The organism is Curtobacterium sp. 1544 (assembly GCF_040544915.1).
Classification (GTDB): domain Bacteria; phylum Actinomycetota; class Actinomycetes; order Actinomycetales; family Microbacteriaceae; genus Curtobacterium; species Curtobacterium pusillum_C.
In genome coordinates, this window is record NZ_JBEPKX010000030.1 from 1 (window position 1) to 52,619 (window position 52,619).

The following is a 52,619-nucleotide window of genomic DNA, read 5'->3' on the forward strand; positions in this document are numbered from 1 at the left end:
GGGGCCGGCGGGGGCCGCCCGGGTCCTGACAAACCCCCACCTCTCGCGGGGGGCGGGGGGGGCGGGTAACCCGCCCCCCCGGGGGGGGGGGCGGGGGGGGGGGGCCCCCCCCCGGCCCCCCAGGCCGGTTCTCCACAGGCTGCGCGCAGGGCGCGTCATGCGGCCCCCGCTCGCCCGTAGGATGGTCCGCATGTCCGACGGGTCCTCGTTCAGCATCACCACGCCGATCTTCTACGTGAACGACGTGCCCCACATCGGGCACGCGTACACCGAGGTCGCCGCGGACGTCCTCGCGCGTTGGCACCGTCAGCGTGGCGACGACACGTGGCTCCTGACCGGCACCGACGAGCACGGCCAGAAGATCCTGCGGACCGCCAGCGCGAACGAGGTCACCCCGAAGGAGTGGGCCGACCGCCTCGTCACCGAAGCGTGGAAGCCGCTCCTCGACACGGTGGACGTGGCGAACGACGACTTCATCCGCACCACCGACGAACGGCACGAGCGGGGCGTCACGGCGTTCCTGCAGAAGCTCTACGACGACGGCTACATCTACGCCGGCGAGTTCGAGGGCTTCTACTGCGTGGGCTGCGAGGAGTACAAGCAGCCGAGCGACCTCGTCCCCGGCACCGGTGCGTACGAGGGGCAGCAGGTCTGCGCGATCCACTCGATCCCGGTCGAGGTGCTGTCCGAGCGCAACTACTTCTTCCGGATGTCGGACTTCGAGCAGCGCCTGCTCGACCTGTACGAGTCGAACCCGCAGTTCATCCAGCCCGAGAGCGTCCGCAACGAGATCATCTCGTTCGTGAAGCAGGGGCTGCGCGACCTGTCGATCTCGCGGTCGAGCTTCGACTGGGGCATCAAGATCCCGTGGGACAGCGACCACGTCCTCTACGTCTGGTTCGACGCCCTGCTCAACTACGTCACGGCGCTCGGCTACGGCAGCGACGACGACGAGGCGTTCCAGCGGCTCTGGCCGAGCGTGCACATCGTCGGCAAGGACATCGCCCGCTTCCACGCGGTGATCTGGCCGGCCATGCTCATGGCTGCGGGCCTGCCGGTCCCGAAGCGCGTGTTCGGGCACGGCTGGCTCCTCGTCGGCGGCGAGAAGATGTCCAAGTCGAAGCTCACCGGCATCGCGCCGTCCGAGATCACCGACACGTTCGGGTCGGACGCGTTCCGGTACTACTTCCTCCGCGCGATCACCTTCGGGCAGGACGGCAACTTCAGCTGGGAGGACATCTCCGCCCGCTACCAGGCCGAACTCGCGAACGGCTTCGGCAACCTGGCGTCCCGGCTCGTCGCGATGCTGCAGAAGTACTTCGACGGCGCGGTTCCGGCGCGCGGGGCACTGACCTCGTCCGACGAAGCCGTGGACGCCCTCGCGATCTCCGTCACCGAGCGTGCCGACGCTGCCATCGCGGCGTTCGCGCCGCACGAGGCGATCGCGACCGTCTGGGAGCTCGTCGACGCCCTGAACGGGTACATCACCGAGCAGCAGCCGTGGGCGCTCGCGAAGGACGACGCCCAGCGTGAGCGGCTCGGCACCGTGCTCGCCACGGCGCTCCGCGGACTCGGCACGGTCGCCGTGCTCGTGTCGCCGGTCATGCCGAAGGCGACCGAGAAGCTCTGGGCCTCGATCGGTGCCGGCGGCTCCATCGCCGAGCAGCGCGTGGACCGTGCCTGGGAGTGGCAGGGCGCGTCGGCCGTCGTCCCGCTCGAGACCGGACTCTTCCCGCGCATCGAACAGACGGAGCAGGGCGCAGCGTGACCGACGCCCACCTCCGCTCCCGTGGCGACGGGGACGGTTCCAAGCGGGACCTGACCTACCCGCCGATGCCCGAGGCACTCGTCGTCCCGGTCTACGACAACCACACCCACATGGAGATCGCCGACGGTGGTGACGGCGCACTCGACTACCGGGAGCACCTCGACCGGGCGTCGAGCGTCGGTGTCCGCGGCGTCGTGCAGGTCGGCACCGACCTGGCGACGTCGGAGTGGTCGGCGGCCATCGCCGCCCGTGAGCCCCGGGTCCTCGCTGCCGTGGCGCTGCACCCGAACGAGGCGCCCTCGCTGCAGGAGCAGGGCCTGCTCGACGAGCACCTCGCCGGGATCGATCGGCTCGCGGCGCTGCCCCGGGTCCGGGCGATCGGCGAGACCGGCCTCGACTTCTTCCGCACGGGTGAGGACGGCCGCGACGCCCAGGTCCGCTCCTTCGAGGAACACATCCGCATCGCGAAGGCGCACGACCTCGCGCTGACGATCCACGACCGCGACGCGCACGACGCCGTGGTCGAGGTCCTCGACCGTGTCGGTGCTCCCGAGAAGACCGTGTTCCACTGCTTCTCCGGCGGTCCGGACCTCGCCCGTCTCTGCGCCGAGCGGGGCTGGTACATGTCCTTCGCCGGCACCGTCACGTTCAAGAACGCGGCACCCCTCCGCCAGGCCCTCGAGGTCGCGCCGCGTCACCTGATCATGGTCGAGACGGACGCGCCGTACCTCACGCCGACGCCGTTCCGCGGGCGGCCGAACGCGCCGTACCTCATCCCGCTCACGCTGCGCTCGATGGCGGAGACCCTCGGCACGGACGCCTCGATGCTCGCGGCGCAGATCGCCTCGAACACCGAGCTCGTCTACGGCGCCTGGGACGCCGAGCCCGTGACGGTGGACGCGTAGTCGTGGCGTCGCTCCTCGGCCCGGCGGAGATCCGGGACCTCGCGGCCAAGCTCGACGTCACCCCGACGAAGAAGCTCGGCCAGAACTTCGTGCACGACGCCAACACCGTGCGACGCATCGTGGCGTCCGGCCGGGTGACCGCCGATTCGAAGGTGCTCGAGATCGGCCCGGGCCTGGGCTCGCTGACCCTCGGGCTGACCGAGACCGGCGCGTCCGTCACCGCGGTGGAGATCGACGGTCGCTTGGCGGCGCAGCTCCCGACGACCGTGTCGACGATGCAGCCCTCGGCCCGGCTCCGCGTCGTGCACCAGGACGCCCTCGCCGTCGCGGCGGACGATCTGCCGGAAGCGCCGACCCACGTCGTCGCGAACCTGCCCTACAACGTCTCCGTGCCGGTCCTGCTGCACCTGCTCGCGACGTTCCCGTCGATCGAGCGGGCCCTCGTGATGGTGCAGGCCGAGGTCGGGTACCGCATCGCCGCGGGGCCCGGCAGCAAGGTCTACGGCGCTCCCAGCGTGAAGGCCGCGTGGTACGGCTCGTGGTCGATCGCCGGGCAGGTCAGCCGGCAGGTGTTCTGGCCGGTGCCGAACGTCGACAGCGTGCTCGTCGGGTTCGACCGGCACGATCAGCCGGGCGACGAAGCGCTCCGTGCGCAGGTGTTCGCGCTCGTCGACGGCGCGTTCCAGCAGCGTCGGAAGATGCTGCGTCAGAGCCTGTCCGGCGTCCTCGGCAGCAGTGCTCGTGCGTCCGAACTCCTCACCGCCGGCGGGATCGACCCGACCGCACGTGGCGAGATGCTCAGCACCGACGACTTCGTACGCCTCGGCCGGACGGTCCTCGCCGCGGCGGACTGAACTCACCAGTGGCCCGGCCGCTGGAACCCTCCTGGCAGGAGCGTGGCCGCGTCGCCCTTCGCCGCGTTGACCTGCATCTGGGTGAGGAACACCGCACCGCGGAGGTCGGTACCCCGCAGATCGGCATCGCGGAGGTCCACGCCGAGCAGGTCGCAGCGCTCCAGCCGAGCGTGCCCGAGGTCCGCCGCGATCGCGAGGGAACCGCGCAGTGTCGTCCCGCGGAGGTCCGCGCCGCGCAGGTCCGCGCCGACGAGGTCCGCCCCCGGACCGACCTTCCGGTGATCGGCGCCGAGCGGGCCCCGCGCGCGGGCGACCGCACTCGCCTCGAGCAGGAGCGGGCGGGCGTGGTCGTACTCCGCGTCGACGTCGAGGGTCGCGAGCTCGCCCGGTGTCCCGTCGCTGAGTGATCGGACGCGCTCGAACGCCGTGACCCACCGAGTCTCGTCGTCCGTCCGACGCACGAGCGTGATCGCCTCGTCGAGGTACCGCAGGAGGTCGTGGAGCCGGCGCACGATCGGGAACGTGGCGAACATCGACCGCTGCGTCTCGGCGTCGTCCCGCCACGACCGGCCCGCGAAGGTGTGCTGGGAGACCTTCTGGCCGGCACCGGAGCAGTCGAACACCGTGCAGCCGGAGAATCCTCGTTCGCGCAGGTGTGGGTGGATGCGGCAGCCGTCTGCCTCGTCGAGGTTCGTGCACGGGTCGCCGGCGTCCTTGTCGAAGGGGAAGTCCGCGGACCTCGCGAACGCCAGCGCGACGCAGCACAGGCCGAAGCAGTTCGCGCAGTCGGCTCCGAGGTCCTCCCGTCGCCCCAGCTCGACCCGCGTCCGCGCCGCCATCAGTGCTCGTTGACCCGGACCACGGTCCCGCTCGTCAGGGTCAGCAGCTGGTCGAAGGTCAGGGGGAGCACGCTGTTCGCGGTCCCTGCCGCCGACCAGACGACGTCGTACTCGCGGAGAGCCTCGTCGACCACGGTCCGGATCGGTGCCGGGTGCCCGACGGGGGAGACGCCGCCGATGGGCTGCCCCGTGACCTCCCGGACCTGCTTCGCGGTGGCCATGGTGAGTTCGGTGACGCCGAGCTGGCCGGCGAGCAGATCCGTGTCGACCCGGTGGCGCCCGGACGTCATCGCGAGCAGGGGTTCGCCGTCGGCCAGGAACAGCAGGCTGCTCGCGATGGCGCCCGGCTCGGTACCGAGCGCGGCGGCGGCCTGCGCGGCGCTGTGCGTCGAGTCGGGCAGTTCGCGGGCGGTGGAGTCGATGCCGGCTTCGGCGACGATGCGCTGGACGGTGGCGAGGCGGTCGTTCATCACGGCTCATCCTCTCCCGATCCGCCGTCCGCGCGCGAGTGTCGTCGGCGAGCTCACACCGTTGCTCGAGGACGTCATGTACTACCGGGAGCGCTTCGGACTGCCCGCGCTCGACTCGGTGCACGCTGCGATGGTGATGGCGTCCGGTGCCGACGGCATCGCGACGGTCGACCAGGTGTTCGGCGCGGTCGATCCGTCGTTGCTGCCGATCTTCACGCCGCAGCAGTTCGTGCTCGGTACCCGCGCACGCCGACGATCGAGCGGCTGGTCCGGATCCTGAAGGGACCACGAGCGCGATGCGATCGCACCGCCCCTACGATGACGGCATGACCGACGGGACGGTGCGATCGCACGCGCAGGGTGTGGCCGCCGACAAGGTCCTGGCCGCCACGGGGAGGACCCCGGAGGACTGGTACGCCCGCATCGACGCGGCCGACGGACGGACGATCGGTCACCCGGCGATCGTGACCTGGCTCGTCGACCAGGGCGTCGACTCGTGGTGGGCGCAGGGCGCCACCATCGGGTACGAGCAGGCTCGGGGGCTGCGGATCCCGGGGCAACGGTCCGACGGCTCCTTCGCGGTGTCGGCGTCCCGGCAGGTGCCCGGCGAGCGTGAGGCAGTCCTCGACGGGATCGTGCCGGTGTTCACGGAGGCGTTCGGTTTCCCTCCGACCTCGGAGAGCCGGGGCGGGAAGCGTCCGTCGGCCCGGTGGACGTTCCCCGACCGCGAGTCAGTGCTCCTCAACACCGAGGACGGTTCCCGCGCGGACACCGTCCGGATCGCGGTGCAGCGCGAACGCCTCACCGGGCCGGAGCGCATGCCGGACGCCAAGGCGGAACTCCAGGGCTTGCTCGCCGGGCTCTGACCGGCGCGTGACCACGCGAACGGGGGCGCGCGCGGACCGGTCTTTCGGCCCTAGGCTCCGACGGGTGTCTGCACCTCGCTCCCGTGCCTCGCTGATCGTCCTGCTGACGGCAGTGGTCGCGGGGTGCGCCATCGTTGTCTTCGCCGTGCGGGCGCTGCTCCACGATCCGTCCGACGACGCCGCGTGGGTGGCTGTCCTGCTGGGTGTCCTGTTCGTCGCGTGGGGGATCGCGTTCGACCGAATCCCCGACGACGACGACCAGCACCACGACGACGACCAGGACGACCACGATCAGGACGTCCACGACCGGCGCCGCGTCACCGGCGTCTTGTCGACTGTCATGGCAGCGACGGGCGCCTACGTGGTGATCCGCGCTATCGGCCGTCCGGTCGACACCGCCCTCGTGGGTGCCCTCACGTGGCCGGCCTGGCGCCTCGTCAACCGGTTCCTCGACGGCGTCATCCGGCGGCGCGAGGCCCGCGGCGAACCGGACGGCGCCGCCGACTGAACCGGACGGCGCCGCCGACTGAGCCGGTCGCGGTCCGTCAGTGCCGACGAGCCGCCAGCATCTCGATGAGCTCCTGCTGCTTCCCGTCCCGTTCGGACCAGCGCAGCGGCAGGACGTTCTGCACGAGGATCTCCGGCGCAGCACCGGCTTGCAGCAGCGAGACCACCTCGGTCAGGAAGTCGTCGAGCGGCATCCCGCCGAAGTCCACGCCCTCGCCCATCAGGTCCGTGGCGACCGCCGGCGGGACGAGCTCGAGCACAGCGACGGACGAGTCGGTCAGCTGCTGCCGGAGGGACTGCGTGTACGAGTGCACGGCCGCCTTCGTGGCGCTGTAGGTCGGGGTCGCGGCGAGCGGCGTGTAGGCGAGCCCGGACGACACGGTGATGATCGTCGACGCGGGACGGCTGAGCAGGTGCGGCAGGAACGCGTCGACGAGGCGGATGGTGCCGAGCAGGTTGGTCTCGACGGTGGCGACCGCGTCGGTGAGGTGCTCCGACGAACGGAGGTCCTCGGCGCGCATGATGCCCGACATCGTGATGACCGCGTCGAGCGTCGGGTGCGTCTCGATGACGGATGCGGCCGCTGCGGTGATCGACGCGGGGTCGGTGACGTCGAGCTCGACGGTGTCGAAGCCGTACTCGTCGTGCAGCGAGTCGAGCAGCGCGCGGCGGCGGCCACCGATGACGACGGTGCTGCCCGCTTCCTGCAGGCGCTGGGCGAGTCCGAGGCCGATGCCCGAGGTCGCACCGGGGATGAAGACGGTGGAGTTCGTGATGTCCATGTCGACCACGATCCGCCCACTCGACCGTCCGAACCAGAGCGTCGTCATCGGGGGACCGCCGATCCCTGGCACTGACGTCGGCGGCGGTGCACGATGAGGGACATGGACCGCCCCGGGCTCGCCGACTTCCTCCGCCGCCGTCGCGAACTGCTGCGCCCCGAGGACGTCGGGCTGGGGTCCGGGCAGCGTCGACGGACGCCGGGGCTGCGGCGCGAGGAAGTCGCGGCCCTCGCGGGCATGTCCGCCGACTACTACACGCGGCTCGAGCAGCAGCGCGGGCCACAGCCCTCCGAGCAGATGGTGGCGGCGATCGCCCGGGCGCTCCGGTTCACGCTCGACGAGCGCGACCACCTGTTCCGCCTCGCGGGGCACAACGCCCCGGCCCGCGTGCACCGCTCGGACCACGTCGACCCGGCGATCCTCCGGGTGCTCGACCGGCTCGAGGACACCCCGGCGATCGTGGTGAACGACCTCGGCGAGACCCTCGTCGAGAACCGGCTCGGTGCGGCTCTGCTCGGCACGACGATCGGTCTGCCGGGCAACGAGCGGTACCAGCCGTGGCGCTGGTTCATGACGGAGTACGAGCGAGCGAAGTACGCCCCTGAGCAGCACGACCGTCTCGCACGGGCACAGCTCGCGTCGCTCCGTGCGGCCATGGGGGCCGCGGGCCCGAACGACTCACGGGCGGTCGAGCTCATCGCCGACCTCGAGGCGAACAGCGAGGAGTTCCGCGCACTCTGGTCCCTGCACGAGGTGGCCAACCGCTGGGAGGACCACAAGACCTTCGTGCACCCGGAGCTCGGCCGCATCACCGTGGACTGCCAGGTGCTCCACACGACGAGCCAGACCCAGGCGCTGCTGCTGTTCACCGCACCGGCGGGCACCGAGGACGCCCAGAAGCTCGAGCTCCTCGGCGTCGTCGGTCAGCAGGCCTTCACACACTGAAACACGAGCGAGCAACAGCGCGTCACACACTTGGCCGCGCGCACCACGACCTGCCTATGGTGGCGAGGTGAGCACTCCGCGCGTGTACGTCATCCACGAGAACCCCGAGTGGTTCCCGCCGCTCGCCGCTGCCTTCGAGGCCGAGGGGGTCCCCGTCGAGGAGATCCTCCTGACCGAGGGCCAGATCGACCTCGCCGCCGATCCCGAACCGGGCGTCTACTGGTCCCGCATGTCGGCCAGTTCGCACACCCGTGGCCACGAGCACTCGAAGGAGTACACCCGCGCGGTCCTCGGCTGGCTCGAGCGAGCGGGTCGCCAGGTCGTCGGCGGTAGCCACGTCCTCGAGCTCGAGGTCTCGAAGGTCGCCCAGCACGGCTTGCTCAAGAACGCCGGGTTCGACGTGCCCCGCACGACCGCCGTGTTCGGCACGACGACGCTCAAGCAGGCCGCGCGCACCTTCACGGACGGCCAGGACGTCCCGTTCATCACGAAGCACAACCAGGGCGGCAAGGGCCTCGGTGTCCGTCGGTTCGACTCGCTCGCCGAGTTCGACGCCTACGTCGACAGCCCGGAGTTCGAGGCGCCGGTCGACGGCATCACCCTGCTGCAGGAGTACCTGACGGCCCGCGAGCCGTTCATCACCCGCGTCGAGTTCGTCGGCGGCGAGTTCGTCTACGCCGTCCGCGTGGACACGAGCGCCGGCAGCTTCGAGCTGTGCCCGGCGGACGCGTGCGAGGTCCCACAGACCATCGCGGGAGCCGTCTGCGACGTACCCGGCGCCGGCCAGCCCAACGCCTTCGAAGTCCGCACCGAGGTCACGGCCGAGCACCCGCTCGTCCAGCAGCTCCGCACCTTCCTGGCCGACCAGCGCATCCAGATCGCGGGCGTCGAGTTCATGGAGACCACGGACGGCCGCACCGTCGTCTACGACATCAACACGAACACGAACTACAACCCCGCCGTCGAGGAGACGGCGCCGGCCTCCGGCCCGCGCTCGATCGCGCGGTACCTCGGTGGCCTGCTGGAGACGCAGTACGCAGCGCAACTCACGGCCTGAGAACGCAAGAACCACCGGACTGGAGGCCCGTGGCGGGCCCGCCCCGCGCCTCCCGTCCGTTCCGCGCCCCTTCCAGGGCACTCCCCACCTCCCCAAGGAACTCACCCCGTGCGATTCGGATACTGGACCCCGCTCTTCGGCGGCTGGCTGCGCAACGTCGAGAACGAGCACATGCCGGTCACCTTCGACTACGTGAAGCGCCTGGCGCAGCGCGCCGAGCGCATCGGCTTCGACCTGACGCTCGTGCCGGAGCTCAACCTCAACGACATCAAGGGCACGGCGGCGCCGTCGCTGGAAGCGTGGTCGCTCGCGGCGGCCATCGCGGCGACGACCGAGCGCCTCGAGATCATGGCGGCGATGCGCCCGGGGTACCACCTGCCGGCCGTGACGGCGAAGCAGGCGGCGACCATCGACGACATCTCGGGTGGCCGGTTCACGTTCAACGTGGTGAGCGCGTGGTGGGCGGAGGAAGCCAAGCAGTACGGCGGGATCTTCTCCGAGCACGACGACCGGTACAAGCGCACCGCTGAGTTCGTCGAGGTCATGAAGGGGATGTGGCGGGAGACCCCGTACTCGTTCTCGGGCGAGTACTACGACATCCAGAACGCCCACCTGGAGCCGAAGCCCCGCGTGACGCCCCGCATCTACGCCGGCGGCGAGAGCGAGGCCGGCAAGGCGGCGATCACGGGGTACGCCGACGCCTACGTCACCCACGGCGGCACGGTCGAGGAGCTCCGGACGAAGATCGCCGAGATGAAGCAGCGCCGTGTCGACGCCGGGCTGCCGCCGTTCGAGGCGTTCGGCATGGCCGCGTACGTCATCGTCCGCGAGACCGAGGACGAGGCGCAGGCCGAGCTCGCGCGCATCACCGACGTGCAGCACGGGCAGGCGTACGAGTCGTACCAGGACTTCATCTCGAAGTCGCAGCTCGAGCACGTGCCCTCGCTGGAGGACTACTCGGTGTCGAACCGAGGCCTCCGCCCCGGGTTCGTCGGGACGCCGGAGCAGGTGGCGGCGCGGATCCGCGAGTTCGAGGACGCCGGGGTGGACACGCTGCTGCTGCAGTTCTCGCCGCAGCTCGAGGAGATGGACCGGTTCGGTGAGCAGGTCATCCCGCTCGTGCGACCGTCGGTGGCCGTGGCGTCCGGGGCGGCCGTCTGATGGGCACGACCGAGGATGAGTGGGCGTTCGAGACCCGGCAGATCCGGGCCGGGTTCGAGTCCGATCCGGGTTGGGGCGCCAACGTCCCGCCGATCGCCCAGAGTGCGGCGTTCGTCTACCCGTCCGGTGAGGACGCGGCCGACCGGTTCATGCTCAACGCGCCGGGGCACACGTACTCGCGCGTGAACAACCCGTCCGCCGCTGCGCTCGAGCGGCGCATCGCCGACCTCGAGGGCGGCGTCGGTGCGCTCGCGCTCGCCTCCGGCCAGGCGGCGACCACGCTGGCCGTGCTCGGCGTCGCGCGCGCCGGCGACCACGTCGTGTCGAGCGCCTCGCTCTACGGCGCGACCTACACGCTGTTCGCGTCGACCCTGCGGGACCTCGGCATCGCGTTCACGTTCGTGCAGGACCCGACGGACCTGGAGGAGTGGGCGGCTGCCGTCCGTCCGGAGACGAAGGCGTTCTTCGGCGAGTCCATCCCGAACCCGCGCGGCGACGTCCTGGACTTCGCGGGGGTGGCCGGGGTCGCCCACGAGGCCGGTGTCCCGCTCATCGTGGACAACACGATCGCGACGCCGTACCTCGTCCGACCGATCGAGCACGGAGCGGACATCGTCGTGCACTCGGCGACGAAGTACCTCGCCGGGCACGGCAGCGCCATCGCGGGGCTCATCGTGGACAGCGGGAACTTCGACTGGGCGGCTTTCCCGGAGCGCTTCCCGCAGTTGGCGTCCACCGAGGAGTCCGGGTTCGCGAACACGAACTTCGCTTCGAAGTTCGGGCGGCGCGCCTTCATCCAACGCACCCGCTCGAAGCTGTCGGCGGACCTCGGTCCGGCGATCGCACCCTTCACCGCGTTCCTGGTGCTCCAGGGCATCCAGACGCTGTCGCTCCGGATGGACCGGCACGTGTCGAACGCGGCGGCGGTGGCCTCGTGGCTCGACGCCCACGACCAGGTGCTCGGCGTGCACTACGCGGGGCTGCCCTCGTCGCCGTGGCACCACCTGCAGCAGCGCTACGTGCCCGCCGGCCCGTCGGCGGTGCTCGCGTTCGACCTCGACGGCGGCGTCGACGCGGGACGTCGGTTCGTCGCGGCGCTCGAGCTGTTCGACCACGTGTCGAACATCGGCGACGTGCGGTCCCTCGTGGTGCACCCGGCGTCGACCACGCACGTGCAGATGACCTCGTCGGAGCGGGCGGCCGCGGGGGTCGGAGACGGCCTGATCCGGCTGTCGATCGGTCTCGAGCACGTCGACGACATCCTCGCCGACCTGGCGCGGGGCTTCGCGGCGGCGACATCGGGGGTCAGCCCTGCCACGTCGGGCGTCAGTCCTGCCACGTCGGGATAGGTTGGGGGCATGACCACGCTGGCCGCTCCGACCCGCGTGCGGACGCGCGCCCCCGGCAAGATCAACGTGTACCTGTCCGTCGGGGCGCTGCAGGACGACGGCTACCACGACGTGGCGACGGCGTACCAGGCGGTCTCACTGTACGAGGACGTCTCGGCCGAGCCGGCGGACGACTTCTCGGTCACCTTCACCGGGCCGATCGACACGAGCGACGTACCGGTGGACGAGTCGAACCTCGCCATCCGGGCCGCTCGGCTCGTGGCGGACGCTGCGGGCTACCGCGGCGGCGTCCGGCTGACCATCGACAAGCAGGTCCCGGTGGCCGGCGGCATGGGCGGGGGATCGGCCGACGCGGCCGCGACGCTGCTCGCCGTCGACACGCTCTGGGGCACGGCGCTCGGGCGCGAAGAGCTCCTGCGGCTCGCCGCGCAGCTCGGCGCCGACGTGCCGTTCGCCTTCGCCGGCGGGACCGCGGTCGGCACGGGCCGGGGCGACGAGCTCAGCCCGGCGCTGGCGAAGGGCGAGTTCCACTGGGTCCTCGCGCTGAGCGACGACGGGCTCTCCACCCCGGCCGTGTACCGGGCGCTCGACGAACACCGCGAGCGCTACCGGGCCGACATCGCACCGGCACCGACGACCCCGGTGGTCGAGGCCAACGTGCTGCAGGCCCTGCGCGCCGGCGACCCGGACCTCCTCGCGGACTGCCTGTACAACGACCTGCAGGCACCGGCCATGCGCCTGCAACCGCGGCTCGCGTCGACGCTCGAGATCGGCGAGAAGGCCGGAGCGCTCGCCGGGCTGGTCTCCGGCAGCGGGCCGACGGTGGCGTTCCTCGTCGCCGACCGCGATGCCGCGCTCGAGGTCCAGGTCGAGCTGAGTGCCGCGGGCATGGTGGCCGTCCGGGCAGCCGGGCCGGTGCACGGCGCCCGCGTGGTGCACTGAGCGTCGCACCGCGCGCTTCGTCAGCGGCGGACGTACTCCGTGATGACCACGGTGCCGGTCTTCCAGTGCTCCTCCACCGTGAACCCGTGTGCGGCGAGGACCGACGCCGTCTCCGGCTCGATGTTGCGCGCCTTCACCGTGCCGCCGACGAACCACACCGTGTCGATGTCGTCGAGGCGGCTCGGGATCGTCGTGGCGAGGTCACCGGTCTGGTTCCAGAGCACCCCGCTCTCGGCACCGTTCTTCCGGACGCCGAGGTCGGTCATGCCGGCGAAGGCATCGGGGTAGGAGACGCGGATGATGTCGGCCGTCGTGCCCGGGTGGCCGTACACGCTGCCGAACACGACGCCCTCGTCGGCGTCGACGCGGTTGCTGCTCCGCTCGGCGGCGATGATCGAGGCAGCGCGCGCCCAGGTCGAGTCCTGCTTCGCGAGCGGCTCCTTCACGGCGACCGCCGTCGGCACCGACAGGACGAGGACGACCCCGACCGCGGCGGCGAGCAGCGCCTTCGGCCGGATCATCGTCAGCGCGAGTGCGATGAGCAGCGCGACGAACGGCAGGCTCAGGGTCGCGTACTTCGGGGAGTAGAGGTGCTTGCCCATCGCGGTGGCGAGGACGAGCGCCGCGGTCGGGATCACCACGAGGGGGAGTGCGACGCGGACGGCCTGCGCACGGAGCAGCGAGCGGACGGTCGCGGAGCGGCGGTGCGCCTCGACCAGGCCGCCGACGACCCCGAGCAGCACGAGGGTCCACGCGACTGCGGCGTACCAGTCGACCCCGCCGAACCACGCGGTCGCGAACACCTGCGCGCCGGTGCGCTGCCCGATGCCGGCGATCCACGCCACCTGCTTGGACTGCGAGGCGATCTCGACCACGACGGGGGACACGACCACGGCGGCGATGCCGGCGGCAACCGCCCACCGCACCAGGGTGGCACCCGTCACGAGCGGCGGACCGGGGATGCGCGCCGACCGGGAGACCGTCGCCCGGCGAAGTGACGTCCGTCGAGCGAGCATCGTCCAGAGCAGCGTGACGGCGTGCGCGACGACGGCGAGCGACAGGTAGACGTTGAAGGTCACGGCGACGAGGGCGAGCGCGCCGTACGCCACCCACCAGTGCAGGCTGCGGCCGGTGCGGGTCCGGCGCACCGCGGTCATCCCGACGAGCGTCAGGCACACCGCGAGCGTCGTGATCGTCGCGTACGGACGCCCCTCGGACCCGGCCCACTGCACCCGGGGGAGCGCGAGGAACACGATGCCGGCGGTGATCCCGAGTCGGCGTCCGCCGAGTCGTCGTCCGAGTGCCACGAGGAGCCCGGCTGCGACGCCCACGGCGAGGGCACTCGGGAACCGCAGCGTGAACGGCGTGTACCCGACGAGCCAGAACCAGACGTGCATCAGGGCGTAGTAGAGCCCGTGCACCGCGTCGACACTGTGGAGTTCGGCCCAGAGCTGGGCCCAGGTCCGCTGCGCACTCGTGACCGTGGCGGCCTCGTCGTACCAGAGCGACGGCACCCAGGCGAAGGCCGCGGCGACGAGCACCCCGAGGGCACCGATCGTGAGCTCGGGCGTGCGGACGACGGCGAGCCCGATGCTCGACACGAGCCGTCGGGAACGAGTGCGGACCGGTGCGAGCCCCGTCGTGCGGGGGACGCTGATGGTGCCGGTCCGGGGAGTGCTCACGGACTGGACGGTAGCCGGGGCGTCTGGACAGGTGCCCGGCAGGAGGCCTGCCGACACTGAGAGTTCCACATACCGGTATGGTGCGAACACCATGACGAAGCTCCGCATCCGCGACGCCGCGCGGTACCTCGGCGTCAGCGACGACACCGTCCGGCGACTGGTCGACGGCGGGACCTTCACCCGGGACGTCGACGCCTCCGGCCGGACGGTGGTGGACGGCGCGGAACTCGCCGCGCACATCCGCGGTCGGGGCGAGCAGCTCGACGACCCGTCCGGCACGCGGAGCTCCGCCCGAAACCGGTTCGTCGGCATCGTCACCGCGCTCACGGTCGACGGCGTGATGGCGCAGGTGGAACTGCAGAGCGGTCCGCACCGGGTCGTCTCGCTGATGAGCGCCGAAGCCGTCCACGACCTGGGGCTCGAGGTCGGCGCCGTCGCGGTGGCCTCGGTGAAGGCGACGATGGTGTCGGTCGAGGTCCCCGCGGAGCCCGCACCGTGACGAGCGACGCACGGCGACGCCTGACCTCCCGGACCGCTGCGCTCGAGGGCGCGGGGGAGCGGGCCGTCCGAGCGCTCGCCGACGCGAGCGTCCTGGTGGTCGGTGCCGGTGGACTCGGCGCCCCGGTGCTCACGTACCTCGCGGGCGCCGGACTGCGTCGGGTCACGATCGTCGACCACGACGTCGTCGACACGTCGAACCTCGCACGGCAGACCCTCTTCGCCGCGGTGGACGTCGGCCTCCCGAAGGCCGAGTGCGCCGCGGAACGGGTGCGTGGCGTCGACCCGGAGCTCGAGGTCGTCGCGCTCGCCGAGCCGTTCCGGCCGGACCACGTCACCGGGCACGACGTCGTGGTCGACGCCGCGGACAGCGTCGAGGTCACACGCGCGATCTCGGACGCGTGCTCCCGCGCCGGCATCCCGTTCGTGTGGGGCACGGTGCTCGGGCTCGACGGGCAGGTCTCGGTCTTCCATGACAGTGGTTCGGAGCCGATCGACTTCCACGACCTGCACCCGGACGCACTGCCCGACGAGGGGTCCTGCGCGCTCGACGGCGTGCTGCCCGCACTGTGCGGGGCGGTCGGCTCGGTGATGGCCGCACAGGTCACCGCCCTCGTCGCGGGGATCGGCGAGCCGTTGCTCGGCCGGGTCCTCACCGTCGACGCCCGGCGGTGGCGCTGGACCGAGAGTCCCCTCCGTCGAGGACCCGCGTCACACCGCCCGGCTCCGCAGATCGACGACGCCCCGCCGCGGATCGCCCCGGCGGCGCTCGCCGAACGCCTGCGCGACGATCGCGGCCGTCCGCTCCTGGTCGACGTCCGGACCCCGGCCGAGCTCGCCACCGGGACCATCCCGGGCAGCCTGCGGCCCGAGGACCTGACGGACCCGAGCGCACCGGTGGTGGTCGTCTGTGCCAGCGGCGTCCGCGCCACCGCCTGGGCCCGAGCTGCTCGTGCGGCGGGTCGGCCGGCGACGGTCCTCGACGGCGGCATCGAGGCCTGGCGGCGCGAAGGCGGCATGATCGCCGCACATGCGGATACAATCGCCGAATGAAGACGCACAAGCGGGATGTCACGCTACTCGTCGCCGCAGCCGCACTCGCAGTGATCGGCCTCGCGGGCTGCTCGATGACCGGATCGGGCGCGACGGCCGAGTCCACCGCGACGACCGGCACCGCCAGCGCCACCACCGGCCCGACGGGGAAGATCACCGTGTTCGCCGCGGCCTCGCTGCAGCAGACGTTCACGACGCTCGGCAAGCAGTACGAGGACGCCCACCCCGGCACCTCGATCACGTTCTCGTTCGCCGGCTCGAGCGACCTCGTCACGCAGATCCGCAACGGCGCCCCGGCGGACGTGTTCGCCTCCGCCGACGAGGCGAACATGGACAAGATCGTGAAGACCGACGTCGCGCCGGGATCCCCGAAGGACTTCGCCACGAACGTCCTCGAGATCGCGGTCGCTCCCGGCAATCCGAAGGGGATCACCGACCTCGACGACCTGACGTCGTCCGACGTGCAGCTCGTGACGTGCGCCGCACCGGTGCCGTGCGGCGCCGCGACCGCCAAGGTGGAGCAGGCCAGCGGCGTGGACCTCAAACCGGTCAGCGAGGAGCAGTCGGTGACCGACGTCCTCGGCAAGGTCGAGTCGGGGCAGGCCGACGCCGGGCTCGTCTACGTCACGGACGTGAAGGGCGCCGACGGCAAGGTCGACGGTGTCCCGTTCGACGCCTCGGAGAAGGCCGTCAACACCTACCCGATCGGCGTGCTGAAGGACGCGGCGAACCCCGAGCTCGCGGCGGCGTTCACGGCCTACGTCCGCTCGGACGCCGGTCGGAAGGTGCTCTCCGACGCGGGCTTCGGGGCGCCGTGACCCGTGGCCGGGCCCCGGTGCCGTGGTGGCTCCCGGTCCCGGCGGTGCTCGGCGGCCTGTTCGTCGTGGTGCCCGTGCTCGCGATGGTCGGCCGCGTCGACTGGGGTTCCTTCGGTGCGCTCGTCACCTCGCCCGCGTCCCTGAGCGCCCTCGGCCTGAGCCTGGGCACCGCGGCGGCCGCGACGGGCATCGCGTTCGTGCTCGGCTACCCGCTCGCCGTCCTCTTCGCGCGCTCGACCTCGCGGTGGGTCGGTGTCGCCCGGGCGCTCGTCCTGCTGCCCCTGGTGCTGCCGCCGGTCGTGGGCGGGCTGGCGCTCCTCGCGGCGTTCGGTCGCCTCGGTGTCGTCGGGGCGTTCCTCGACGACCACGGCCTCCGCATCGCGTTCACCACGACCGCCGTCGTCATCGCGCAGACGTTCGTCGCGATGCCGTTCCTGGTGTCGTCGATCGAGGGTGCGCTCCGCGTCGGCGGTGATCGGTTCGAACGCGTGGCGGCGACGCTCGGTGCCGGTCCGACCCGCGCGTTCCTCACCGTGACGACGCCGCGGGTCCTGCCGGGCATCCTGTCCGGGCTCGTCCTCTGCTTCGCGCGTGCCCTCGGCGAGTTCGGTGCGACCCTGACGTTCGCGGGCAGTCTGCAGGGCGTGACCCGCACCCTGCCCCTCGAGATCTACCTGCAGCGGGAGATCGACCCGGACACGGCCGTCGCGCTCGCCCTCGTGCTCGTGGTGGTCGCGCTCGTCGTGATCGGCGCGTCGGCCCTCCGGACCCGGACGGTCGTCGCGTGACGCGCGGTCTGCGCGCCCACGTCCTGGTGCCGGAGCGCGACGTCGACGTCCGGCTCGAGATCGGCTCAGCGGAGTGCGTCGCGCTCGTCGGGCCGAACGGCGCCGGCAAGTCCACGGTCGTCGAGGCGCTCGCCGGGCTGCTGCGCACCCGGCACGGCGAGGTCCTGCTCGGCGACCGGGACCTCACGCGCGTCCCCCCGCACCGCCGCGGCGTCGGCCTCGTCGCGCAGCGCGCGGACCTGTTCCCGCACCTCTCCGTCGCCCGCAACGTCGCCTACGGACCGCGCGCATCCGGATCAGGCGGCCGGGAGGCACGGCACCGGTCGTCCGCGGCACTCGCGGCCGTCGGGGTGGTCGGCCTGGCAGACCGGGCACCCGGGACGCTCTCGGGCGGGCAGGCCCAGCGCGTCGCGATCGCCCGGGCCGTCGCCACGGATCCGGCGCTCCTGCTCCTCGACGAGCCCACCTCCGCCCTCGACGTCGATGCACGCGCCGAGGTCCGCGCTGCCCTGGGCCCCGCCCGCACGGGTCGTCCGACGCTCCTCGTCACGCACGACCCCCTCGAGGCCGTCGCCCTCGCCGAGCGCATCGTCGTCCTCGAGGCCGGACGCGTCGTCGAGTCCGGGACCACCGCCGACGTCCTCGGTCGCCCGACCAGCGCGTTCGCGGCGTCCTTCTCCGGGCTGACGCTCGTCCGCGGGACCGCCACGCGGGGTGGGATCGCGATCGACGGCGGGGGTGCGCTGGCGTCGAGGACGCACACCGTGCCTCCAGGCCGGCCCGTGCTGGCGGTCTACCACCCGACGGCCGCGCGCCCGACGCGGGACGGCGCCGGGCCCGAGCGTCCGGTCACGGCGCTCGAACCGCGGGACGGGCTGGTCCGCGTGCGCGCGGGGGAGCTCGTCGCCGACGTCACCGTGTCGGTCGCCGCAGCCCTCGCCCTCGTACCCGGCGAGCCCGTCCGGATCGTCGTGCCGGAGGCCGAGGTGACGGTCTACGAGCCAGCCGGTGGGAAGATGTCCCAGTGACGAACTGGATCGCCAAGTCCTGGCCCGTCGGCATCCCCGTGATCGCGGCGATCGTCCTCGCACTGTCGTTCGGCCGGCACGACCTCGGCACGTTCGTCGTGGTGGTCGTGGCCGTCGTCCTGGCCGGCACGGTCCTCGCGGCGGTGCACCACGCCGAGGTCGTCGCGCACCGGGTGGGGGAGCCGTTCGGGTCGCTCGTCCTCGCCGTCGCCGTGACGATCATCGAGGTCGCGCTCATCATCGCGCTCTCCAGCTCGGGCGGGGCGAAGGCCGAGACGCTGGCGCGGGACACCGTCTTCTCCGCGGTGATGATCACGATGAACGGTCTGGTCGGGCTCGCGATCCTGATCGGCACGCTCCGGCACAACACCGTGCGCTTCAACCAGGAGGGTGCGTCCGCGGCGACCATGACCGTGGCGGCGCTGGCGGTCCTCACGCTCGTGCTGCCGACGTTCACCACCGGCACCGACGACTCGTCGTTCACCGGCGCGCAACTCGTCTTCGTCGCCCTGGCATCCCTTGCCCTCTACGCACTGTTCGTCGTCACACAGACCGTCGCGCACCGGGACTTCTTCCTGCCCGTGAACCGCACCGGCGGGGTGCTCGAGGAGTCCGAGGACACGCACGCCGCACGCCCGACGGGCCGTGCCACGCTGACCTCGCTCGGGCTGCTGCTGCTCGCGCTCGTCGCGGTCGTCGGACTGGCGAAGGTGGAGTCGCCGGCGATCGAGGCCGGCGTCGCCGCGGTCGGGTTCCCGCCGTCGTTCGTCGGTGTCGTGATCGCGCTGCTCATCCTGCTGCCCGAGGGCATCGCGGCGTCGAAGGCGGCCGCCCGGAACCGGATCCAGACGAGCCTCAACCTGGCGATGGGCTCGGCGATGGCGTCGATCGGCCTCACGATCCCGTCGATCGCCGTGGCGTCCCTGTTCATGCCCGGCACGCTGCTGCTGGGGCTCGGACCGAGCCAGATCGTGCTGCTCGCGCTGACGATCGTCGCGGCGGTGCTCACGGTGCTGCCCGGACGTGCGACGCGACTGCAGGGCGGGGTGCACCTGGTGATCTTCGCCGCGTTCATCGTCCTGTCGGTCTCCCCGTAGGGCCGGCGGTCTCGGGCGTACCTGGTGAACCCGGGCGTACCTGGTCGGAAGTTCTGACCAGGGACGCCCGGAAACACGTTGCATCGCGGGCGTTGTGGGAAGGAACGGGCGTTCCGCGCCCCGCTCAGCCCCCGGCGAAGGGCGGCATGACGTCGACGACCGCAACGCCCTCGAGCGAGGTCGACCGGTCCCGGGTGGTCACGCCGTCGACCAGGTACGAGCACCGTTCCTGCAGCGCCAGCCACCGTGACGGATCGGTGGCGTCCACACCGCGCAGCGCAGCGTCGAGGTCCGGCGCCGTCACGGCGACCTCGTCCACGCCGACCGCCGCCCGGGCAGCCGCGAAGAACCGGATCGTCGTCACCGTCAGCCGCCGATCGCGCTCATGCCCCGTGTCGGGTGCACGAGGTCGTCGGTGTCGTCGCCGTGGTCGCGCGGCTTCGCCCACATCGCCCGGCGCCAGAGCTCGGCGACCTCGTCGTCGCTCGCGCCGTCGCGCATCGGCCCGAGGACGGAGGTCTCCTCGTCGGAGAACAGGCAGCTCCGGACGTTTCCGTCAGCGGTGAGGCGTGTGCGGGTGCAGTCAGCGCAGAAGGACTCGGTGATGCTCGCGATGATGCCGATCGTGCCGAGGAAGGCGCCGGGGGAAGCGTCGTCGCGGGACAGCACCCGGAACCGCTCGGCGGGTGCCCCGTCGCGCGGAGCGTCGTCCGGCACGAGCTCGAACGACTCCGAGAGCATCGCGCGGGTCTCGGCCGCGGTGACCATCGAGGTGCGGTCCCACGCGTGGTCGGGGTCGAGCGGCATCTGCTCGATGAACCGCAGTTCGTAGCCGCGCTCGAGGCACCAGCGCATGAGGTCCGGCGCCAGGGCGTCGTTGACCCCGCGCAGCAGCACGGCGTTCACCTTGATCGCGAGTCCGGCGTCGTGCGCGGCCGACAGCCCGGCGATGACCTTGTCGAGGAACGGTCGTCGTGTGACCTCGGCGAACACCGAGGGGTCGACGGTGTCGAGCGACACGTTCACCCGCCGGAGTCCGGCGGCGTACAGGGCAGCTGCCCGGTGCGAGAGCCCGATCGCGTTCGTGGTGAGGGACAGCTCGGGGGCGTCCGGCAGTGCGGCGCACCGGGCGATCACGTCGACGAGGTCGTGACGGAGCATCGGCTCCCCGCCCGTGAACCGGACCTTGCGCACGCCGAACCTGGACGTCCCGATCCGGACGAGCCGCTCGATCTCGGCCGCGGTCATCAGCTGGTCGTCGGGCGCGAACGGCAGTCCGGCGGCGGGCATGCAGTACGTGCAGCGGAGGTTGCAGCGCTCGGTCAGCGACACCCGCAGATCGACGGCGCGACGGCCGAACCGGTCGACGAGCCCGGACGGGTCCGACGAGCCGGACGCGCCGGTCGAACCGAGCAGGGTCGCGGGTGCCATGTGCGTCAGCGTACGTGGTCGAGCCGACGGAACGACAACAGCCGTCCCCAGCGCACCCAGTCCGATCGACGCGTGCGCACGAGCGTGACGACGACGATGACGAGCACCGCCGCGGCGAGCCACCACCGGTAGGCGTCCACCGACGGCCACACGCCGCGCAGCGCGATGGCGAGGCCGATCGACAGCCACTCCCACCGGCCGGACAGCACCACGAACGGGATGAGCAGCAGCGCGTACCAGGGGTACCGCGGGCTCACCGCCAGGAAGGTCACCCCGATCATCAGGACCTCGCCGGACCACGGCCGCGACGGGTCGGACAGCCGCCAGGCAACGAACGCCGCCAGGAGCACGAGCAGCCCGACGACGATCGTCGATGCGTCACCCTTGAAGACCAGCGAGACGAGCGCGAACCGGGAGCCGTCCTCGTAGCCTTCCTCGGACAGGTAGCCCGGCAGGTACCCGAGCACGTCGAGGCCGGTGGTGAGCACGTACGGCACGTAGAGCAGCCCGAACACGGCGATCCCGACGGGGATCGCCCACCAGTTCCGCCACCGCCCGAGCAACGGCGGGTAGACGATCGCGGGGATGAGCTTCGTCGCGGTGGCGGCGCCGAGGGCGATCCCGCCCCAGATCGGCCGTCCGAAGGCGACGAGTACAGCGCCGGCCGTGGCGAGTGCGGCGCCGAGCAGGTCGACGTGCGAGTTCGTGACCGCCTCGGAGGCGACGAGCGGCGACCACGCCCAGAGCGCCGCCCACCAGGTCGGGCGACCGAGTCGGCGGAGCACCGCGACCAGCCCGAGCGTGACGCCGAGCGAGACGATGAGGCCCGCGATCTGGAAGGGCATGTACTGCGCCGTGGCCGGGACGAACGCGCGGACGAGGGCGAACCAGAGCTGGGCCATCGGCGGGTAGATCGTCGTCACGTCCGGCCGGTTGATCGCGGTGCAGTGCCCCTGCGCGCCGTCGCCGAGCCCGCGGTACCGGGGCTGCAGCGGGTCGCACGTGCCGTCGATCTTGTCCGGGAACAGCCAATCGGGGCGCAGACCGGACAATGCCGTCGACTGCGGCGTGTGCGCGTACGGGGAGATCCCGGCGTGCTGGACGATGCCGTCCCAGGCATACCGAGCAGAATCGGTACTGGTGTTCGGCGGCCCGGCGATGGCGGCGAGGCCGACCACCAGGCCACCGCCGACCACGAGCCACGTCATCCACTTCGCGGGGACGAACCGCAACGCCAGCACCGCTCCGGCGAACACGGTCCAAGCGATCAGGGTCCACGCAACGAATGGAGCACGATGACCGGATCGGAGGAAGCCCAGATGCGTGACGCCGACGGCGATGACGCCCGCGAGGGCCAGCACCCCGACCACGGCCAGGACGGTCGGCAGGAGTCGGCCGGGGCGCAGTCGTTCGCTCATCGTGTCCTGAGGTTATCCGTGCTGCGGCGGCTGCTGCTGGACGCCCGGGCGACGATGGCGTCCCCCAACCGCAACGCGCGCTCGGCCGTCGTGCTCGGACGACTGCTCGGTGTGGCGTTCCTCGTGTGCTTCGGCACCGGCCTCTTCAGCCACTTCCTGCAGGACCCCCTGCCCGGCATGCGGTTCGCGACGCGGCCGACGCAGCTCTACCAGTTCACGCAGGGGCTCCACATCACGGCGGGGATCGCGATCATCCCGCTGCTCGTCGCGAAGCTCAACGCGGTCATGCCCGCTCTCGCGCAGGTCCCACCCGTGCGAGGCGTGCTGCACCTGCTGGAGCGCGTGTCGATCGCGGTGTTCGTGTCGGCTGCGCTGGTGCAGGTCGCCACCGGTCTGGTCAACACGTACCAGTGGTACCCGTGGCCGTTCCCGTTCCGCCAGGTGCACTACGCACTGTCGTACGTGCTCATCGGGTCCCTCGTGTTGCACATCGGCACGAAGCTGCGGATCATCGCGCGGTACTGGCGGAAGCGCGACGCGTACGACGCCCACGGTCGGTTCGTCGCGGACACGACGGTGGGCAGCGAGCTGCTGCCTCCCGGCCTGGAAGCACGGACCGACTCCGTCCCGCCGGCTGCGGTCGCGCCCGTGGTCGCCTCCTACCCCCGCGGCCTCACCGGCAGGGTCCTGCGCTGGGTCGACGGCGCTCCCGCTCCGACCACGCAGGCCGATGCGCCCGAGGTGAGCCGCGCCTCCAGGCAGTCTCCCGAGGCGACCCAGGGTCGACGTGAGCGCGTCGCCCGACGCGGCTTCTTCGCGGGTGTCGCAGCGGCGACGGTCGGTGTCGTCGCCCTGACGGCCGGGCAGTCCAACAAGCTCGCCGAACCGTTCAACGTCTTCGGGGCGCGTCAGCGGCACCGCGGTCCGAACGACCTGCCGGTGAACCGCACGGCCCGGGCCGCCGGTGTCCTCGCGACCGCGACGGCCGCGGACTGGACCCTCACGGTCGTCGGCCACGACGTCAGCCGGACCTTCGTGCGCGCCGAACTCGTCGCGCTGGGCACCACCCAGGTCGACCTCCCGATCTCGTGCGTGGAGGGCTGGAGTCAGATGGCCTCCTGGAAGGGCGTCCGGATGCGCGACCTGCTCGCAGCGGTCCAGGCCCCGCCGGGGTCGCACGTGCGCGTCACGAGCCTCGAGCGGCACGGCGGCTACCGGATCATGGACATGGGCCCCGAGTACGCCGAGGACCCGACGACCCTCGTCGCGCTCGAACTGAACGGCGAGAAGCTCGACCTGGACCACGGGTTCCCGGCGCGCATCATCGCTCCGGGGCGGCCCGGGGTGCTGCAGACGAAGTGGATCGAGAAGATCGAGGTGATCCGGTGAAGGTCGCACGCATCGTGCTGGTCGTGGTCGGCGTCCTGGTCATCGCGTTCGGGGCGTACGTCATGGTGACGACCGTGCGCCCGAACCGGATCTGGGGCCTCGCGACGTGGCTGCTCGGCGCGGTGATCCTGCACGACGCGATCCTGTCGCCGTTCGTCGTCGCCGTCGGGCTGCTGCTCCGTCGGGCCGGGCGGACGCTCCGGGTCTGGGCGCTCGTCGTGGTGCAGGCGGTGGTGGTGCTCGGCAGTGTCCTCGCGCTGGTCGTCCTGCCGGAGATCGCGGCGAAGGCGCACGGGACGAAGAACGACACGGTGCTGCCGTTCGACTACGGTCTGCGCCTGCTCGTCGTCGAGGGCGTGCTGGTCCTCGTGGTGGCCGCCGTTCTCGTCGTCGCTGCACGCCGCCGGCGGACCGCGCCGTCTACTGGTTGAACCGACAACCATTCGCTAGGATGCCGGTATGACCGACGAGACCCCGTGGCTCACGCGCGACCAGCTCCGCGCGTGGATGAAGCTCGTCGCCGTCATGGAACTCCTGCCGGCGGCGCTCGACCAGCAGCTCCAGCGCGACGCCGACCTGACGCACTTCGACTACATGGTCATCGCGATGCTCTCGGAGACCGAGTCCCGCACCCTCCGGATGTCGGCGCTCGCCTCGGCCACGAACGCGTCCCTGCCGCGGTTGTCCCACGTGGTGTCCCGGCTCGAGAAGCGCGGGCTCGTCTCGCGGTGCCCGTCCACCGACGACCGGCGTGCGACCGACGTCCGGCTCACCGACGCCGGCTACGCCACGATCGTCGACGCGGCCCCCGACCACGTGCGCACCGCCCGTCGCGTGGTCATCGACGCCCTCACCGAGGAGCAGGTCGGCCAGCTCGACGGCATCGCCGCGGCGTTGCTCACCCGGCTTGACCCCGAACGGCGCTTCGCCGCCCTGACCTACCCGCGGGACGACGACGACACCGCGATCTGCGAGGCACGGCTGACCGGCACGGCGACCGACTGACGGTCGCGGCGGTCGTGCGGCCCGTCGTGGCCGCCGTGCGGCGCTGCAATAGGCTCGCCCCATGAGCCAGCCCGCCGCGCCGTCCGACACGTACTCCTACCTCGGACCCGCCGGCACCTTCACCGAGGCGGCGCTCAAGCTCGTCGACGCCGCTGCCGGGAAGCCCTGGCGCAGCGTCAACAACGTGGGTGAAGCCCTGGACGACGTCGTCAGCGGCCGGTCGATCGGCGCCGTGATCGCGATCGAGAACAGCGTCGACGGCGGGGTCAGCGCCACGCAGGACGCCCTCGCCCGGATCCCCGGCGTCCGCATCGTGGGGGAGTACCTCGTCCCCGTCGACTTCGTGCTCGTCGCCCGCCCCGGCACCGCGCTCGCCGACGTCCGCACCGTGAACGCCCACCCCGTGGCCTACGCGCAGACCCACAACTGGCTCGAGGCGAACGTCCGCGGGCACGGGCACATCCCGGCGTCGTCGAACGTCGCGGCGGCCGCTGCCCTGCTCGACGAGCACCCCACCGCCGACGCCGCGGTCGCACCTCCGGGGATCACCGACCACTACGCGCTCGAGGTGCTGGCGTCCTCGATCGGCGACAACGCCTCCGCGGTCACCCGCTTCGTCCTGGTGTCCAAGACGCTGGCGCTCCCCGAACCGACCGGTGCGGACAAGACGAGCGTCATCGTCGAGCTGCCCGCCGACCACCCGGGCGCCCTGGTGGACATGCTCGAGCAGTTCGCGACCCGGGGCATCAACATGGGCCTGCTGTCCTCGCGGCCGATCGGTGACGAGCTCGGCCGCTACCGGTTCGTCATCGACCTCGACGGGCACGTGCGGGACGAACGCGTGGCCGACGCCCTGCTCGGCCTGCGTCGGTTCAGCCCGCGCGTGACGTTCCTCGGGTCGTACCCGCGGGCCGACGGGGTCCGCCCCGAGGTCCCGACGCGCTACTCGGACGCGGCGTTCGTCGAGGCCCGGGACTGGCTCCGCGCGATCGTCTCCGGCGAGCCCGACGCGCACTGACGCGGGCGCTGCGCGCTGCGCGCCGTCCGCAGTGTGCGAGGTTCCGACGACTGTGGGACGACGATCGCGTCCCACACTGCGCGGAACCTCGCACACTGCGAGCCCGACCTCGCACCGTGCCAGGTCGGGCCCCTACTTCTTGCGACCGCGCCCGGTGTGCGGCTCGATCACGGGGACCCGCACGTCCAGCGACCCGGCATCGATCTGCGCGCGGAACGCCACGATCTCGCCCACCGGGTCGCCGTCGATCTCGAACTCGTCCGGCTTCGTCAGCCGCAGCACGAACTCCTCGCCACGCATGTAGCGCAGCGGCCGCTCCTGCTTCGCCGCCGTGGTGATCCGACGCCCGACGACGGTGTTGCCGAGCGAGGACCGGTGGAACCAGCGCAGGATCGCGTTCTCCCAGAACACCCGCGCGCCGATCCGCACCCAGCCGAAGAACCCACGGGGACGCATCACGACGATGTCGAACACCCCGTCGTCGATCTCGGCGTCGGGCAGGAGCATCGCGTTGGCCTGCAGCATGCCGCAGTTGCCGACGATGACGGAGTGTGCGCGCACGGAGCCGTTGCGCGCCGACTCGTCCAGCCGGTACTTGAACTCGAAGCCGTCGGTGTCCCGCACGGAGCGGAACAGCGAGTCGAGGTAGGCCAACCACCCGACGCGCTTCTTCAGCCCGGGCCGGGTGTTCGCGAGCATCCGGGCGTCGAGCCCGAGGCCAGCCATCACCAGGAAGCCGAACTCGTCGCGGGAGCCGTCGGGACGCTCGACGCCGATCTGCCCGAAGTCGATGGAGCGGTCGTTGCCGGAGAAGATCGCCTTCGCCATGCCGCCGAGGTCGTCGAGCGGCAGCTTCATGTTCCGCGCGAGCAGATTGCCCGTGCCGCTCGGGAGCAGCGCGAGCGAGGCGTCGGAGCCGTGCACCACCTCGGCCACGGCGCGGACGGTGCCGTCTCCGCCGGCAGCGGCGACGACGTCGGCTCCGGCCTCGAGCGCGGCGCGGGCCATCCCGCCGCCCGGGTCTTCCTCGGTCGTCTCGAACCACAGGGTCTCGCCCCAGCCGGCCTCCTGCTGGTGCTTCTCGACGGTTTGCTTGAGGGTCGGCAGGTGGACCTTGACGGGGTTGTAGACCACCGCGGCCGTCCGCTGCTCGGTCTGGAGGGCGTCCTGGTCCGCGGGCGCGGTCTCCGAAGGGGTCGACATGCACCAACGGTACCGATCGGATGCTGCGAGCGGACGCCCGACGTGACCCGGTGACGGACTGGAGGGGGGGGGGGGGGGGGGCCCCCCCCCCCCCCCCCGGCCCCGGGGGGGGGGGGGGGGCCGCCCCCCCCCCGCGCCTCCAGTCCGTCCCTTTAGGATGAAGCGGTGATCGATCCCCAGCTGCTGCGCGACAACCCGGACGTCATCAAGGCCTCGCAGGAGGCGCGCCGCGCCTCCGTGGCCGTCGTCGACGAGGCCGTCGCCGCGGACGCGGCACGGCGGAGCGCGATCACCTCGTTCGAGTCCCTCCGCGCCGAGCAGAACGCCTTCGGCAAGACCGTCGCGAAGGCCCCGAAGGACGAGAAGGCCGCGCTCGTGCAGCAGGCCCAGGCGCTCGCCGCGAAGGTGAAGGAGGCGCAGGCCACCGTCACCGCCGCCGAGGACACGTTCAACAGCGTCGTCCGGTCCATCCCGAACGTCGTCCTGCCCGGCGTTCCCGCCGGTGGCGAGGACGACTTCGTCACGCTCCGCACCGTCGGCACCAAGCCGGAGTTCGACTTCGAACCGAAGGACCACGCGGACCTCGGCGAGCACCTCGGCATCATCGACATCCCGCGCGGCGTGAAGGTCTCCGGCTCACGGTTCTACTTCCTGCGCGGCCTCGGTGCCCGGCTCGAGATCGCCCTCATGTCGCTCGGCCTCGACCGTGCGATCGCCGCCGGCTTCGAACCGCTGATCACCCCGACGCTCGTGCGCCCCGAGACGATGGCGGGCACCGGCTTCCTCGGCGAGCACGCTGCAGAGGTCTACCGGCTCGAGGCCGACGACCTCTACCTGACCGGCACGAGCGAGGTCGCCCTCGCCGGCTTCCACTCGGACGAGATCCTGTCGCTCGACGAGTCGGGCGAGGGGCACCGCTACGCCGGCTGGTCGACCTGCTACCGACGCGAGGCCGGCTCGGCGGGCAAGGACAACCGCGGCATCCTCCGTGTGCACCAGTTCAACAAGCTCGAGATGTTCTCGTACGTGCACCCGGACCAGGCCGAGGCGGAGCACGAGCGCCTCGTGTCGTACCAGGAGCAGATGCTGCAGGACCTCGGGCTGCACTACCGCGTCATCGAGACCGCTGCCGGCGACCTCGGCACGAGCGCGGCGAAGAAGTACGACATCGAGGCCTGGGTGCCGACGCAGGGCACCTTCCGCGAGCTCACCTCGACGTCGAACTGCACCACGTTCCAGGCCCGTCGCCTCGACATCCGCTACCGAACCGAGAGCGGCAAGACCGCTCCCGTCGCCACCCTCAACGGCACGCTCGCGACCACCCGGTGGATCGTCGCGATCCTCGAGACCCACCAGCAGGCCGACGGTTCGGTCGTGGTGCCGGAGGTCCTCCGTCCGTACCTCGGCGGCGTCGAGGTGATCGAACCCCGATGAGCACGCAGGGGCGGTTCGTCGACGGCGGTTCGGGCACCGGCGGTTCCGTGCGCACCAAGCGCTGGCTGGTCGCGCTCGACATCGACGGCACCACCATGCGCGAGGACGGTGTCGTCACCGAGGCCGTGATCGCCGCCCTGCGTGACGTCGAGGCCGTCGGGCACGAGGTCATGCTCTCCACCGGGCGCAGCGAGGGCATGACCGTGCCCCTGCTCGACACGCTCGGCATCGAGCCGAAGTACCTCGTCTGCGCCAACGGTGCGCTGACCCTCGCCCGTCGGCCGGACGGCTCCTACGAGCGGGTGCACGTCGAGAAGTTCGACCCGTCCGAGGTCCTGCAGACCGTGCACGGCGCGCTCGCCAACGCGGCGTTCGGCGTCGAGGACGAGGCCGGGCAGTTCCTGCTCTCCGGCAACTTCCCGGACGACGCCATGACCGTCGCCGGCGAGCACGTCCCGTTCGAACGGCTGCTCGGCGTCGAGGCCACCCGGGTCGTCGTCATCTCGCCCGGGCACGACACCGAGGACTTCCTGCAGGTCGTCGAGCAGATGGGGCTGCACAAGGTCTCGTACTCGGTCGGCTGGACGTCGTGGCTCGACATCGCACCAGAGGGCGTGACGAAGGCCACCGCGATGGAACGCGTCCGCGAGTGGCTCGACATCCCGCGCTCCCGCGTCTTCGCCGCCGGTGACGGTCGGAACGACATCGACATGCTCCGGTGGGCGTCGACCTCGGGCCGCGGGGTCGTCATGGGCCAGGCGCCCGACGACGTCGTGGACGCGGGCAACGAGCTCACCGGCGGCGTCACCGACGACGGCCTGGCGGCCGCGCTCGACTCGCTGCCGCGCTGACGCGCGCAGGTCCGACGGTTCGCGTCGGCGCTGGTTCGTACGGTGCGAGGTTCCGCGCTGCGTGCGCGGGAGCCGGCGTCGCACACTGCGCGAGACCTCGCACGTTGCGTCGGTCCCGCTGCGCAGCCTGGAGGCTCGGCTAGACTTCTCGGGACGCGGTCACGTCTCGCCACGTGGTCGCGTCACGGAGGGTTGTCCGAGCGGCCGATGGAGCCTGTCTTGAAAACAGGTGGGCAGAGATGTCTCGTGGGTTCGAATCCCACACCCTCCGCCAAGGGGACGCGGTCGCGTCCCGCGGTCAGCTGACGAGACCCGCCACCACGTCGTGCACCACGCGAGCAGCCCGCGCGGCCGCTCCGTCGAGGTGTTCCTTGAACTCGTCGCCGTCCGGCGCGCACAGGTCGCTGATGCACCGGACCGAGACGAACGGCATGTCGTGGACGTGCGCGAACTGCGCGATCGCGGCGGACTCCATGTCGACGGCCGCGACCGCGGGGAAGGCCGCGCGGAGGGTGCGCGCTCGACCCTCGGTCACGAAGATCTCGCTCGAGCCGATCGTCGCCGCCCGGATGCGGTACCCGGCGTCGGAGGCGAGCGCGAGTCCGACGAGTCGGTCGTCGGGTTCGTAGCCGGTCGGCATGCCCGGGACCTGGCCGAGTGCGTACCCGAAGGCGGTGGCGTCCGCGTTGAGGTTGACGTAGTGGTCCCCGACGACGACTTCGCCGATCTCGACGCCGTGCATCAGCCCGCCGGCCGTGCCGACGCTGATCACCGGCACGCCCGATCCGAAGTCGTGGAAGGCGTGCGCGACCGCGGCCGTGGCGTTCGCGAACCCGATGCCGCTCCGGCGTACCGCGACCGTGGCTCCGTCGATGTCGAGAAGGTGGTGTTCGTCGTGCCCGCCGACGGGGCCGTCGAGGATCGGGACGCCGTCGAAGAGCGACGCGAACGCGGACACCTCTTCGCTCATGGCAGCGATGACGACCGCGACGGGGGGAGGGAGTTGCACTGCCCGATCTTCGCACGCGCCGCCGACCGTCGGGACACCGGGACGCGTACCGTGCACCGTGCGCGAAGAGATCCAAGGGGCCGGTGTGGTCGAAGTCGTCGAGTACCGAGCGGAGTGGCCGCGGCGCTTCGAGGTGCTCCGGAGGGCGTACGACGATGCACTCCGCGCCGCCGACGTCCCGCACCGCATCGAGCACGTGGGCAGCACCGCCGTCCCCGGCCTCGCGGCGAAACCGGTGATCGACGTCGACGTCATCGTGACCGCCGCCGAGGTCCCAGCGGCCGTCGCAGCCCTCGCGACCATCGGCTTCGAGCCCCGCGGTGACCTCGGCATCCCGGGGCGTCAGGCGTTCCGTACTCCGGACCGCTTCGCGCCGAGCAACACGTACGTCGTCTCAGAGGGGTCGCTCGCGCTGCGGAACCACCTCGCCGTGCGCGACGTCCTGCGTGCCGACGCTGCCCTGCGCGAGGAGTACGCCGCGGTCAAGCGTCAGGCTGCCGCAGCTGCGACGGACATCGACGACTACCTCGAGCAGAAGAGCGAAGTCCTCGTCCGCATCCTCCGCGCGGCCGGGCTCACCGACGACGAGCGCGCGTCGATCACCGCGAGTACCCGCGGCATCACCGGCCGCGGAGCCCACGGCTGACAGCGGTCGGCCCGCGGCGTCTCAGGGCACGAGCGGCTCGTGGGGCCATGGCACGACCAGGTGCCCCTCGGTCAGCTGGAGGGACAGCGCCAACCCGATGCCGGATCCGATGACGAGCCCGACGATCACGAACACCACGATCGAACGACCCCGGCGTCGAGCGAGCCGCGCTGTGATGAGCAGCAGGACCGCCCCCACCAGATGGCCGAGCACGAGTCCGATCACCCCCATGGGGATGCCGGGGTTCGCGCCCGTGCGGTCCGGGGTCGCGCCGCGCGTGGCCTCCTCGGAGGCCAGGTACAGCCAGAGCCACGACCCGCCCCCGCCGACCACCCCGAGCGCGACCGTCACCCAGTACAGCGCCGCCCACCCCGCTGACGTCCATCCCGTCCGTCGCTCCGCGACCGCCCCCGTCGTCACCATGCGGTCATGGTAGCGGCGGGGGCGGCGGTCGCCGAGGTCAGACCGCCGCGGCGAGCCCCGGGTAGAGCGCCTCGAGCGGCGCGCTCAGCCCGGCTCGGACGTCTCGGCTGATCTGGTCGGCCAGCACCTCGTGCTCCCCGGCCTCGACCGCGTCCCAGATCGCGGCGACGATCACCGCGGGGTCGGCCTTCTCGACGTCGAGGTCCGCCGTCATCCCGGTGTCGGTGTACCCGAGGTGCGCGCCGACGACCTGGGTGCCCTGCGGGGCGAGTTCGAGGCGCAGCGAGTTCGTCAGCGACCAGAACGCCGCCTTCGACGCGGAGTACCCGTTGCCGAGCGCGATCCAGCTCAGCACGGAGTGCACGTCGACGAGAGCGCCGCCGGCCAGGGTCGGTGCGAAGGCCTTGGCGACCCGCAGGGCACCGAAGACGTTGGTGGCGAACACCCGCTCGACGTCTTCGACGGAGGTCTCGAGCAACGGGGTCGAGCCGCCGACGCCGGCGTTGTTCACGACGATGGTGGCGTCCGCCGCGGTGCGGGCGGCGGCGTCGACGCTCGCCTGGCTGGTCACGTCGAGGGGGAGGGGGACGATGCGCTCGTCGTCCCAGGTCCGGGGGTTCCGTGCGGTCGCGTAGACCTTGGCGGCGCCGCGGTCGAGGGCCTGCTGCACGAACTCGGCGCCGAGGCCGCCGTTCGCTCCGGTGGCGAGGACGATCGCGTCGGTGAGGTCGGTCATGGGTGCTCCAGTCGAGAGAGGTTGAGTACGGAAACCGAACCTAGCACGTTGTGTCTGCATTCCGAACCCAGATAGGATGACGGCATGCTCGGCATCCTCGGCGGCGACGAGCGCTGCCCCATCGCGCGCTCCCTCGACGTCCTCGGCGAGAAGTGGACGCTCATGATCGTCCGCGACGCCCTCGCCGGCTCGACCCGCTTCAGTCAGTTCCAGCAGAGCCTCGGCATCCCGCGCGAGGTCCTCACCGCCCGTCTCGGCTCCCTCGTCGAGGGCGGCGTGCTCGAACGCACCGCCTACAAGCCGGAGGGCGGTCGCGTCCGTGAGGAGTACGTCCTCACCGACGCGGGGCGCGACCTCTCGCTCGTGCTCCTCGCGCTCGGCGGGTGGGCGGACCGGCACCGCCGCACCGACCTGAAGTCGGACCTCCGGTTCGTCGACGCCGAGACCGACGAGCCGGTCGAGGCTGCCGCCGTGACGCGCGTCGCGCAGCGCCGCGTCCCGCTCGGCGACCTCAAGGCGGTGCTGGGGCACACGTCCGGAACGTGACCAGATGACGGCCGGGAGGCGCGGGTCGGGCCCGCACCGTGCCTCCAGGCCGACAGGTGGGTGCGTCAGCGACGCACGTCGCACCCGCAACTCGCGCCGAGCACCAACGCGGCCGGGACGAGGTCACGGTGCCACTGCTCGCCCGCCACCCGCCCGAGGACCCGGTCGACCGCGCCGGCCGCCATCGCGTCGATCGGCTGTCGCACCGCGGTGAGCTGCGGGTTCGTGAAGTCGGCCTCGGCGGTGCCGTCGAACGACACGATCGCGACGTCCGTCGGCGCGGAGAGCCCGAGCTCGTACAGGGCGCGGAGCACCCCGACTGCCTGCATGTCGGAGCTGACGAACACGGCGCGCGGTCGGTTGGCGGACCCGAACATGCGGAGGCCGGCGGTGTAGCCGCCCGCGCGGGAGAACTCGGTGCGGACGATGGGGCCGTCCTGCACGCCGTGCTCGCGGAGCGCGTCCTGCCAGCCCTGTTCGCGGAGGTCCGTGTCGGAACCCGCGTGCCCGATGACGAGCCCGATCGACGGGTACCCGTGCCCGGCGAGGTGCGCGGTGCCGTCGAACGCGCCGCGGCGGGCGTCCACGCCGGTGCTGGCGAAGTCGGGGACCTCGAAGAAGGTGTTGAGCAGGACCATCGGCAGCCCCGGATCGACGACGGTGGAGAGGTCGGGGCGGGTCATGATGCTCGTGACGATGAGGCCGTCGACCTGGCGGGCGGACAGGCTGCGCATGCGGTCGCGCTCGAGGGCGACGTCGCCGTCGCTGCTCGAGATGAGGACGTCGTAGCCCCGTGCCGCGGCGGCTTGCTCGACGGCGATCGCGACCTCGGACCAGAGCGGGTTGTCGAGCTCGGGGACGATGAGCCCGAGCATCTTCGACGACCCGGTGCGGAGGGCCTGCGCGCTCGCGTTCGGGCGGTACCCGAGGACCCGGATGGCGTCGCGGACCCGGGCTGCCGTCTCGGCGGCGACCGGGCGGGGGCCGTCGTGCACGACGTAGCTGACGACGGAGGTGCTGACGCCCGCGTACCGGGCGACGTCGGCGCGGGTGACCGCCCTCGGGGTCGTCGGGCTGGTCACGGACGCCTCCTGGATCGAGTTCGGGTGCCGATCCGTGCGGATCGGCACCCGAACGACGGTTGTTGTGATCCTAGACGGCGCTCGCACCGCTGGCGGACGCGGCATCGGCCGTCGCGGGGGCGTCGCCGAAGTCCGGCACCTCGAGGCGGACACCGCCCTGCAGTGCGGACTGGTGGGCGATGATCCCGGGCAGCGTGAACCGCGCGGCGGTCCAGGCGTTCACCGGCGGCAGGGTCCGGTCGACGACGGCGCGGACGAAGTCGTCGGCGAGGAACTGGTGGCTGCCCTCGTGTCCGGTCGGGACCCCGGCGTACTCGGCCGGCAGGCGGTCGGTGTCGTGCACCTCGGCGTACCCGGAGACGAACGCGTCGCGGAGCGAGGGGTCGACCCCGGCCAGGCGCGGGTCGTCGAGGTCCATCGTCGCCTTGGTGTTGATCCGGTCGCTGATGTCGTGCGAGTCCTCCTTGTCCTGCCAGACGCTGACCTTGGCGAGCTGCTCGAAGCTGGCCTCGGTGCCGAAGTAGCGGAAGCGGGACTCGCGGATGTGGGACGGGTAGCCGACGCGGCGCATCTCGTTGATGCGCATGACCCCGCCGTTGTCGAGCTCGAACAGGGCGGTGGCGTTCGAGAAGTCGTTGTCGAACTGGCTGACGTCCTTGTCGAACACCCCGTCGCCGCGGTCGTCCTTGACGCCGATGCAGCTGACGCTGACGGCGTGGCCGGGGATGGCGCCGAGGACGCCGCCGACCGAGTGCGTCGGGTAGAGCATGGGCGGGTAGCTGGCGGTCTGCTTCCACTGGTCGCCGCCGCTGAACTGGTACGCGGCGTAGAAGCCGAGGTCCATGTCGTGGACGTAGTCGCCCTCGGCGTAGAAGACGCGGCCGAACGCACCCTCGGCGACCTGCTTCCGCGCGAACACCGTCGCCGGGTTGTAGTAGCTCGTCTCGCCCATCATGTAGGTGAGGCCGGTCTCGCGGACGGCCTCGATGATGGCGCTGATCTCCTCGACCGAGATCGCCATCGGTACGGCCGAGTACACGTGCTTGCCGGCGCGGAGGGCCTTGACCACTAGGGGGCCGTGCGTCCACCGCTGCGTGAAGATCGCCACCGCGTCGACGTCCGAGGCGAGCACGGCGTCGAAGTCGTCGAACGTGCCGTCGAGGTGCTGCGACTCGACGAGTTCCGATGCGCGGTCGTCGACGAGGTCGGTCACGAAGACCCGGTCGACGTCGGGGTGCAGCTTGAACAGCTTCGCGAACTGCGGGGCGAACTGGCCTGCGCCGACCATTCCGACAGAGATCATCAGTGACCTTTCCAGGGGTGTGGGATGCGTCGCCGAGCAGGTCGCTCCGATGCGATCGGGGGCCATCCTGACACGGTTGTCTACTCGTGACAACCCTGACATCGGCGCCAAGAAATCGCTCTTGCCACCGCAAGTCCCCACGTGTAGATTCCCGGCTCACGGACTGCTGCACGTCAGTCCACCGCAGACGAAGGAGTCGCGATGGCCACCGAGAGCCCTGTGTCGTCACCCTTGACGACCACCCGCCCACGGAGCAGGGGAGCCACCCTCGCCCGTGCCCGGACGACCTCGCCGAGGCGTCGACCCCGGAACGACCTCTGGCTCGCACTGGTGTTCATCGCACCGGCGGCGATCGGCTTCGCCGTGTTCCTGGCGTGGCCGACGGTCCGCGGCATCTACCTCAGCTTCACGTCCTACAACCTGCTCACCCCGCCGGAGTTCACCGGCCTGCAGAACTACGTCCGACTCGCGCAGGACTCGATCTTCTGGCACTCGATGGTCGTCACCGTCGAGTACGTCGTCATCAACATCGTGATCCAGACGGTCGTGGCGCTCTTCATCGCCGTGATGATGCACCGCCTGACGAAGTCGACCTTCGTGCGCGGCATCGTCCTCGCGCCGTACCTGGTCTCGAACGTCGTCGCGGCACTCGTCTGGCTGTGGATCCTCGACACCCAGCTCGGCATCGGCAACGAGATGCTCGCCGCCCTGGGCCTCGACCGCATCCCGTTCCTGCAGAGCGACGTGTGGGGCATCCCGTCGATCGCGCTCATCAACGTCTGGCGACACGTCGGCTACACGGCGCTCCTCATCTTCGCCGGCCTGCAGTCGCTGCCCGAGACGGTCTACGAGGCCGGGCGCATCGACGGCGCGAGCGAGTGGAAGATGTTCTGGCGGATCACCGTGCCGCTGCTCCGCCCGATCCTGTCGCTGGTGCTGATCATCACCGTCATCGGGTCGTTCCAGGTGTTCGACACCGTCGCGGTGACCACGCAGGGTGGTCCCGCGAACGCCACGAACGTCGTGCAGAACTACATCTACAACCTGGCCTTCGGCCGGTTCCAGTTCGGCTACGCGTCCGCCGTGTCGGTCGCGCTCCTCATCGTCCTCAGCATCATCACGATCATCCAGTACCGCCTCACCCGCTCGGGTGAGTCGGACCTGGACTGAACGGAGCGTCCGACCATGACCACGACACTCACCCGTTCCGTCACCACGAAGCGTCAGCCCCGTCCGGGCGCCGCGCACCGTCGTCGCCCCTCGATCGGCCGGATCCTCGCGTGGGTCGCGATGATCGCCGTCATCGTGATCACGCTCTTCCCCTTCTACTGGATCCTCCGCACGGCCCTGTCGTCGAACGGCGCGATCAACTCCGACCCGACCTCCCTGCTGCCCGTCGGGTTCAGCCTCGGCGGGTTCGAGCGGGTCTTCGGCCTGCAGTCCACGAAGGAGGCCCTCGAGCAGGGCGGCTCCGGCGCAGCGCTGAACTTCTGGCGCTACCTCGGCAACTCCGTCATCGTCTCGACCCTCGTCACCGTCGGCCAGGTGTTCTTCTCCGCCGCTGCCGCCTACGCCTTCGCCCGCCTGCGCTGGCCCGGACGCGACAAGGTCTTCGCGGTGTTCCTCGCCGGCCTGATGGTCCCCGCGATCTTCACGCTGCTGCCGAACTTCACCCTCATCAAGCAGCTCGGGCTCGTCGACAACCTGCTCGGGATCGCCCTGCCGACGATGTTCATGACCCCGTTCGCGGTGTTCTTCCTGCGGCAGTTCTTCCTCGGCATCTCGAAGGAGGTCGAGGAAGCCGCCCTCATCGACGGCGCCGGCAAGGTCCGGGTGTTCTTCCGCCTGGTGATCCCGATGGCTGCCGCCCCGATCGCCACCCTCGCCGTCCTGACGTACATCACGAGCTGGAACGACTACTTCTGGCCGCTGATGGTCTCGTACACGGACAGTTCACGGGTCCTCACCGTCGCGCTCGGCGTCTTCAAGTCGCAGACCCCGCAGTCCGGCACCGACTGGGCCGGGCTCATGGCCGCGACCCTGGTGGCGGCGCTCCCGATGATCGTGCTGTTCGGCGTCTTCGCCAAGCGCATCGTCAACTCCATCGGCTTCTCCGGAATCAAGTAGGCACCAGATGACCAACTCGCTCTCCCGCCGCGCCCTGTTCGCCGGCGGCGCCTCCGCCCTGGCCCTCGGCGCGCTCACCGCGTGCTCGTCGCCCGGCCGTGGATCCACGTCGCGGAGCGGCACCCGGACCGTCAGCTACTGGCTCTGGGACTCCAACCAGCTGCCCGCCTACCAGGCCGTCGCCGACGCCTTCCACCGCGAGAACCCCGACATCACGGTGAAGATCACGCAGCTCGGGTGGAACGACTACTGGACGAAGCTCACCGCCGGGTTCATCGCCGGCACCGCGCCCGACGTGTTCACCGACCACCTGACGAAGTTCCCGCAGTACTCCGACCTCGACGTGCTCTACAAGCTCGACGAACTCGATGCCACGAAGGGCATCCGGGACGCCGACTACCAATCAGGGCTCGCCGAGCTCTGGAAGGGCAAGGACGGACACCGGTACGGGTCGCCGAAGGACTGGGACACCATCGCGATGTTCTACGACCGGAAGGCGATGGCGAAGGCTGACGTGTCCGACGCCGACCTCGCCGACCTCGAGTGGAACCCCGACGACGGCGGCTCGTTCGAGCGGATGCTCGCCCACCTCACCGTCGACTCCAAGGGGCGGCGCGGGGACGAACGGGGCTTCGACAAGCACGACGTCGCGGTCTACGGCATCTCGTCGAACGGGTCCGGCGGCGACGGCTTCGGGCAGACCCAGTGGTCACCGTTCACCGGGTCGATCGACTGGTTCTACACGAACGAGAACCCCTGGGGCGACAAGTTCCGCTACGACGAGAAGGTCGTGCAGGACACCCTCGCCTGGTACTACCGCCTCGCCGAGAAGGGCTACATGGCGAAGTACGGGGTGTTCTCCACCACCACCGGCCCCGACGTGCAGCTCGGCTCCGGGAAGTGCGCGCTGTCCTTCAACGGCTCGTGGATGATCGGCACGTACCTCGGGATGGAGGACCTCGACATCGCGGTCGCCCCCACGCCCGTCGGACCGGTCGGGCACCGCGCCTCGATGTTCAACGGGCTCGGGGACTCGATCACGAAGCAGGCGAAGGACCCCGAGGCGGCCGCGAAGTGGGTGGCGTACCTCGGCAGCGACGCGGCGCAGACGATCGTCGGCAAGGCAGGCATCGTGTTCCCGGCACGGCCCGCGGGTACCGAAGCAGCGGTCGCGTCGTTCCGGAAGCGGGGGCTGGACGTCTCCGCGTTCACCCGCCAGGTCGAGGAGAAGACCACCTTCCTCTTCCCGGTGACCCGCAACCCCGCGGACGTGCAGGCGCTGCTGCAGCCCGCGTTCGACGACGTGTACGCCAACGGGAAGTCGATCACGACGCTCACCGGCATCAACGAGCAGGTGAACACGCTGCTCGCGCTCACCTGAGCGGCGTGTTCGTCCGCACACCGCAGTCCTCGATGCGGTGTGCGGACGATCCTTGCCCCGTGCCGGGGGCACGACCGAGACTGCGGGCGATGACTTCCCTCGAGACCCTCGTGTACATGTCCGTCGCCGTCGACGACCTGACCGACGACCAGCTGGTGGCCATGCTCCGTGAGGCGCGGCTGACCAACCAGGCGCTCGGGGTCTCGGGCCTGCTCCTGGCGAAGGGTGGCCGGTTCATGCAGGTCCTCGAGGGGCCCGCATGGGCCGTCGAGGACCGCTTCGCCGCGATCGAGCGCGACCCCCGTCACCGCGAGGTGAAGACCGTCTCGCGGGAACGGATCACCGCGCGCCGCTTCGACGGGTGGGCGATGGCCTTCGGGAACCCGTCTGGCACCGAGGTCCGCGACGAACCCGGTTTCAGCACGTTCCTCACTGAGCGCTCCGGACTGCCAGCCGAGCTCTCGGGGTCACCCGCCGACTGGCTGCTGCGGTGGTTCCGTGGACGCGACCTGCAGGACGTCCCCGAGGCGCGGATCACCTTGGCACGGCACGCCGCCTGACGCGGCCACCCCCTGACTGGAGGCGCGGTGCGGGCCCGCACCGGGCCTCCAGTCCGTGAGACTGGTCACGTGGAACGACGTGAGCAGATTCTGCGAGCCGCGGCGGAGGAGTTCGACCGCGCCGGCTTCGCCAGCGCGACGGTGGCGGGCATCGCCCGCACGGCGGGCGTGTCCCAGGGGGCGCTGCACTTCCACTTCCCGACGAAGCTCGCGATGGCGCTCGCCGTCATCGACGAGCAGAACGTCCGCACGTTCGACGTCGTCAGCCACACCGACAGTTCACCCACGTCGGCGCTGATCGGCGCGTCCAGGGGCATCGCCGACCTGCTCCGCACCGATGCGATCGTGCGCGCGGGCATCCGGCTGTCGCTGGAGCGCGGCGAGTTCGCCGCCGCGACCGCGAGCTTCTACGAGCAGTGGATCGCTGGGATCGTCGACGTCTTCCGGCTCGCGGTCGCCGCGGGCGAACTCCGCACGGAGTTGTCCGCCGAACAGCTCGGAGCCACGGTCGTGCCGTACTTCACGGGCGTGCAGCTGGTGTCCGACGTCCGGACCGGGCGGGCCGACCTGTACCCGGCAGTCGCGACGATGTGGCACGTGCTCCTCTCCGGCATCGCTGACCCGCGGCACCGGTCCCGCTTGCTGGGGGTCGTGGCGGAGGCGTTCAGCACACCAGACTGACGGCATGCGCGCTGCCCTCCGATCACTCCACGTCATCGCCACCGTGCTGCTCGCCGTCGGGTTCACGGGACTCGGCATCGCGATGTGGTCGCTGTTCCTCACCGTGGACGACGGCGGCGGGGCGAACATCGGTGCGGGGATCCTCGCGCTGTTCGCGTACGCAGTGGGCGGCGTCGGCCTCGTGCTGCTCGCCGTCACGGGTGTCGTCGCCGGAGTCGCCCGGGCCCGCGGCAGACTGACGGTATGACACTTCCTCGACGCGGATCGACGCCGACGACGTCGACGGAGGGACCGCACCGGCAGGTCGACCAGCTCGCACCGCCCGAGTTGTGGGGTCGCCTGGTCGCGGCCGTGTTCGCGCTGCCGGAGGTCGTCGAGGGCCACAGCCAGGTGTCGCCGGCGAGTTCGCGAGCCGTCTTCCTCACCGACCGCGAGGTCGAGTCGTCCCCCGAGCGGTCCCTCGCTCCCGGGAAGCGGCTCGAACCCGTGCACCTGCACGGCGTCGACGACACGAGCGTGCACCTCGTCCTGCCCGAGGCCCGCGGGCGCGAGCTGGTCGACGTCGGGTGGGCGGAGCCGCACGGCTACGCGGACTTCGGCACGGAGTTCATGGTCTACGGCCCCCGCGACGAGGACGAACTCGCGACGGTCGTCGGCTTCGTCTCGGAGAGCCTGGCATTCGCACGGGGCTGACCACCGATCAGCGGTCGTGGAGCTCGCGATCGCGGAACCACTTCAGCAGCCAGGCGGCGCTCGTGCGGTCGAACGAGCGGGGGAAGTCGACGGTGTCGGTCAGGAACGGGCTGAACCCCTCCTCGGCATCCACGTCCGCGTCGTCGAGCGCACGGTAGGCCATCGACCAGCCGTCGAACCGTCGACGCTCGACGTCCTCGCGGATGAGCGACTTCACCTCACCGTGCCGAGGGTCGCGCGAGATGGCCGCGAACCGGTCGTCGACGCTCCACGCCGGGCCCTCGAGCAGCTGCATGAACCGGCCGTCCTTCGCGAGCAGCAGCCCGGAGACGCCGAGCGCCTCGTTCCGGAGGCGTGCGTCGCGCAGGAGCTGGGCGAGTGCAGCGTCGTCGAACGGGACGGCCGCGCGGCTCATGTAGACGATGGAGACGAGCACGGCTCCATACTGGTGCGGGTCGGGCGCGGGCGCGAACCGCTGTCCGCATACCGTCGCGGGACGCTCGTCGTGCATCGAGCGAGATCCGTCGGGAAACAGCGAGACCCCCGCGCGCACTGTCAGAGCAGGTCGTGGACCCAGTAGTCCAGGTCGGTGTCCTCGCGATCCGGCTCGAGCCGGACGAAACCGGCTGCGGTGAAGAGCCGAGCGCTGGGGGTGTTCCGACGGTCGATCCGAGCGAACGCACCGCACCCGATCGCAGCGTCGTCGCGGACCGAGCGCAGCACGTCGAGTGTCGTCGCGAGCGTCGCGCGTCCCAGGCCCGCACGACGATGCTCGTGCTCCGTCGCGATCGCCAGCACGAGGAGCTGCGTGCCGTCATCGGTCCACCGAAGTGCACGACGCTCGCGAGATCGCCGTCGACGAAGCCGAGAAGCGCATTCTCGGACGAGGGGAGAGCCGGGCGGAGCACTCGGATGTGCGACTGCACCGTGAGCTCCCACGGCCGTTCGTGGATCTTCTCGCGCCGGTGACGATCCCACACCGCCCGTGGCGGGTCCGCACAGGTGAACGACTGGAGAGCGTCCCGGTGCTCCGGGCCGGCGGTGCGCCAGTCGAGAGCGCTACTTCGCTCCACGGCTGGCGAGCCAGCGTTCGATGACGTCCTTCTCGACGGCCGTGAGGGTCTTCCGCGCGACGGTGGCGCGGTACCGAGTCGCGTAGGAATCGCGTTCGCCGTCGGTCAGGCCATCGTCGCCCACGGCTTGCGAGCCGTCGGGTCGAGTGAGCGAGGCGTCCGGGGTCATGGTCACACGGTACGTCATCCCGGCGGTCGCAGCCACGGGTGCGCGGCCGCCTGTGGAGAACTGGATCCGGAGAGGTCGAGACGCCCGGTCAGCGGTCAGGCCCTGGGGCCCGTCGGAACCGGAGCCGCCGGGGCGTCGACCACCGCCCGGCTCCGGGTCGCCGGCGCCGCGAGCAGTGCGACCACCAGCAACGCCGCCGGCACGAGCATCGCCGTCTGCAACCCGAGGTGCTCCCCGAGGAACCCGAGCGCGGGCGGCCCGGCGAGGAACGCGATGTAGCCAGCGGTCGCGACGACGGACACGCGTCGGTCGCCGTCGGTGGGGTGGTCGCCGGCGGCGGAGATCGCGAGGGGGAACCCGAGGGCGATCCCGAGGCCCCACACCCCGGCCGCCGCCGCGGTGAGGACGGGGTTCGGCGACACGACGACGAGCAGGACACCGACGACCCCGACCGCGGCGCACACCCGGATCACGGGCGCGCGTCCGAACCGGGCCACGAGCGGCGTGCCGGCGGACCGGCCGACGAACATGGCGAGGGCGAAGCCGGTGAACACGAGCGAGCCGACCGCCTCCGGAGCGCCGTGGTCGGTCGTCATGAGCAGGGGGAGCCAGTCGCTCGCCGCACCCTCGGCGAAGGCCATCGCCAGCGTGATCACGGCGATGAGCAGCACCTGCCAGGTGATCACCGACCGCAGGCGCGGCGTGGCGACTGCTGCGGCGGAAGGGTCCGGCACGGCCCGGGGGACCGGCCGCAGGTTCACGGCGGCGAAGGTGGCGAGTCCGGCCATCACGACGGCCGCGACGAGCAGGTGCACGACCACGGGGGTGCTGACGGCGGTCAGGACGATGCCGGCGGCGCCACCGATGACGGTGCCGAGGCTGAAGCAGGCGTGCAACACGGGCACGACGGGGCGGGAGAGCTGTCGTTCGACCGCGGCTGCCTCGACGTTGAGACCGATCTCGGCGACGCCCGACCCGAACCCGACGAGGAACAGCCCGGCCCACACCCCGACCGCGACCTGCGCGGGGGCGAGCAGCGCGACGAGGAGCATGCCGGCGACGGGCAGCATCCCGCCGAGCACGATGAGCGGCCGCGTGCCGAGGCGGCGCACGAGCACACCGGCGCCGAGGATCCCGATCATCGAGCCGATCGACAGGCCGAGCAGGACGATGCCCATCGCCTCGATCGACGCCCCGAGCTCGTCACGGACCGCGGGTGTGCGGGTGATCCACGAGGCGATCCCGAACCCGGTCATCGTCGACGTGGCGAAGAGTGCCGCGCGGTGGCGCCCGATCATGGGTCCATCAGAACGTTTCACACGGGCTGAGTCAAGGGATCAGCGCAGCATGCCGAGGGATCGTGCCTCGGACACCGCGGCCGTGCGGGAGGACACCCCGAGCTTCGAGAACACGTGGACCAGGTGCGACTTCACGGTGGCGTCGCTGATGTGCAGGCGCGCGGCGACGTCACCGTTCGAGGCGCCCTCGGCGACGAGCCGCAGCACCTGGATCTCACGGGCCGACAACGCGACCTGCGGTGACCGCACCCGGGCCATCAGCCGCCCGGCGATCGCGGGCGCGAGCGCGCTCTGCCCCGATGCCGCGGCGCGGACTGCTGCGACGAGCTCGTGCGGCGGCGCGTCCTTGAGGAGGTACCCGCTCGCGCCCGCCTCGACCGCGCCGAGGATGTCGCCGTCGGAGTCGTAGTTCGTCAGCACGAGCACGTACGGTGCGGCGTCGAGTGCCCGGATCCGGCGGGTGGCGTCCGCGCCGGTGGCGTCCTGTCCGAACTGCAGGTCCATCAGCACGAGTTCCGGCGTCAGGGACTCGGCGAGGTCGACCGCGGTGGACGGGGTCGACGCTTCGCCCACGACGTCGAGGTCGTCCTCGGCGTCGAGGAGCGCCCGCAACCCGGCCCGGACGACGGGGTGGTCGTCGGCGATGAGGATCCGGATCACGGCACCTCCAGGACGGCGACGAGCGTGGTGCCGCTGCCGGGGTCCGAGGTGATGTCGAGCCGACCGCCGAACTGCCCGACGCGGTCCTCCATGGCACGCAACCCGAACGAGTCGGTCGACCACGCGCGGTCCCGGGCGGTGACCGGCTCGAAACCGACGCCGTCGTCCGTGACCGTGAGTCGCGCCTCCCGTCCGTCCACCGCGAGCGACAGCCGGACGGTCGCCGCGCCTGCGTGCTGCACCACGTTCGCGACCGCGCCCTGGGCGATGCGCAGCAGCGCCGTCTGCACGTCCATCGGCAGCGAGACCTCCGGCACGTCGACCTCCACGGTCAGCCCGTCGCGCGTCCACTGCTGCTCGGCCAGACGCCGCAGCGCTGCACCGAGCCCCTGGTCCAGCGACGGGGGTGTGAGCTCGCGGATGAACCGCCGGGTGTCGGCGAGACCGTCGGCGGCGGTCTCCCTGGCGAGCCGGATGTGCTCGAGCCCGGGGCGCTCGCCGTCGGCACGTTCCGCGGCGTGCAGGAGCATCTGGATGCTCGACAGGCCCTGCGCGACGGTGTCGTGGATCTCCCGCGCGAGTCGCGCGCGCTCGGCGATCACGCCCTGTTCGTGCTCGGTGGCGGCCAGCCGGTCGCGAGTGGCGAGGAGCTCGGCGACGAGGGCTTCGCGCTCGGCGGCCTCCCGCGCGAGCGCCCGGTAGCCGAGACCGATGAGGAGGGCGACCCCCGCACCGACGAGGGGTCCGACGACGCCGCCGACCGTGAACCCGCCGTGGAGTCCGAGCGCGACGACAGCGACGAGGGTCGCGACGACCACGGCGACGGGGCCGACCACGCGCGGCAGGACGTGCAGGTAGAGGAAGAAGAGCGGGAAGACGAGGTACGCGGCCTCGGGCACGAGCACCAGCAGGGCGATCCAGACGAGGGTGAGCGCGAGGATCCAGACGGCTCCCGCGAGTCCTCGACGCGAGGCGCTCCGGGCGACGATCGCGCCGAGCAGGTAGACCCCCGCGAACACGACGGACAGTCCGAGCGGGACCCACGACCCCGGTGCGCCGACGACCACGATGCGGACGACGACGAGTGCGAGGAGCGCGGCGAACAGCACGTGCAGGCCGGTCCGCAGACCGACGAAGACCGGGGTGAGGGTGCTGTGCGCCATGTCCCTCCCAGCGTACGGAGCGGCGGGGCGCGGCGGATCAACCGAAAGTTCGATCGGAGGACCAACCCGGTCGGCGATGTCGTCCCGGCCCGGTCTCGCGAGGCTGGAATCACGGTTGCGGACGGTCCGCGACCGGGAAGGGACCACCGTGTTCGTCGCCTGGCGCGATCTCCGGTTCGCCCGCGGACGCTTCGTGCTCATCGGCTCCGTCGTCGCGCTCATCACCCTGCTCGTGGGGTTCCTCGCTGGACTCACCGGCGGTCTCGCCGCCCAGAACGTCTCGGCCGTGCTGGGCCTGCCGGGCGACCGACTCGTGCTGCAGCAGCCGTCCAGCGGGCAGCCGTCCTTCGGCGAGTCCACGATCGGCCGGGAGGCGCGGGTCGGCTGGCAGACGGCGGCCGGCGTCGACGAGGTGGTCCCGGTGGGCATCGTGCAGGGACGGGCGACCGCGGGTGCGGCTTCGGCCGTCGGCGTCGCGTTGTTCGGGTTGCCGGCTGCTGGTTCCGGTGCCGGCACCGTCGCGGTGCTCGCGCCGGACCGCGACGACGAGGTCGGCCTGTCGGCCGCCGCCGCGTCCGACCTCGGCGTCGGGGTCGGCGACCACGTGACGATCACCGGCACGACCTACCGGGTCGCTTCGGTGGGCGCCGACGCCTGGTACAGCCACACACCGGTGCTCGCGATGACGCCGGACGCCTGGGCTGCTGCCGACCGCCGGCTCGGTGGGGACGGAGCACCGACCGTGCTCGCGGTGAGCGGTTCGCCCGACTGGGACGCCGTGGCCGATCGGACGCACACGTCGGCGGCGTCGCACCTCGGCTCGCTGACGGCGCTCGAGACGTTCAAGTCGGAGGTCGGGTCCCTCGCCCTGATGATCGCGATGCTGTTCGGGGTGTCCGCCCTGGTCGTCGGCGCGTTCTTCACCGTGTGGACGATGCAGCGTGCCGGTGACGTCGCGGTGCTCAAGGCGCTCGGCGCGAGCACGGGGTCGCTCGTCCGCGATGCCCTCGGACAAGCACTCGTCGTGCTCGTCGTCGGCATCGGGGTCGGGACGGCCGCCGTCGTCGGGCTCGGAGCGCTCGCCGGTGGAGCCCTGCCGTTCCTGCTCAGTCCGCTCACCACCCTCGTCCCCGCGGTCGCCATGGCCGCGCTCGGACTCGCCGGAGCGGCCGTCGCCCTCCGGACCGTCACAGCAGCCGACCCCCTCACCGCACTCGGGAGCAACCGATGATCACCCTCGACGACGTCACCCTGACCTTCCCCGACGGCGACCGCCGCGTGACCGCGGTCGACCACGTGTCCCTCACCGCCCGGGCCGGCGTGGTCACCGGGATCACCGGCCCGTCCGGCTCCGGGAAGTCCTCGTTGCTCGCGGTCGCCGCGACGCTCATCCGACCCGACTCCGGGCGGGTGCTGATCGGCGGCGGCTCCGCCGTCGACGCGGCTGCGCTCTCGCCCGGTGAGGCCACCGCGCTCCGTCGGGAGCGGATCGGCATCGTGTTCCAGCAGTCGAACCTGCTGCCGTCGTTGACCGCCCGCGAGCAGGTGCTCGTCATGGCGCACCTCGGCGGCGGGGTCGCCGGTCGTCGCGGGACGGTGACCCGCGCCCGTGTCGACGAGCTGTTGGACGCGGTCGGGCTGTCCGGGCACGCCGACAAGCGCCCGGCGCAACTCTCCGGTGGACAGCGGCAGCGCGTCGCGATCGCCCGGGCGCTCGTGCACGGGCCGGACGTCCTGCTCGTCGACGAACCGACGAGCGCACTCGACCAGGAGCGGGGTGCGGCGATCATGGCCCTCATCGCTCGGCTGACCCACGACCGCGGCACGGCGACCATGCTCGTGACGCACGACATGGTGCACCGGGACGTGCTCGACGAACTCGTGACGATGGTCGACGGGCGGGTGGTCGACACGGTGCCCGCGGCTTCCGTGGCTTCCGTGGCTTCCGCGGCTCCGGCGTCTCGCGCGGCTGCCGCGGTGGACGCCGCCTAGGATCGGGCACATGGCGACCGTCCTCCTCGTCCGGCACGGACGCACCACCGCGAACGCGACCGGCCTGCTCGCCGGACGGACAGCGGGGGTGGCGCTCGACGCCGTCGGACGACAGCAGGCCGCGCGCACGGCTGAACGGATCGCCGCGGTGCCCCTCGCCGCGGTGGTGTCCAGCCCCCTCGAGCGCTGCCGGCAGACCTCCCGCGCGGTGCTCGAACGCCACCCGGGCACGCCCCGTACCCGCATCGAACGGGCGATCACCGAGTGCGACTACGGCGACTGGCAGGGGCGGAAGCTCGCCGACCTCGCGAAGGAGCCCCTCTGGCGGACCGTCCAGGCGAACCCGAGCGCAGTGGTGTTCCCGGGCGGTGAGTCCATGCAGGGCATGCAGTCCCGCGCGGTCGCGGCGATCCGGCGCATCGATGCCGAGGTCGAGGCGGCACACGGGCCGAACGCCGTGTGGGTCGCGGTGAGCCACGGCGACGTCATCAAGTCCGTGCTCGCCGACGCCCTCGGCATGCACCTCGACCTGTTCCAGCGGATCGCGGTCGGCCCGGCGTCGGTGTCCATCGTGCGCTACGGGGAGCACCGGCCCGAGGTCGTCGCGTCGAACACCGAGTCCGGTGACCTCGCCTGGCTCGCCGCCGCTCCCGCGCCGTCCGGGGACGCGGCGGTCGGCGGTGGTGCCGGTCACGGGGACGGGACGACGGCTGCGACCGAGACGGGTACCGACCGGGCCTGAACGCGTGTCGGCCGGCGCTCCTACAATGCGGGTATGCCCACCATCGTGCACGGCTTCGACTGGCCGGACCGTCTCGTCGTCGGGACCGTCGGCCTCCCGGGCGAGCGGTCCTTCTACCTCCAGGCGCGCGACGGCCGCCGTGTGACGAGCGTCGCGCTCGAGAAGGAGCAGTCGGCGGTCCTCGCGGACAAGATCGACGAGCTCCTCGACGAGGTCGCCACGGTGGAGGACAACCGCTTCAGCGTTCCGCCGTCGGCTCCGACCGAGCTCCACGACGGTGCGCCGCTCGACCAGCCGGTCGAGGCGGAGTTCCGCGCGGGTGCCCTGAGCCTCGGGTTCGACCCGGCGACCGCGCAGGTGGTCATCGAGGCGTACCCGATCGACGACGAGATCGAGATCGTGGCGGAGACGGACGAGGACGGCGAGGAGATCGAGGCCGTCGTCGAGATCCCCGAACCCGCCGAGCTGTTCCAGGTGAAGATCCCGGTCGGCACCGCCCGCGCGTTCGTCGCGCGCACCCGCGAGATCGTCGCTGCCGGCCGTCGTCCCGGCGACGCATGAGCGACGGATCCCTGTCCATCCGGGCACGCATCCGCGAAGCATCCAACGCCACGTTCCTGGCCGACCTCGACGGCGAACCCGTGGTCTACAAGCCCATCGAGGGGGAGCGCCCGCTGTGGGACTTCCCCGACGGCACGCTGGCCGACCGGGAGGTCGCCGCGTACCTGGTTTCCGAGGCGTTCGGGTGGGGCGTCGTCCCGCCGACGTGGATGGGCGACGGGCCGTTCGGTCGGGGCATGGTCCAGCGCTGGCAGGACGTCGACCCCGAGCAGGACGCCGTGGACCTCGTCCCCACCGAGGACGCCGACGCCGAGGACACTCCGTGGCTGCCCGTGCTCGAGGCGATCGACGAGCAGGACCGTCCGGTGACCCTGGTGCACGAGGACAGCACGACGCTCCGGCGGATGGCCGTGTTCGACGTCGTCGTGAACAACGCCGACCGGAAGGGCGGGCACGTGCTCGCCATGCCCGACGGACACCGGTTCGGCGTCGACCACGGGCTCGCGTTCCACGTCGAGCACAAGCTCCGCACGGTGCTGTGGGGGTGGATCGGGGAGCCGCTCGACGCCGACGAACTCGAGGGCATCGACCGTGTGACCGAGGCGCTGCACGGTGACCTCGGGGCCGCACTCGACGAGCACCTCACGGTCGCCGAGGTGGACACGCTCCGCGCACGGTGCGCCGCGCTCCGGGCGGTCGCGGTCTTCCCACCGCCCGCCGGGCACGGTCCCGCGGTGCCCTGGCCGTTGTTCTAGCGCCGACACCGACGGAGATCGGGTCGGTGGGCTCCGTCGGGTACAGAGCCCACCGACCCGCACCGCGCCCCGCCTGCCGGGGCGCGGATACCCGTGGCAGGTCTGGCGGCGAGCGCCGTTGCTCTCCGGGACTCCACGGGGGTCGGCCGGTCGAGGGCGGATCAGGTGCACTCGGTCGGCCGGGTCCACGCACGCCGATGTCGTCGGTGCGCGTGGAACGGTGGTCGCGGCCGGGGTCTGGGGCAGCTGTGGCGACAGCATACGACCGGGGGTGCCGTCCGCAACAGGGTCCGTACCGGAAGCCGCGGTTCAGGACCCCCAGGGGTCGCGGCCGTACCCGTCGAAGAGCGGTGTGCCGCCCCGTCGGGACCCGAGGTACGACCCGACCACCGCGACCCCGAGGTCGTCGTTCTCCGGCGCCACCACGGTCCCGTCGACCCGCTTCGCCATCGCGTCGATGAACCGCGCGAGGCCGGGGTCGTCACCGAGTCGGAAGAACGTCGTCTGCGCGCCGAGACGTCCGGCGTTCTCGAGTTCCCGGACGGACAGCGCGATCGTGATCGGGTCCGGCGGGTAGCCGAACCACACCTGGCCGTTCGGTTCGAGGTGCGACGTGGGCTCGCCGTCGGTGACGATGAGCAGCACGGGCTGGGCGGTCGGGTGCTTCCGGAAGTGCCGGTTCGCGAGCAGCAGCGCGTGGTGCAGGTTGGTCCCCTTGTCCCACATGGCGTCGAGGCCGACGAGCTGCTCGATGTCCATCACCTCGGCCTCGCGTCCGAAGGCGATCAGCTGCAGGTCGTCCCCGCGGAACCGGGTCGACACGAGGGTGTGCAGCGCGAGGGCGGTGCGCTTCATGGGAACCCAGCGGTCCTCCATCGCCATCGAGAACGAGGTGTCGACGAGCAGCGCCACGCAGGCCTGGGTCCGCGCCTCGGTCTCCTGCACCTCGACGTCGTCGATCTCGAGCCGGACGCCGGGGCCCATCCGACCGGACGCGGCCGTGCGGGTGAGGGCGTTCGTGATGGACCGCGTCACGTCCCACGGCTCGGTGTCGCCGTACTGCCACTGTCTGGTCGAGCCGGACGGCTCCCCGGCGGCACCGGAGCGTCGGAGGTCCCGTGCACCCTGTCGGCCGGACATCCGTTCGGCGACGTCCTTGAGCAGGCTCTTGCCGAGCTGCCGCATCGCCTTCGGGGTGAGCCGGAGCGCGCCGTCCGCGCCCCGGCGCATCGCTCCCGAGTTCCGCAGCGCCTTCTCGAGCCGCTGCAGGGTCTGCGCGTCGACGGCGGCTTCGGCACCGAGCTGGCGGGCGAGGGCGTCGAGGTCGAGGTCGTCCAGGTCGGAGCCCGGGCCGGACTGCGCGATCTGGTCGGCGAGAGCATCGAGGTCGGCGATGTCCTGGAACACGCCGGTGCCGTCGCCGAGCCCGAGCCCCTGCTCGCCCTCCATCCGCTCGGACCCGCCCCAGTCCTCGCCCGGCCGGAGTGCGCGGAGCGTGTCGTCGAGCTGGGAGAGCTGGCCCATGAGGTCGGGGGAGCCGAACGCCTGCTGCGCGAGGGCGTCGAGTTCGTCGCGTTGCTCCCGGGTCATCGAGTTCCGCATCCGCTGAGCGGCGGCGGCCCGGGCGGCGAGGTCGTCGAGCAGCTCCTCGACGTCCTGCGGGTTCGACGGGAAGTACTGCCCGTGCTGCGCCATGAACGCGTCGAACTGCTCGGGGGTGTCCTCGCCGCGGGCGTGCGCCTCGAGCAGTGCGTTGAGGTCGCGCATCATCGCGGCGACGTCCTCGCGGTCCTGGTCGGTGGCGCCCTCGAGCGCCTGCTTCATGCCCGCGAAGCGCTGGTCGAGCACCTCGCGGCCGAGCAGGTCCTTGATCTCCTCGTACTTCTGGCGGGCGGTGGGGCTCTTCCAGTCGTAGCTGCTGAGTTCCTGGACGGCTGACGCCGGCGACGGGGAGAGGCTGTCGAGCTGCATCTGGGCGAGCGCACGGTCGCCGTCGTCGAGGTCGGTGTCGCGCGCGAGCTGGCCGCGTTCGGCGAGCACGGCTTCGTCGAGCAGCTGCTTGACCTGCTGCAGCGTGCCGTCGAGGTTGTTCTTGCTCGTCAGCTCACGGCGTCGTTCGGCCACGCGACGGGCCAGGTCGTCCAACCCGCGCTGGTCCCGACCACCGCGCCGCAGGTACTCCCGGATGGCGCGCTCGGGCGACGTGCCGCCCATCACGTCCTCGCCGATGGCGTCGAGCGCCTCGGCCAGGTCGACCGGGGGAGCGAGCGGGTCGGGCCCGTCCTCGTACTTGCCGTACCGGGCGTCGCGCGCCAGCCGTCGGTTCTGCCTAGCCATAGACGGCTTCGCCCCCGCCGGACTCCTTGCTGATGCGTCGGGCCAGGTACAGCCCCTCGAGTGCGAGTTCGATCGCGCCGGCCCGCTCGCCGTCGTTCGTCGCCCCGAGGCGTTCGCAGACCTGGTCGTACAGGTCGGACTCGCCGATGCTCGGCAGGCCCTCGAGGAACGCCCGAGCGCTGACCTGCTCGCCGGTGGTCACCATCGTGCCGCCGTCGAGCGCTTCGACGAGGACCGCGAAGTCCAGCCCGCGGAACCGGGAGCGGACCGTCTCGGCGGTCGCGGTGCGGAGCAGGTGCTCGAGTACTTCGTCGGCGCGGTCCTCTTCTCCGTTCTCGAACTCGATCTTGCCGCCGAGCACGTCGACCGCCGTCTCGAGGTCGATCGGACGAGCCACCGCGTGCTCCTCGCCCTGACGAGCGGCACGGTGGACGGCCGCGGCGGAGATGGTCTCGGCGCCGGCGATCGCGAACCGGGCACTGACACCACTGCGCTGGTCGACCGCGCTCGACCCGCGCAGGGCCCGCGTGAACCGGGCGAGGATCTCGACCAGCGCGTCCGGTACGTCGGCAGTGAGCTGGGCCTCCTGCCGGATGACGGCGATCTCGTCCTCGAGCTCGATCGGGTAGTGCGTGCGGATCTCGGCGCCGAAGCGGTCCTTGAGCGGGGTGATGATCCGGCCGCGGTTCGTGTAGTCCTCGGGGTTGGCGCTCGCGACCACGAGCACGTCGAGCGGCAGCCGCAGGACGTACCCGCGGATCTGCACGTCGCGCTCCTCCATCACGTTGAGCATCGCGACCTGGATGCGCTCGGCGAGGTCGGGCAGCTCGTTGATGGCGACGATGCCGCGGTGGCCGCGGGGGACCAGGCCGAAGTGGATGGTCTCCGGGTCGCCGAGGCTGCGGCCTTCGGCGACCTTCATGGGGTCGACGTCGCCGATGAGGTCCGCGACGGACGTGTCCGGCGTCGCGAGCTTCTCGACGTAGCGGTCGTCGCGGTGCCGCCAGCTGATCGGGAGCGCGTCGCCGAGGTCCTCGGCACGTCGGATGCTCGCGGTCGTGATCGGTTCGTACGGGTGTTCGCCGAGTTCGGAGCCGGTGATGACCGGCGTCCACTCGTCGAGCAGGCCCTGCAGGGTGCGCAGCAGACGGGTCTTGCCCTGTCCGCGTTCGCCGAGCAGGACGACGTCGTGCCCGGCGATGAGCGCGCGTTCGAGCTGGGGGACGACGGTGGTGGCGAAGCCGTGCAGGCCGGGCCAGGGGTCGCGGCCCTCGCGGAGGGCGCTGAGCAGGTTGTCGCGGATCTCGGCGCGGACCGTCTTCTGGACGTGGCCAGAGGTGCGGAGCTCGCCGACCGTTCGGATGTCGGGTCGGGTCACCTCTTCGACGCTACGCCGCGTTCGCGAAAGCGACCGGAAGACGGCCCGGGGGGGGCGGGGGGGGGCCCCCCCCCCCCCCCCCCCCGCCCCGGGGGGGGGGGGGGCGGCCGCGGCGGGGGGGCGATAGAGGGGACCCCCCCCCACAC

General features: G+C 71.7%; 58 protein-coding genes and 1 tRNA gene. 38 read left to right on the plus strand and 21 right to left on the minus strand.

The genetic code is table 11. The features are described 5' to 3' along the window. Positions 1-190: 190 nt before the first annotated feature. From metG to rsmA, 3 genes are read left to right on the plus strand one after another with little or no spacing between them, the layout of a single operon-like run. On the plus strand, positions 191-1,768 hold the full coding sequence (gene metG / locus ABIC61_RS15060; RefSeq protein ID WP_354030572.1) for a methionine--tRNA ligase: 1,578 nt from the start codon (positions 191-193) through the stop codon (positions 1,766-1,768). Further along, positions 1,765-2,673, plus strand: a complete 909-nt coding sequence (locus ABIC61_RS15065) for a TatD family hydrolase (protein ID WP_354030573.1) — start codon at positions 1,765-1,767, stop codon at positions 2,671-2,673. The genes metG and ABIC61_RS15065 overlap by 4 nt, the downstream gene beginning before the upstream one ends. Before the next feature lie 2 nt (positions 2,674-2,675). Continuing rightward, on the plus strand, positions 2,676-3,527 hold the full coding sequence (rsmA, locus tag ABIC61_RS15070; protein ID WP_354030574.1) for a 16S rRNA (adenine(1518)-N(6)/adenine(1519)-N(6))-dimethyltransferase RsmA: 852 nt from the start codon (positions 2,676-2,678) through the stop codon (positions 3,525-3,527). A gap of 2 nt (positions 3,528-3,529) precedes the next feature. Here the strand turns inward: rsmA and ABIC61_RS15075 are convergent, their stop codons facing one another. Beyond that, positions 3,530-4,366 carry a pentapeptide repeat-containing protein gene (locus ABIC61_RS15075; protein WP_354030575.1) on the minus strand — a complete coding sequence of 279 codons (837 nt, stop codon included), beginning with the start codon at positions 4,364-4,366 and terminating at the stop codon, positions 3,530-3,532. Beyond that, positions 4,366-4,836, minus strand: a complete 471-nt coding sequence (locus ABIC61_RS15080; RefSeq protein ID WP_144751201.1) for a YbaK/EbsC family protein — start codon at positions 4,834-4,836, stop codon at positions 4,366-4,368. Before ABIC61_RS15080 ends, ABIC61_RS15075 begins: the two co-directional genes overlap by 1 nt. Here ABIC61_RS15080 and ABIC61_RS15085 point away from each other — a divergent pair. The 3 genes from ABIC61_RS15085 (at position 4,817) to ABIC61_RS15095 (ending at position 6,210) form a co-directional block, all read left to right on the plus strand. Further along, positions 4,817-5,116 (plus strand): hypothetical protein, encoded by a 300-nt coding sequence (locus tag ABIC61_RS15085; RefSeq protein WP_354030576.1) that lies wholly within the window; start codon positions 4,817-4,819, stop codon positions 5,114-5,116. The genes ABIC61_RS15080 and ABIC61_RS15085 overlap by 20 nt on opposite strands. A 46-nt stretch (positions 5,117-5,162) precedes the next feature. After that, entirely contained in the window at positions 5,163-5,702 is a 540-nt protein-coding gene (locus ABIC61_RS15090; RefSeq protein ID WP_354030577.1) for a hypothetical protein, read from the plus strand. Positions 5,703-5,766: 64 nt separating this feature from the next. Then, on the plus strand, positions 5,767-6,210 hold the full coding sequence (locus ABIC61_RS15095) for a hypothetical protein (RefSeq protein WP_354030578.1): 444 nt from the start codon (positions 5,767-5,769) through the stop codon (positions 6,208-6,210). Between the two features lie 37 nt (positions 6,211-6,247). Here ABIC61_RS15095 and ABIC61_RS15100 read toward each other — a convergent pair whose 3' ends face one another. Further along, positions 6,248-7,039, minus strand: coding sequence for an SDR family oxidoreductase (locus ABIC61_RS15100; RefSeq protein ID WP_354030579.1), 792 nt, complete (start codon positions 7,037-7,039; stop codon positions 6,248-6,250). A gap of 54 nt (positions 7,040-7,093) precedes the next feature. Between ABIC61_RS15100 and ABIC61_RS15105 the strand changes: the two genes are divergently transcribed. From ABIC61_RS15105 to ABIC61_RS15125, 5 genes are all read left to right on the plus strand, one after another. Then, complete coding sequence (locus ABIC61_RS15105) at positions 7,094-7,936, plus strand: helix-turn-helix transcriptional regulator (RefSeq protein WP_354030580.1); 843 nt, start codon at positions 7,094-7,096, stop codon at positions 7,934-7,936. Between the two features lie 67 nt (positions 7,937-8,003). Next, the gene (locus tag ABIC61_RS15110) at positions 8,004-8,993 is read left to right on the plus strand and encodes an ATP-grasp domain-containing protein (RefSeq protein ID WP_354030581.1); all 990 of its coding nucleotides are present in this window, start codon (positions 8,004-8,006) and stop codon (positions 8,991-8,993) included. 108 nt (positions 8,994-9,101) lie between these two features. Then, complete coding sequence (locus tag ABIC61_RS15115; RefSeq protein WP_144751215.1) at positions 9,102-10,154, plus strand: LLM class flavin-dependent oxidoreductase; 1,053 nt, start codon at positions 9,102-9,104, stop codon at positions 10,152-10,154. Beyond that, complete coding sequence (locus tag ABIC61_RS15120) at positions 10,154-11,503, plus strand: O-acetylhomoserine aminocarboxypropyltransferase/cysteine synthase family protein (protein WP_354030582.1); 1,350 nt, start codon at positions 10,154-10,156, stop codon at positions 11,501-11,503. Before ABIC61_RS15115 ends, ABIC61_RS15120 begins: the two co-directional genes overlap by 1 nt. Positions 11,504-11,512: 9 nt before the next feature. Next, the gene (locus tag ABIC61_RS15125; protein WP_354030583.1) at positions 11,513-12,445 is read left to right on the plus strand and encodes a 4-(cytidine 5'-diphospho)-2-C-methyl-D-erythritol kinase; all 933 of its coding nucleotides are present in this window, start codon (positions 11,513-11,515) and stop codon (positions 12,443-12,445) included. A 20-nt stretch (positions 12,446-12,465) separates the two neighbouring features. Here ABIC61_RS15125 and ABIC61_RS15130 read toward each other — a convergent pair whose 3' ends face one another. Further along, a complete protein-coding gene (locus ABIC61_RS15130; RefSeq protein ID WP_354030584.1) occupies positions 12,466-14,127 on the minus strand; it encodes a glycosyltransferase family 39 protein in 1,662 nt (553 codons plus the stop codon). Positions 14,128-14,218: 91 nt separating this feature from the next. Between ABIC61_RS15130 and ABIC61_RS15135 the strand changes: the two genes are divergently transcribed. Genes ABIC61_RS15135 through ABIC61_RS15160 form a run of 6 tightly spaced genes read left to right on the plus strand, consistent with a single transcriptional unit; the run spans position 14,219 to position 19,409 of the window. Next, on the plus strand, positions 14,219-14,626 hold the full coding sequence (locus ABIC61_RS15135; RefSeq protein ID WP_144751222.1) for a TOBE domain-containing protein: 408 nt from the start codon (positions 14,219-14,221) through the stop codon (positions 14,624-14,626). Further along, complete coding sequence (locus ABIC61_RS15140) at positions 14,623-15,678, plus strand: ThiF family adenylyltransferase (protein ID WP_354030585.1); 1,056 nt, start codon at positions 14,623-14,625, stop codon at positions 15,676-15,678. Before ABIC61_RS15135 ends, ABIC61_RS15140 begins: the two co-directional genes overlap by 4 nt. Then, on the plus strand, positions 15,675-16,496 hold the full coding sequence (modA, locus tag ABIC61_RS15145; RefSeq protein ID WP_354030586.1) for a molybdate ABC transporter substrate-binding protein: 822 nt from the start codon (positions 15,675-15,677) through the stop codon (positions 16,494-16,496). Before ABIC61_RS15140 ends, modA begins: the two co-directional genes overlap by 4 nt. After that, entirely contained in the window at positions 16,493-17,284 is a 792-nt protein-coding gene (locus ABIC61_RS15150) for an ABC transporter permease (RefSeq protein WP_354030587.1), read from the plus strand. The genes modA and ABIC61_RS15150 overlap by 4 nt, the downstream gene beginning before the upstream one ends. Beyond that, positions 17,281-18,312: an ABC transporter ATP-binding protein gene (locus ABIC61_RS15155; protein ID WP_354030588.1), complete on the plus strand. Its 1,032-nt coding sequence runs from the start codon at positions 17,281-17,283 to the stop codon at positions 18,310-18,312. The genes ABIC61_RS15150 and ABIC61_RS15155 overlap by 4 nt, the downstream gene beginning before the upstream one ends. Further along, positions 18,309-19,409 carry a calcium:cation antiporter gene (locus tag ABIC61_RS15160; protein ID WP_354030589.1) on the plus strand — a complete coding sequence of 367 codons (1,101 nt, stop codon included), beginning with the start codon at positions 18,309-18,311 and terminating at the stop codon, positions 19,407-19,409. The genes ABIC61_RS15155 and ABIC61_RS15160 overlap by 4 nt, the downstream gene beginning before the upstream one ends. Positions 19,410-19,533: 124 nt before the next feature. Here ABIC61_RS15160 and ABIC61_RS15165 read toward each other — a convergent pair whose 3' ends face one another. Genes ABIC61_RS15165 through ABIC61_RS15175 form a run of 3 tightly spaced genes read right to left on the minus strand, consistent with a single transcriptional unit; the run spans position 19,534 to position 22,258 of the window. Next, on the minus strand, positions 19,534-19,773 hold the full coding sequence (locus ABIC61_RS15165) for a MoaD/ThiS family protein (RefSeq protein WP_354030590.1): 240 nt from the start codon (positions 19,771-19,773) through the stop codon (positions 19,534-19,536). Between the two features lie 2 nt (positions 19,774-19,775). Continuing rightward, positions 19,776-20,840, minus strand: a complete 1,065-nt coding sequence (moaA, locus tag ABIC61_RS15170) for a GTP 3',8-cyclase MoaA (RefSeq protein ID WP_354030591.1) — start codon at positions 20,838-20,840, stop codon at positions 19,776-19,778. Positions 20,841-20,845: 5 nt separating this feature from the next. Next, a complete protein-coding gene (locus ABIC61_RS15175; RefSeq protein ID WP_354030592.1) occupies positions 20,846-22,258 on the minus strand; it encodes a glycosyltransferase 87 family protein in 1,413 nt (470 codons plus the stop codon). Positions 22,259-22,276: 18 nt separating this feature from the next. Here ABIC61_RS15175 and ABIC61_RS15180 point away from each other — a divergent pair, with 18 nt between their 5' ends. From ABIC61_RS15180 to pheA, 4 genes are all read left to right on the plus strand, one after another. Beyond that, the gene (locus tag ABIC61_RS15180) at positions 22,277-23,647 is read left to right on the plus strand and encodes a molybdopterin-dependent oxidoreductase (RefSeq protein WP_354030593.1); all 1,371 of its coding nucleotides are present in this window, start codon (positions 22,277-22,279) and stop codon (positions 23,645-23,647) included. Beyond that, the gene (locus tag ABIC61_RS15185; protein ID WP_354030594.1) at positions 23,644-24,078 is read left to right on the plus strand and encodes a hypothetical protein; all 435 of its coding nucleotides are present in this window, start codon (positions 23,644-23,646) and stop codon (positions 24,076-24,078) included. The genes ABIC61_RS15180 and ABIC61_RS15185 overlap by 4 nt, the downstream gene beginning before the upstream one ends. Before the next feature lie 28 nt (positions 24,079-24,106). Continuing rightward, positions 24,107-24,652 (plus strand): MarR family winged helix-turn-helix transcriptional regulator, encoded by a 546-nt coding sequence (locus tag ABIC61_RS15190; protein WP_079236889.1) that lies wholly within the window; start codon positions 24,107-24,109, stop codon positions 24,650-24,652. 61 nt (positions 24,653-24,713) lie between these two features. After that, complete coding sequence (gene pheA / locus ABIC61_RS15195; protein ID WP_354030595.1) at positions 24,714-25,670, plus strand: prephenate dehydratase; 957 nt, start codon at positions 24,714-24,716, stop codon at positions 25,668-25,670. A 132-nt stretch (positions 25,671-25,802) separates the two neighbouring features. Here pheA and ABIC61_RS15200 read toward each other — a convergent pair whose 3' ends face one another. Beyond that, on the minus strand, positions 25,803-26,873 hold the full coding sequence (locus tag ABIC61_RS15200; protein ID WP_354030596.1) for a diacylglycerol/lipid kinase family protein: 1,071 nt from the start codon (positions 26,871-26,873) through the stop codon (positions 25,803-25,805). 165 nt (positions 26,874-27,038) lie between these two features. Here ABIC61_RS15200 and serS point away from each other — a divergent pair, with 165 nt between their 5' ends. The 3 genes from serS to ABIC61_RS15215 all read left to right on the plus strand — a co-directional run bounded on the left by serS (position 27,039) and on the right by ABIC61_RS15215 (position 29,432). Continuing rightward, positions 27,039-28,307, plus strand: a complete 1,269-nt coding sequence (serS, locus tag ABIC61_RS15205) for a serine--tRNA ligase (protein WP_144751243.1) — start codon at positions 27,039-27,041, stop codon at positions 28,305-28,307. Further along, complete coding sequence (locus ABIC61_RS15210) at positions 28,304-29,158, plus strand: HAD family hydrolase (protein ID WP_354030597.1); 855 nt, start codon at positions 28,304-28,306, stop codon at positions 29,156-29,158. The genes serS and ABIC61_RS15210 overlap by 4 nt, the downstream gene beginning before the upstream one ends. A gap of 186 nt (positions 29,159-29,344) precedes the next feature. Next, positions 29,345-29,432 (plus strand) — tRNA-Ser (locus ABIC61_RS15215). Positions 29,433-29,456: 24 nt separating this feature from the next. Here ABIC61_RS15215 and mtnN read toward each other — a convergent pair. After that, positions 29,457-30,167: a 5'-methylthioadenosine/S-adenosylhomocysteine nucleosidase gene (gene mtnN, locus ABIC61_RS15220; RefSeq protein ID WP_354030598.1), complete on the minus strand. Its 711-nt coding sequence runs from the start codon at positions 30,165-30,167 to the stop codon at positions 29,457-29,459. An 85-nt stretch (positions 30,168-30,252) separates the two neighbouring features. Between mtnN and ABIC61_RS15225 the strand changes: the two genes are divergently transcribed. After that, entirely contained in the window at positions 30,253-30,813 is a 561-nt protein-coding gene (locus tag ABIC61_RS15225; protein WP_354030599.1) for a GrpB family protein, read from the plus strand. A gap of 21 nt (positions 30,814-30,834) precedes the next feature. Here ABIC61_RS15225 and ABIC61_RS15230 read toward each other — a convergent pair whose 3' ends face one another. Both ABIC61_RS15230 and ABIC61_RS15235 read right to left on the minus strand, forming a co-directional pair. Continuing rightward, on the minus strand, positions 30,835-31,236 hold the full coding sequence (locus ABIC61_RS15230; protein ID WP_354030600.1) for a hypothetical protein: 402 nt from the start codon (positions 31,234-31,236) through the stop codon (positions 30,835-30,837). Between the two features lie 37 nt (positions 31,237-31,273). Next, entirely contained in the window at positions 31,274-31,972 is a 699-nt protein-coding gene (locus ABIC61_RS15235; RefSeq protein ID WP_354030601.1) for an SDR family oxidoreductase, read from the minus strand. Between the two features lie 84 nt (positions 31,973-32,056). Between ABIC61_RS15235 and ABIC61_RS15240 the strand changes: the two genes are divergently transcribed. Continuing rightward, positions 32,057-32,518 (plus strand): winged helix-turn-helix transcriptional regulator, encoded by a 462-nt coding sequence (locus ABIC61_RS15240; protein WP_354030602.1) that lies wholly within the window; start codon positions 32,057-32,059, stop codon positions 32,516-32,518. A 65-nt stretch (positions 32,519-32,583) separates the two neighbouring features. Here the strand turns inward: ABIC61_RS15240 and ABIC61_RS15245 are convergent, their stop codons facing one another. Together ABIC61_RS15245 and ABIC61_RS15250 are read right to left on the minus strand one after the other, a co-directional pair. Continuing rightward, on the minus strand, positions 32,584-33,648 hold the full coding sequence (locus tag ABIC61_RS15245; protein WP_354030603.1) for a LacI family DNA-binding transcriptional regulator: 1,065 nt from the start codon (positions 33,646-33,648) through the stop codon (positions 32,584-32,586). A 22-nt stretch (positions 33,649-33,670) separates the two neighbouring features. Continuing rightward, on the minus strand, positions 33,671-34,903 hold the full coding sequence (locus ABIC61_RS15250) for a Gfo/Idh/MocA family protein (RefSeq protein WP_502908819.1): 1,233 nt from the start codon (positions 34,901-34,903) through the stop codon (positions 33,671-33,673). Between the two features lie 201 nt (positions 34,904-35,104). Here ABIC61_RS15250 and ABIC61_RS15255 point away from each other — a divergent pair, with 201 nt between their 5' ends. From ABIC61_RS15255 to ABIC61_RS15285, 7 genes are all read left to right on the plus strand, one after another. Continuing rightward, entirely contained in the window at positions 35,105-36,073 is a 969-nt protein-coding gene (locus ABIC61_RS15255) for a carbohydrate ABC transporter permease (protein WP_354030604.1), read from the plus strand. Positions 36,074-36,088: 15 nt separating this feature from the next. Continuing rightward, a complete protein-coding gene (locus tag ABIC61_RS15260; protein ID WP_176505504.1) occupies positions 36,089-37,030 on the plus strand; it encodes a carbohydrate ABC transporter permease in 942 nt (313 codons plus the stop codon). 7 nt (positions 37,031-37,037) lie between these two features. Further along, complete coding sequence (locus ABIC61_RS15265) at positions 37,038-38,411, plus strand: ABC transporter substrate-binding protein (protein WP_354030605.1); 1,374 nt, start codon at positions 37,038-37,040, stop codon at positions 38,409-38,411. Between the two features lie 89 nt (positions 38,412-38,500). Then, on the plus strand, positions 38,501-38,971 hold the full coding sequence (locus ABIC61_RS15270; RefSeq protein WP_354030606.1) for a BLUF domain-containing protein: 471 nt from the start codon (positions 38,501-38,503) through the stop codon (positions 38,969-38,971). 69 nt (positions 38,972-39,040) lie between these two features. After that, positions 39,041-39,652 (plus strand): ScbR family autoregulator-binding transcription factor, encoded by a 612-nt coding sequence (locus tag ABIC61_RS15275; RefSeq protein WP_354030607.1) that lies wholly within the window; start codon positions 39,041-39,043, stop codon positions 39,650-39,652. A 4-nt stretch (positions 39,653-39,656) separates the two neighbouring features. Beyond that, positions 39,657-39,899 (plus strand): hypothetical protein, encoded by a 243-nt coding sequence (locus tag ABIC61_RS15280; RefSeq protein ID WP_354030608.1) that lies wholly within the window; start codon positions 39,657-39,659, stop codon positions 39,897-39,899. Next, entirely contained in the window at positions 39,896-40,345 is a 450-nt protein-coding gene (locus ABIC61_RS15285) for a luciferase domain-containing protein (protein ID WP_354030609.1), read from the plus strand. The genes ABIC61_RS15280 and ABIC61_RS15285 overlap by 4 nt, the downstream gene beginning before the upstream one ends. A gap of 7 nt (positions 40,346-40,352) precedes the next feature. On the opposite strand, the gene ABIC61_RS15290 is transcribed toward ABIC61_RS15285, so the two are convergent. The 6 genes from ABIC61_RS15290 to ABIC61_RS15315 form a co-directional block, all read right to left on the minus strand. Then, a complete protein-coding gene (locus ABIC61_RS15290) occupies positions 40,353-40,781 on the minus strand; it encodes a BLUF domain-containing protein (RefSeq protein WP_354030610.1) in 429 nt (142 codons plus the stop codon). A 119-nt stretch (positions 40,782-40,900) separates the two neighbouring features. Next, a complete protein-coding gene (locus ABIC61_RS15295; protein WP_354030611.1) occupies positions 40,901-41,143 on the minus strand; it encodes a GNAT family N-acetyltransferase in 243 nt (80 codons plus the stop codon). A 261-nt stretch (positions 41,144-41,404) separates the two neighbouring features. Next, on the minus strand, positions 41,405-41,587 hold the full coding sequence (locus ABIC61_RS15300) for a hypothetical protein (RefSeq protein ID WP_145954365.1): 183 nt from the start codon (positions 41,585-41,587) through the stop codon (positions 41,405-41,407). Positions 41,588-41,682: 95 nt separating this feature from the next. Continuing rightward, the gene (locus ABIC61_RS15305) at positions 41,683-42,885 is read right to left on the minus strand and encodes an MFS transporter (RefSeq protein WP_354030612.1); all 1,203 of its coding nucleotides are present in this window, start codon (positions 42,883-42,885) and stop codon (positions 41,683-41,685) included. A 39-nt stretch (positions 42,886-42,924) separates the two neighbouring features. After that, complete coding sequence (locus tag ABIC61_RS15310; RefSeq protein ID WP_354030613.1) at positions 42,925-43,545, minus strand: response regulator; 621 nt, start codon at positions 43,543-43,545, stop codon at positions 42,925-42,927. Further along, positions 43,542-44,708, minus strand: coding sequence for a sensor histidine kinase (locus tag ABIC61_RS15315; RefSeq protein ID WP_354030614.1), 1,167 nt, complete (start codon positions 44,706-44,708; stop codon positions 43,542-43,544). The genes ABIC61_RS15310 and ABIC61_RS15315 overlap by 4 nt, the downstream gene beginning before the upstream one ends. Before the next feature lie 148 nt (positions 44,709-44,856). Here ABIC61_RS15315 and ABIC61_RS15320 point away from each other — a divergent pair, with 148 nt between their 5' ends. The 5 genes from ABIC61_RS15320 to ABIC61_RS15340 are packed head-to-tail and all read left to right on the plus strand — an operon-like array spanning position 44,857 to position 48,758. Next, entirely contained in the window at positions 44,857-45,939 is a 1,083-nt protein-coding gene (locus ABIC61_RS15320) for an FtsX-like permease family protein (RefSeq protein WP_354030615.1), read from the plus strand. Next, the gene (locus tag ABIC61_RS15325) at positions 45,936-46,700 is read left to right on the plus strand and encodes an ABC transporter ATP-binding protein (protein ID WP_354030616.1); all 765 of its coding nucleotides are present in this window, start codon (positions 45,936-45,938) and stop codon (positions 46,698-46,700) included. Before ABIC61_RS15320 ends, ABIC61_RS15325 begins: the two co-directional genes overlap by 4 nt. Positions 46,701-46,710: 10 nt before the next feature. Beyond that, positions 46,711-47,442 carry a histidine phosphatase family protein gene (locus ABIC61_RS15330; protein ID WP_354030617.1) on the plus strand — a complete coding sequence of 244 codons (732 nt, stop codon included), beginning with the start codon at positions 46,711-46,713 and terminating at the stop codon, positions 47,440-47,442. Positions 47,443-47,475: 33 nt separating this feature from the next. Then, on the plus strand, positions 47,476-48,003 hold the full coding sequence (locus ABIC61_RS15335; protein ID WP_354030618.1) for a DUF3090 domain-containing protein: 528 nt from the start codon (positions 47,476-47,478) through the stop codon (positions 48,001-48,003). Continuing rightward, entirely contained in the window at positions 48,000-48,758 is a 759-nt protein-coding gene (locus tag ABIC61_RS15340) for an SCO1664 family protein (RefSeq protein ID WP_354030619.1), read from the plus strand. The genes ABIC61_RS15335 and ABIC61_RS15340 overlap by 4 nt, the downstream gene beginning before the upstream one ends. Positions 48,759-49,067: 309 nt before the next feature. Here the strand turns inward: ABIC61_RS15340 and ABIC61_RS15345 are convergent, their stop codons facing one another. Together ABIC61_RS15345 and ABIC61_RS15350 are read right to left on the minus strand one after the other, a co-directional pair. Next, a complete protein-coding gene (locus ABIC61_RS15345; RefSeq protein WP_354030620.1) occupies positions 49,068-51,095 on the minus strand; it encodes a vWA domain-containing protein in 2,028 nt (675 codons plus the stop codon). Next, a complete protein-coding gene (locus ABIC61_RS15350; RefSeq protein ID WP_354030621.1) occupies positions 51,088-52,473 on the minus strand; it encodes a MoxR family ATPase in 1,386 nt (461 codons plus the stop codon). The genes ABIC61_RS15345 and ABIC61_RS15350 overlap by 8 nt, the downstream gene beginning before the upstream one ends. Positions 52,474-52,619: the final 146 nt, after the last annotated feature.

Bases quoted from the DNA above. Each gene is read 5' to 3' on its own strand.
- metG (WP_354030572.1), top strand. From the start codon at position 191: ATGTCCGACGGGTCCTCGTTCAGCATCACCACGCCGATCTTCTACGTG.
- ABIC61_RS15075 (WP_354030575.1), bottom strand. From the start codon at position 4,366: ATGGCGGCGCGGACGCGGGTCGAGCTGGGGCGACGGGAGGACCTCGGA.
- ABIC61_RS15080 (WP_144751201.1), bottom strand. From the start codon at position 4,836: ATGAACGACCGCCTCGCCACCGTCCAGCGCATCGTCGCCGAAGCCGGC.
- ABIC61_RS15090 (WP_354030577.1), top strand. From the start codon at position 5,163: ATGACCGACGGGACGGTGCGATCGCACGCGCAGGGTGTGGCCGCCGAC.
- ABIC61_RS15100 (WP_354030579.1), bottom strand. From the start codon at position 7,039: ATGACGACGCTCTGGTTCGGACGGTCGAGTGGGCGGATCGTGGTCGAC.
- ABIC61_RS15105 (WP_354030580.1), top strand. From the start codon at position 7,094: ATGGACCGCCCCGGGCTCGCCGACTTCCTCCGCCGCCGTCGCGAACTG.
- ABIC61_RS15120 (WP_354030582.1), top strand. From the start codon at position 10,154: ATGGGCACGACCGAGGATGAGTGGGCGTTCGAGACCCGGCAGATCCGG.
- ABIC61_RS15125 (WP_354030583.1), top strand. From the start codon at position 11,513: ATGACCACGCTGGCCGCTCCGACCCGCGTGCGGACGCGCGCCCCCGGC.
- ABIC61_RS15135 (WP_144751222.1), top strand. From the start codon at position 14,219: ATGACGAAGCTCCGCATCCGCGACGCCGCGCGGTACCTCGGCGTCAGC.
- modA (WP_354030586.1), top strand. From the start codon at position 15,675: ATGAAGACGCACAAGCGGGATGTCACGCTACTCGTCGCCGCAGCCGCA.
- moaA (WP_354030591.1), bottom strand. From the start codon at position 20,840: ATGGCACCCGCGACCCTGCTCGGTTCGACCGGCGCGTCCGGCTCGTCG.
- ABIC61_RS15175 (WP_354030592.1), bottom strand. From the start codon at position 22,258: ATGAGCGAACGACTGCGCCCCGGCCGACTCCTGCCGACCGTCCTGGCC.
- ABIC61_RS15190 (WP_079236889.1), top strand. From the start codon at position 24,107: ATGACCGACGAGACCCCGTGGCTCACGCGCGACCAGCTCCGCGCGTGG.
- pheA (WP_354030595.1), top strand. From the start codon at position 24,714: ATGAGCCAGCCCGCCGCGCCGTCCGACACGTACTCCTACCTCGGACCC.
- ABIC61_RS15200 (WP_354030596.1), bottom strand. From the start codon at position 26,873: ATGTCGACCCCTTCGGAGACCGCGCCCGCGGACCAGGACGCCCTCCAG.
- ABIC61_RS15210 (WP_354030597.1), top strand. From the start codon at position 28,304: ATGAGCACGCAGGGGCGGTTCGTCGACGGCGGTTCGGGCACCGGCGGT.
- ABIC61_RS15230 (WP_354030600.1), bottom strand. From the start codon at position 31,236: ATGGTGACGACGGGGGCGGTCGCGGAGCGACGGACGGGATGGACGTCA.
- ABIC61_RS15235 (WP_354030601.1), bottom strand. From the start codon at position 31,972: ATGACCGACCTCACCGACGCGATCGTCCTCGCCACCGGAGCGAACGGC.
- ABIC61_RS15240 (WP_354030602.1), top strand. From the start codon at position 32,057: ATGCTCGGCATCCTCGGCGGCGACGAGCGCTGCCCCATCGCGCGCTCC.
- ABIC61_RS15250 (WP_502908819.1), bottom strand. From the start codon at position 34,903: ATGATCTCTGTCGGAATGGTCGGCGCAGGCCAGTTCGCCCCGCAGTTC.
- ABIC61_RS15255 (WP_354030604.1), top strand. From the start codon at position 35,105: ATGGCCACCGAGAGCCCTGTGTCGTCACCCTTGACGACCACCCGCCCA.
- ABIC61_RS15260 (WP_176505504.1), top strand. From the start codon at position 36,089: ATGACCACGACACTCACCCGTTCCGTCACCACGAAGCGTCAGCCCCGT.
- ABIC61_RS15265 (WP_354030605.1), top strand. From the start codon at position 37,038: ATGACCAACTCGCTCTCCCGCCGCGCCCTGTTCGCCGGCGGCGCCTCC.
- ABIC61_RS15270 (WP_354030606.1), top strand. From the start codon at position 38,501: ATGACTTCCCTCGAGACCCTCGTGTACATGTCCGTCGCCGTCGACGAC.
- ABIC61_RS15280 (WP_354030608.1), top strand. From the start codon at position 39,657: ATGCGCGCTGCCCTCCGATCACTCCACGTCATCGCCACCGTGCTGCTC.
- ABIC61_RS15285 (WP_354030609.1), top strand. From the start codon at position 39,896: ATGACACTTCCTCGACGCGGATCGACGCCGACGACGTCGACGGAGGGA.
- ABIC61_RS15300 (WP_145954365.1), bottom strand. From the start codon at position 41,587: ATGACCCCGGACGCCTCGCTCACTCGACCCGACGGCTCGCAAGCCGTG.
- ABIC61_RS15305 (WP_354030612.1), bottom strand. From the start codon at position 42,885: ATGATCGGGCGCCACCGCGCGGCACTCTTCGCCACGTCGACGATGACC.
- ABIC61_RS15315 (WP_354030614.1), bottom strand. From the start codon at position 44,708: ATGGCGCACAGCACCCTCACCCCGGTCTTCGTCGGTCTGCGGACCGGC.
- ABIC61_RS15325 (WP_354030616.1), top strand. From the start codon at position 45,936: ATGATCACCCTCGACGACGTCACCCTGACCTTCCCCGACGGCGACCGC.
- ABIC61_RS15330 (WP_354030617.1), top strand. From the start codon at position 46,711: ATGGCGACCGTCCTCCTCGTCCGGCACGGACGCACCACCGCGAACGCG.
- ABIC61_RS15335 (WP_354030618.1), top strand. From the start codon at position 47,476: ATGCCCACCATCGTGCACGGCTTCGACTGGCCGGACCGTCTCGTCGTC.
- ABIC61_RS15340 (WP_354030619.1), top strand. From the start codon at position 48,000: ATGAGCGACGGATCCCTGTCCATCCGGGCACGCATCCGCGAAGCATCC.
- ABIC61_RS15345 (WP_354030620.1), bottom strand. From the start codon at position 51,095: ATGGCTAGGCAGAACCGACGGCTGGCGCGCGACGCCCGGTACGGCAAG.